General features: G+C 50.2%; 59 protein-coding genes and 1 pseudogene (2 of these 60 only partly in view). 16 read left to right on the top strand and 44 right to left on the bottom strand.

Annotation, left to right across the window (positions count from 1 at the left end; genetic code table 11):
* The 10 genes from L3D05_RS22885 to L3D05_RS22840 form a co-directional block, all read right to left on the bottom strand.
* Positions 1–734, bottom strand: partial view of a COX15/CtaA family protein gene (locus L3D05_RS22885; protein WP_239618746.1) — the 5' portion only. The gene continues 166 nt to the left of window position 1, outside the view; only the first 734 of its 900 coding nucleotides appear in the window; the start codon lies at positions 732–734; the stop codon falls past the left edge of the window.
* A gap of 235 nt (positions 735–969) precedes the next feature.
* Positions 970–1317 carry a thioredoxin family protein gene (locus L3D05_RS22880; RefSeq protein WP_239618700.1) on the bottom strand — a complete coding sequence of 116 codons (348 nt, stop codon included), beginning with the start codon at positions 1315–1317 and terminating at the stop codon, positions 970–972.
* A gap of 62 nt (positions 1318–1379) precedes the next feature.
* Positions 1380–2927, bottom strand: coding sequence for a stalk domain-containing protein (locus L3D05_RS26825; protein WP_239618699.1), 1548 nt, complete (start codon positions 2925–2927; stop codon positions 1380–1382).
* 153 nt (positions 2928–3080) lie between these two features.
* Positions 3081–4706 carry a putative polysaccharide biosynthesis protein gene (locus L3D05_RS22870; protein WP_239618698.1) on the bottom strand — a complete coding sequence of 542 codons (1626 nt, stop codon included), beginning with the start codon at positions 4704–4706 and terminating at the stop codon, positions 3081–3083.
* Between the two features lie 20 nt (positions 4707–4726).
* On the bottom strand, positions 4727–5449 hold the full coding sequence (locus L3D05_RS22865; RefSeq protein WP_239618697.1) for a ThuA domain-containing protein: 723 nt from the start codon (positions 5447–5449) through the stop codon (positions 4727–4729).
* A 19-nt stretch (positions 5450–5468) separates the two neighbouring features.
* Positions 5469–5954 carry a DUF456 domain-containing protein gene (locus L3D05_RS22860; protein WP_239618696.1) on the bottom strand — a complete coding sequence of 162 codons (486 nt, stop codon included), beginning with the start codon at positions 5952–5954 and terminating at the stop codon, positions 5469–5471.
* 6 nt (positions 5955–5960) lie between these two features.
* Positions 5961–6716: a Cof-type HAD-IIB family hydrolase gene (locus L3D05_RS22855; protein ID WP_369418002.1), complete on the bottom strand. Its 756-nt coding sequence runs from the start codon at positions 6714–6716 to the stop codon at positions 5961–5963.
* A 69-nt stretch (positions 6717–6785) separates the two neighbouring features.
* Entirely contained in the window at positions 6786–8852 is a 2067-nt protein-coding gene (locus L3D05_RS22850; RefSeq protein ID WP_239618695.1) for a peptidoglycan D,D-transpeptidase FtsI family protein, read from the bottom strand.
* Positions 8849–9994, bottom strand: a complete 1146-nt coding sequence (locus L3D05_RS22845) for a transglutaminase domain-containing protein (protein ID WP_239618694.1) — start codon at positions 9992–9994, stop codon at positions 8849–8851. The genes L3D05_RS22850 and L3D05_RS22845 overlap by 4 nt, the downstream gene beginning before the upstream one ends.
* A gap of 5 nt (positions 9995–9999) precedes the next feature.
* Positions 10000–10467 carry a hypothetical protein gene (locus L3D05_RS22840; protein ID WP_239618693.1) on the bottom strand — a complete coding sequence of 156 codons (468 nt, stop codon included), beginning with the start codon at positions 10465–10467 and terminating at the stop codon, positions 10000–10002.
* Positions 10468–10639: 172 nt separating this feature from the next.
* On the opposite strand from L3D05_RS22840, the gene L3D05_RS22835 reads away from it, so the two are divergent.
* Positions 10640–11839, top strand: a complete 1200-nt coding sequence (locus L3D05_RS22835; RefSeq protein WP_239618692.1) for an MFS transporter — start codon at positions 10640–10642, stop codon at positions 11837–11839.
* A gap of 438 nt (positions 11840–12277) precedes the next feature.
* Entirely contained in the window at positions 12278–12637 is a 360-nt protein-coding gene (locus L3D05_RS22830; protein ID WP_239618691.1) for a ribonuclease M5, read from the top strand.
* Positions 12638–12800: 163 nt separating this feature from the next.
* Here the strand turns inward: L3D05_RS22830 and L3D05_RS22825 are convergent, their stop codons facing one another.
* The gene (locus L3D05_RS22825; protein ID WP_239618690.1) at positions 12801–13511 is read right to left on the bottom strand and encodes an SCO family protein; all 711 of its coding nucleotides are present in this window, start codon (positions 13509–13511) and stop codon (positions 12801–12803) included.
* 7 nt (positions 13512–13518) lie between these two features.
* Positions 13519–14385 (bottom strand): heme o synthase, encoded by an 867-nt coding sequence (gene cyoE, locus L3D05_RS22820; RefSeq protein WP_239618689.1) that lies wholly within the window; start codon positions 14383–14385, stop codon positions 13519–13521.
* Between the two features lie 313 nt (positions 14386–14698).
* Here cyoE and gerQ point away from each other — a divergent pair, with 313 nt between their 5' ends.
* On the top strand, positions 14699–15211 hold the full coding sequence (gerQ, locus tag L3D05_RS22815) for a spore coat protein GerQ (protein WP_439647971.1): 513 nt from the start codon (positions 14699–14701) through the stop codon (positions 15209–15211).
* On the opposite strand, the gene L3D05_RS22810 is transcribed toward gerQ, so the two are convergent.
* Complete coding sequence (locus L3D05_RS22810; RefSeq protein ID WP_239618688.1) at positions 15201–15485, bottom strand: hypothetical protein; 285 nt, start codon at positions 15483–15485, stop codon at positions 15201–15203. The two genes, gerQ and L3D05_RS22810, sit on opposite strands and share 11 nt — an antisense overlap.
* A gap of 70 nt (positions 15486–15555) precedes the next feature.
* On the opposite strand from L3D05_RS22810, the gene L3D05_RS22805 reads away from it, so the two are divergent.
* Positions 15556–16539 (top strand): metal-dependent hydrolase, encoded by a 984-nt coding sequence (locus L3D05_RS22805; RefSeq protein ID WP_239618687.1) that lies wholly within the window; start codon positions 15556–15558, stop codon positions 16537–16539.
* A gap of 117 nt (positions 16540–16656) precedes the next feature.
* Here L3D05_RS22805 and L3D05_RS22800 read toward each other — a convergent pair whose 3' ends face one another.
* The gene (locus L3D05_RS22800; RefSeq protein ID WP_239618686.1) at positions 16657–16860 is read right to left on the bottom strand and encodes an alpha/beta-type small acid-soluble spore protein; all 204 of its coding nucleotides are present in this window, start codon (positions 16858–16860) and stop codon (positions 16657–16659) included.
* An 89-nt stretch (positions 16861–16949) separates the two neighbouring features.
* On the opposite strand from L3D05_RS22800, the gene L3D05_RS22795 reads away from it, so the two are divergent.
* The gene (locus L3D05_RS22795; protein WP_239618685.1) at positions 16950–17129 is read left to right on the top strand and encodes a hypothetical protein; all 180 of its coding nucleotides are present in this window, start codon (positions 16950–16952) and stop codon (positions 17127–17129) included.
* A gap of 3 nt (positions 17130–17132) precedes the next feature.
* On the opposite strand, the gene trpS is transcribed toward L3D05_RS22795, so the two are convergent.
* The gene (gene trpS, locus L3D05_RS22790) at positions 17133–18128 is read right to left on the bottom strand and encodes a tryptophan--tRNA ligase (RefSeq protein WP_239618684.1); all 996 of its coding nucleotides are present in this window, start codon (positions 18126–18128) and stop codon (positions 17133–17135) included.
* A 116-nt stretch (positions 18129–18244) separates the two neighbouring features.
* Positions 18245–18457 (bottom strand): hypothetical protein, encoded by a 213-nt coding sequence (locus L3D05_RS22785; protein WP_239618683.1) that lies wholly within the window; start codon positions 18455–18457, stop codon positions 18245–18247.
* Positions 18458–18574: 117 nt separating this feature from the next.
* Between L3D05_RS22785 and L3D05_RS22780 the strand changes: the two genes are divergently transcribed.
* From L3D05_RS22780 to L3D05_RS22770, 3 genes are all read left to right on the top strand, one after another.
* Positions 18575–19615 carry a permease gene (locus L3D05_RS22780; protein ID WP_239618682.1) on the top strand — a complete coding sequence of 347 codons (1041 nt, stop codon included), beginning with the start codon at positions 18575–18577 and terminating at the stop codon, positions 19613–19615.
* Positions 19616–19630: 15 nt separating this feature from the next.
* Positions 19631–20542: a TIGR03943 family putative permease subunit gene (locus L3D05_RS22775; protein ID WP_239618681.1), complete on the top strand. Its 912-nt coding sequence runs from the start codon at positions 19631–19633 to the stop codon at positions 20540–20542.
* A 311-nt stretch (positions 20543–20853) separates the two neighbouring features.
* A complete protein-coding gene (locus L3D05_RS22770; RefSeq protein WP_369418003.1) occupies positions 20854–21078 on the top strand; it encodes an alpha/beta-type small acid-soluble spore protein in 225 nt (74 codons plus the stop codon).
* Positions 21079–21151: 73 nt separating this feature from the next.
* On the opposite strand, the gene L3D05_RS22765 is transcribed toward L3D05_RS22770, so the two are convergent.
* Both L3D05_RS22765 and L3D05_RS22760 read right to left on the bottom strand, forming a co-directional pair.
* Positions 21152–21553, bottom strand: a complete 402-nt coding sequence (locus L3D05_RS22765) for an O-methyltransferase (protein ID WP_239618679.1) — start codon at positions 21551–21553, stop codon at positions 21152–21154.
* A gap of 224 nt (positions 21554–21777) precedes the next feature.
* A complete protein-coding gene (locus L3D05_RS22760) occupies positions 21778–23562 on the bottom strand; it encodes a M3 family oligoendopeptidase (RefSeq protein ID WP_239618678.1) in 1785 nt (594 codons plus the stop codon).
* Between the two features lie 73 nt (positions 23563–23635).
* Between L3D05_RS22760 and L3D05_RS22755 the strand changes: the two genes are divergently transcribed.
* A complete protein-coding gene (locus tag L3D05_RS22755; protein WP_239618677.1) occupies positions 23636–23875 on the top strand; it encodes a hypothetical protein in 240 nt (79 codons plus the stop codon).
* 13 nt (positions 23876–23888) lie between these two features.
* Here L3D05_RS22755 and L3D05_RS22750 read toward each other — a convergent pair whose 3' ends face one another.
* Entirely contained in the window at positions 23889–24590 is a 702-nt protein-coding gene (locus L3D05_RS22750; protein WP_239618676.1) for a DUF2225 domain-containing protein, read from the bottom strand.
* Between the two features lie 12 nt (positions 24591–24602).
* Positions 24603–24998: a globin domain-containing protein gene (locus tag L3D05_RS22745; protein WP_239618675.1), complete on the bottom strand. Its 396-nt coding sequence runs from the start codon at positions 24996–24998 to the stop codon at positions 24603–24605.
* Between the two features lie 491 nt (positions 24999–25489).
* On the opposite strand from L3D05_RS22745, the gene L3D05_RS22740 reads away from it, so the two are divergent.
* Together L3D05_RS22740 and L3D05_RS22735 are read left to right on the top strand one after the other, a co-directional pair.
* A complete protein-coding gene (locus L3D05_RS22740) occupies positions 25490–26782 on the top strand; it encodes a nucleoside recognition domain-containing protein (protein ID WP_239618674.1) in 1293 nt (430 codons plus the stop codon).
* A gap of 102 nt (positions 26783–26884) precedes the next feature.
* Positions 26885–27676: an NAD kinase gene (locus L3D05_RS22735; RefSeq protein WP_239618673.1), complete on the top strand. Its 792-nt coding sequence runs from the start codon at positions 26885–26887 to the stop codon at positions 27674–27676.
* 64 nt (positions 27677–27740) lie between these two features.
* Here the strand turns inward: L3D05_RS22735 and L3D05_RS22730 are convergent, their stop codons facing one another.
* Positions 27741–28664 carry a YutD family protein gene (locus L3D05_RS22730; protein ID WP_239618672.1) on the bottom strand — a complete coding sequence of 308 codons (924 nt, stop codon included), beginning with the start codon at positions 28662–28664 and terminating at the stop codon, positions 27741–27743.
* Positions 28661–29614, bottom strand: a pseudogene (lipA, locus tag L3D05_RS22725) (lipoyl synthase); the annotation flags it as partial. The gene L3D05_RS22730 and the pseudogene lipA, both read right to left, overlap by 4 nt.
* Before the next feature lie 53 nt (positions 29615–29667).
* Between lipA and L3D05_RS22720 the strand changes: the two are divergent.
* Positions 29668–30729, top strand: a complete 1062-nt coding sequence (locus L3D05_RS22720) for a M23 family metallopeptidase (protein ID WP_239618670.1) — start codon at positions 29668–29670, stop codon at positions 30727–30729.
* Positions 30730–30754: 25 nt separating this feature from the next.
* On the opposite strand, the gene kduD is transcribed toward L3D05_RS22720, so the two are convergent.
* The 7 genes from kduD to L3D05_RS22690 form a co-directional block, all read right to left on the bottom strand.
* Complete coding sequence (gene kduD, locus L3D05_RS22715; RefSeq protein ID WP_239618669.1) at positions 30755–31525, bottom strand: 2-dehydro-3-deoxy-D-gluconate 5-dehydrogenase KduD; 771 nt, start codon at positions 31523–31525, stop codon at positions 30755–30757.
* Positions 31497–32267 carry a DeoR/GlpR family DNA-binding transcription regulator gene (locus L3D05_RS22710; protein WP_239618668.1) on the bottom strand — a complete coding sequence of 257 codons (771 nt, stop codon included), beginning with the start codon at positions 32265–32267 and terminating at the stop codon, positions 31497–31499. Before L3D05_RS22710 ends, kduD begins: the two co-directional genes overlap by 29 nt.
* Before the next feature lie 50 nt (positions 32268–32317).
* A complete protein-coding gene (gene kduI / locus L3D05_RS22705; protein ID WP_239618667.1) occupies positions 32318–33148 on the bottom strand; it encodes a 5-dehydro-4-deoxy-D-glucuronate isomerase in 831 nt (276 codons plus the stop codon).
* 74 nt (positions 33149–33222) lie between these two features.
* A complete protein-coding gene (locus L3D05_RS22700; RefSeq protein ID WP_239618666.1) occupies positions 33223–34029 on the bottom strand; it encodes a hypothetical protein in 807 nt (268 codons plus the stop codon).
* 24 nt (positions 34030–34053) lie between these two features.
* Positions 34054–34284: a hypothetical protein gene (locus L3D05_RS22695; protein ID WP_239618665.1), complete on the bottom strand. Its 231-nt coding sequence runs from the start codon at positions 34282–34284 to the stop codon at positions 34054–34056.
* Positions 34285–34308: 24 nt separating this feature from the next.
* A complete protein-coding gene (locus L3D05_RS26525) occupies positions 34309–34437 on the bottom strand; it encodes a hypothetical protein (RefSeq protein WP_255807678.1) in 129 nt (42 codons plus the stop codon).
* Between the two features lie 24 nt (positions 34438–34461).
* On the bottom strand, positions 34462–34611 hold the full coding sequence (locus L3D05_RS22690; protein WP_239618664.1) for a hypothetical protein: 150 nt from the start codon (positions 34609–34611) through the stop codon (positions 34462–34464).
* A 640-nt stretch (positions 34612–35251) separates the two neighbouring features.
* On the opposite strand from L3D05_RS22690, the gene L3D05_RS22685 reads away from it, so the two are divergent.
* A complete protein-coding gene (locus tag L3D05_RS22685) occupies positions 35252–35947 on the top strand; it encodes a helix-turn-helix domain-containing protein (RefSeq protein ID WP_239618663.1) in 696 nt (231 codons plus the stop codon).
* Between the two features lie 116 nt (positions 35948–36063).
* Here the strand turns inward: L3D05_RS22685 and yunB are convergent, their stop codons facing one another.
* The 4 genes from yunB to L3D05_RS22665 all read right to left on the bottom strand — a co-directional run bounded on the left by yunB (position 36064) and on the right by L3D05_RS22665 (position 39154).
* A complete protein-coding gene (yunB, locus tag L3D05_RS22680) occupies positions 36064–37071 on the bottom strand; it encodes a sporulation protein YunB (RefSeq protein ID WP_239618662.1) in 1008 nt (335 codons plus the stop codon).
* Positions 37072–37160: 89 nt separating this feature from the next.
* Complete coding sequence (locus L3D05_RS22675; RefSeq protein WP_239618661.1) at positions 37161–38192, bottom strand: dienelactone hydrolase family protein; 1032 nt, start codon at positions 38190–38192, stop codon at positions 37161–37163.
* A 117-nt stretch (positions 38193–38309) separates the two neighbouring features.
* Positions 38310–38732 (bottom strand): GreA/GreB family elongation factor, encoded by a 423-nt coding sequence (locus L3D05_RS22670; protein WP_239618660.1) that lies wholly within the window; start codon positions 38730–38732, stop codon positions 38310–38312.
* 185 nt (positions 38733–38917) lie between these two features.
* Positions 38918–39154, bottom strand: coding sequence for a hypothetical protein (locus tag L3D05_RS22665; protein WP_239618659.1), 237 nt, complete (start codon positions 39152–39154; stop codon positions 38918–38920).
* 240 nt (positions 39155–39394) lie between these two features.
* Here L3D05_RS22665 and L3D05_RS22660 point away from each other — a divergent pair, with 240 nt between their 5' ends.
* The gene (locus L3D05_RS22660) at positions 39395–40294 is read left to right on the top strand and encodes a hypothetical protein (RefSeq protein ID WP_239618658.1); all 900 of its coding nucleotides are present in this window, start codon (positions 39395–39397) and stop codon (positions 40292–40294) included.
* Positions 40295–40404: 110 nt separating this feature from the next.
* Here L3D05_RS22660 and L3D05_RS22655 read toward each other — a convergent pair whose 3' ends face one another.
* The 8 genes from L3D05_RS22655 to L3D05_RS22620 all read right to left on the bottom strand — a co-directional run bounded on the left by L3D05_RS22655 (position 40405) and on the right by L3D05_RS22620 (position 50950).
* Positions 40405–41223 carry an MBL fold metallo-hydrolase gene (locus tag L3D05_RS22655; RefSeq protein WP_239618657.1) on the bottom strand — a complete coding sequence of 273 codons (819 nt, stop codon included), beginning with the start codon at positions 41221–41223 and terminating at the stop codon, positions 40405–40407.
* Between the two features lie 5 nt (positions 41224–41228).
* The gene (locus tag L3D05_RS22650) at positions 41229–42476 is read right to left on the bottom strand and encodes an MFS transporter (RefSeq protein ID WP_239618656.1); all 1248 of its coding nucleotides are present in this window, start codon (positions 42474–42476) and stop codon (positions 41229–41231) included.
* Positions 42469–44235 (bottom strand): glycoside hydrolase family 36 protein, encoded by a 1767-nt coding sequence (locus tag L3D05_RS22645; RefSeq protein ID WP_239618655.1) that lies wholly within the window; start codon positions 44233–44235, stop codon positions 42469–42471. Before L3D05_RS22645 ends, L3D05_RS22650 begins: the two co-directional genes overlap by 8 nt.
* A 55-nt stretch (positions 44236–44290) precedes the next feature.
* On the bottom strand, positions 44291–45124 hold the full coding sequence (locus L3D05_RS22640) for a carbohydrate ABC transporter permease (RefSeq protein WP_239618654.1): 834 nt from the start codon (positions 45122–45124) through the stop codon (positions 44291–44293).
* A 13-nt stretch (positions 45125–45137) separates the two neighbouring features.
* On the bottom strand, positions 45138–46019 hold the full coding sequence (locus tag L3D05_RS22635) for a carbohydrate ABC transporter permease (RefSeq protein ID WP_239618653.1): 882 nt from the start codon (positions 46017–46019) through the stop codon (positions 45138–45140).
* Positions 46020–46090: 71 nt separating this feature from the next.
* On the bottom strand, positions 46091–47452 hold the full coding sequence (locus L3D05_RS22630) for an ABC transporter substrate-binding protein (protein WP_239618652.1): 1362 nt from the start codon (positions 47450–47452) through the stop codon (positions 46091–46093).
* Between the two features lie 92 nt (positions 47453–47544).
* The gene (locus L3D05_RS22625; protein ID WP_239618651.1) at positions 47545–49140 is read right to left on the bottom strand and encodes a response regulator; all 1596 of its coding nucleotides are present in this window, start codon (positions 49138–49140) and stop codon (positions 47545–47547) included.
* Positions 49133–50950: a sensor histidine kinase gene (locus tag L3D05_RS22620; RefSeq protein WP_239618650.1), complete on the bottom strand. Its 1818-nt coding sequence runs from the start codon at positions 50948–50950 to the stop codon at positions 49133–49135. The genes L3D05_RS22625 and L3D05_RS22620 overlap by 8 nt, the downstream gene beginning before the upstream one ends.
* Positions 50951–51138: 188 nt before the next feature.
* On the opposite strand from L3D05_RS22620, the gene L3D05_RS22615 reads away from it, so the two are divergent.
* Positions 51139–51759, top strand: coding sequence for an NAD(P)-dependent oxidoreductase (locus L3D05_RS22615; protein ID WP_239618649.1), 621 nt, complete (start codon positions 51139–51141; stop codon positions 51757–51759).
* 16 nt (positions 51760–51775) lie between these two features.
* Here L3D05_RS22615 and L3D05_RS22610 read toward each other — a convergent pair whose 3' ends face one another.
* Complete coding sequence (locus tag L3D05_RS22610; RefSeq protein ID WP_239618648.1) at positions 51776–53836, bottom strand: beta-galactosidase; 2061 nt, start codon at positions 53834–53836, stop codon at positions 51776–51778.
* 181 nt (positions 53837–54017) lie between these two features.
* Here L3D05_RS22610 and L3D05_RS22605 point away from each other — a divergent pair, with 181 nt between their 5' ends.
* Positions 54018–54857, top strand: coding sequence for an AraC family transcriptional regulator (locus tag L3D05_RS22605; protein ID WP_239618647.1), 840 nt, complete (start codon positions 54018–54020; stop codon positions 54855–54857).
* A 35-nt stretch (positions 54858–54892) separates the two neighbouring features.
* Here the strand turns inward: L3D05_RS22605 and L3D05_RS22600 are convergent, their stop codons facing one another.
* Together L3D05_RS22600 and L3D05_RS22595 are read right to left on the bottom strand one after the other, a co-directional pair.
* Positions 54893–56443, bottom strand: a complete 1551-nt coding sequence (locus L3D05_RS22600; protein WP_239618646.1) for a DUF3502 domain-containing protein — start codon at positions 56441–56443, stop codon at positions 54893–54895.
* 131 nt (positions 56444–56574) lie between these two features.
* Positions 56575–57196, bottom strand: the 3' portion of a protein-coding gene (locus L3D05_RS22595) for a DUF3502 domain-containing protein (protein ID WP_239618645.1). It continues 1007 nt past the right edge of the window; only the last 622 of its 1629 coding nucleotides appear in the window; the start codon falls outside the window, past its right edge; the stop codon is at positions 56575–56577.

The raw sequence follows: 57196 nt of genomic DNA, 5'->3' as shown, positions 1-57196 counted from the left end.
AGAGCCTTATTGGCTATCGAAGCCAGCTCGGAATTTTTGCCTGCCGCCCTGCGGACATACGTCGTAAGAATCGCCACTAGGACGAGCAATATTAGCGCAGCGAGTCTATGAGCGAAAGCGACGGCCGTCGAACCGGACAACTCCGGTACGATTTCCCCATTGCATAGCGGCCATCCTTCGCAGGCTCCGCCTGAGCTTGTATGTCTGATGTACGCGCCCAAATAGACGACGCCATAACAGTAGACGAGAATAGCGATCATACTGCGGAACAGTGCCTTCGGCAAAGTAACCGCCGAAGCCGGTTTGGAGGATGTACGGGTACTCTCTTGTCCCGCTGAAGGCAAAGTCTTTTGTTTCACCCTCGAATATAACAACCAAGTGCACGTGAAGGCAAACAACGAAATGCCGAAGTGAAGCGCCAGAACGAGCGACGATTGCTCCCAGATAACCGCCATGGCTCCAAGAATCGCTTGCATGACGGTAAACAGTAAAGCGCCGCCCGCATACAGCAAATTTTCCTTGTTCCGAGCCGGCTTCCAGAAGTGCGTAACCAAATAAGTGGCGCCGACTAGCAAGCCAACGAGACCGCTAATCATCCGGTGACTGTATTCTACCATCGATTCAACCGTATAAGCCGGTACGAAACGGCCGTTACATAGCGGCCAATCCGTGCCGCAGCCGCGGCCTGAATCCGTATTCGTGACGAGAACGCCGGCAATCAGCACCAAAAACATTCCTATGCAGGTAAGTAAGGTTAATAAACGATATCTCTGTGAAGTCATGCCCATCCCCGATTTCTTGTGAAAGTTGGCGCAAGGGGCCAGTTCCCATTATACCGAACCCCCACTTTCAAAGCCATGTTCAATATGTGAACATTGGCATGCCTGGGGGAATAGTCATATTATTGCCTAACAAAAAGCCCCCTTACCCGAACAATCGGATAAAGGGGCGACACGGTAAAGATTGTCCTTACTCGTTTGCCAATGCCCTGGACACTTCAACAGCCCGATCCAGGAACTGTTCTATCTCTTCGCGGGTTTTGCGCAGCTTGCTAACAAACCGTACGAGTTCTTGGCCTTTGCGGAAGGCGATAAAGCTCGGTATGCCGAGTATATTCAGCTCGCTGCACAGCGCCTCAAGATCATCTCGATCTAGTTCGATCATCGTTAGGCGGTCTGCATAAGCAGCCTCTACGTCGGCAATGAACGGATCGATAAAATGGCAATCCTTGCACCATGTCGTCTTGAAGATCGCGACAGTCAACTGATCTTCGGCGATTACCTCGCGAAATGTTGCTTCGTCTGTAATTCGTTGCATTTGTTAATCCCACCTGTCGTTATCTCTTGTTGTTATTATACCCGTAATTTGAGAACTCGCTATTACAAATCCCTTGTAACCTCCATGACGCTTTCTCCGTCTTCCTTATGCGTAATCTTATATTTCGCGCCAAGGAGGCCGAACAAATCGTCCGCCGACACGTACGCGAACGGTCCGTCCGTGACGATCTTATGCTTAAGCTTGATCGCTTGCCCGTTAACGGTAGCCTTTAGCGAGCCTAGCTGGAATACGAATGATTGCTCGGTCGCCTGATCGTAGAAGCGGATTTGTCCTTTAGCCTCCGGGACGTTCAGATGAACTCCGAACTCCTCCATAGTCGATCTAATCGGAACGTAGGCTACGTTATCGGAATCGATGAAGAACGGAATGCCCCACTCGTCGCTTAGCTCGAACGATTGATCATCGATTTTGAAGTCGTTCTTAAGAAGGCCGTAGATGACGGAATCCTCTTCGAACAGACGTACGAATTGGAAAGCTTCCATGTCCGTCAAATGCTTTTGAGTCAAGGCATTAATCGGGACTTTCACCGCCGGAACGTCAACTTTCCCGTTGACGTTCCACATCTCGCTCGCGCTACGGATTTTGATTTTTCTAACCGGGCTTTCTTCATCCGAGAAAATAGCGGGAGCCACCTGGATGTCCACCAGCGATTTCCGTAATTGCAAGGAGTCGTCAACGAACAAATCGGCGGTCGCGGTTATTCCTTTATCGAACGCTTCTTTCCATTCCTCATCGTCACGGCTATCCGTTAACTCCTTCTGGGCTTTCTTCAGAAGAGGGAACAGCTCGTTAACGACGTCATCCACGGTAGCTTCGAAATCAAAATCTTCTTCGAACTGTCCGATTCCCCCAAACAAGTCTTTTATTTCGGGAGGCAACTCCACTACCCACTGCAATATACCGCTTACGAGTGAACGAAAGCCTTCTTTATCCTTGATCAGATTGTCCAAATATACGGGTATGAGATCTCCAAGTTGTTCCCCGTTGATCTCGGCGTGAACCTTCGTTAAGTTCATGGAAATACCGTTTACGGGAGTCGATACCCGTTCAACTGCTATAACAGGCGGATTCGGAAGTCCCTTCACGAAATAGGAAGCGACGTTTTTGACCAGCTGACGTACGGATTCCTTCAGTTGCTGTTGCGAGTTTTCTCCGAACAATCCCATGCCGAACGTCGTGCCGAATTCGGATAGATCCAACACAAAAGGCCTTTTGGCGCCATCCACGTCCAATCTTATCGCTTTACTATCCGCGCTGAAAGTAAAGGGAATATCTCCTTTGCTCAGATGGAGTACACCGGTCATCCACTGTTTACCTTCATCATCCGTTTTGGCGTGAGTAATATTCAATGAGACCTTCTTGAAATTTTCCAACACCGCGGCGATCTCCGGATCTTCCTTGGACAATAATTCGTCGTTAAATTCAATCTCCCAATCGAACGATTGGGATTGCTCCTGTTGCTTCACATCCAATTGCTTGATCAGCATGTCGTTCAGATTAAAGCCACCGATGGATTGACACCCCACAACAACCGCTAACAACAGTACGAATAACAATGCTCCAATCCTTTTGTAAGAACGACCGTTCACTTTATCTCTCTCCTTTAGCTTTAGACAACTGTTCATATAGAGAATCTAGATTGCTTGAATTTCGACACGTCTATTGAAAATCCTTCCAAAATAATGGATACACAAAAAAAACGGCGGCATATCCGCAATTCGGATAGTGTCACCGTTCTCAAGTTAAGCTGACTGACTTCGCGAACGAAGCTTCATAAAAGGCGCTAACAAGCGTCGTACCGGACGTGGATACGTCGAGATCTCCTCGGCGGTGACTACTCGTAAAAAGACGAGCAACGCCGGGTAGAGAACCAAGAGTACGCCTCCCATTACCGCGCATGACAAGAAAAACGCCAGCTTATCGGGAAGTCCTTCGCCAATCGCCAGAACGGCCCATTCGATAAGTGCCAACGCCCCAGCGACAATTCCCGATGTAGCAATAAAACCGATCCATCTGTTTCCGAGCAGCTTGAACTTAGAGCGTTTGCGCAAGCTAAGAATATTGAAGGCCAACGACCAGATAAAACAAACTGTCGTTGCGGCTACGATACCATATACCCCGAACGACGGGGCAAGCGCGAAGCTCAGAATGACTTTGATTAACACGCCGGTAATCGTGTGCATCGTGGCTTTCCTCGGTTCGCCGATCCCTAGCAGGATCGAGTTCGTGACCATCATGCCAACTTGGAACAGCGTACCGAGCGTTAGCAAAGCAACGATCGCGCTGCCATCCGTATTCTGGAAAAGAAAACCATTCACGCTATAGGCACCGATCCCGAGCAATAAAACGACCGGCATACCGCTATATAAAGCGATTCTTACCGCTAAAGAGGCCTGTTTCCCAACCTTTGCATGGTCGCCTGTCGCATGTGCCGAAGAGATAATCGGGATGATCGACTGACTTAAAGCAACGGCAAGAATGACCGGTATTCCTGCGATCGATTGCGCCTTCATCCCAAGCGCGGACCACCATTGGTTAATGAGATCGGGGTCGAAATGTCCTCTGGTCAATGACTTGACCATCATCGTATCCAATGTATATAACAATTGCACGGTAATTGCTGTCATAACGATGGGAATGGATAATCGAAACAGTTCCCGATAGATCGAGCGCAAGCTCAATCTAATCGACGAGTCTTTCTTAAGTTGGGGTTCTGAGCGGTCACTCGCTTTAAGTTTACGCGCATAATAGATCATGACGATAAAAGCGCCTATACTACCAAATACACTACCTAGCGTTGCACCGGAAGCGATGCCCTTATCATTCAGCGGATTGACTGAGTAAACGGCATAGGCAATGGAAACAGCCGCAATAACCCTTAGGAATTGTTCTACGATCTGCGATATTCCGCCTGCCGTCATGAACTGGCGTCCCTGAAAATAACCTCTCATCATGGCGATCAACGGGAATAAAAGCAACGATGGCGCGATTGCTCTAATCGCCGCGGAAGCATCAGGAGCGTGAAGAATAGGTCCAGCTATTACCGGAGCCAACAATAGCATCGCCAGCGTGATGATAACGCCTGCTACGGCTCCGAAAAGGAGCGATGCCCGGTAAATCTGTTGTGCCTCTCCGATTTTGCCAAGCGCATACCGCTCGGATACCATCTTGCTGATGGCGCTTGGAATACCTGCAGTCGCCACGACGAGCAAAAGTAAATAAACGTTATTGGCTACCGTAAAATAGCCGTTCCCGACATCATTCAATAAATAATCCAGAGGCACCCGCTGGAAGATGCCGAGAGCTCGGGCGACAAGCGCGGCGGCCGCGAGAATGAGCGTGCTTTTAAGTAAAGTGTCTTTTTTCAAGGGAACCTCTTAGGTATGGTTTAGTTAATCGGTTCAAGCGGTTGATGGTTGCCCCGCACGGGACGCGCCGTGCCCGAAGGAGCAGCCCATTTCACTCCATTGGCGATTACGCGGCGAACTAATGGATGGTAATAGGTCGGATAGGTTTCATGTCCGGGGCGAAAATAGAAGATCTTTCCTTGTCCGCGACGAAACGTACAGCCGCTGCGAAACACTTCCCCGCCTTCAAACCAGCTTACGAAAATAAGCTCGTCCGGCGCCGGGATATCGAAATGCTCGCCATACATTTCTTCCGGCTTCAATTCGAAATGTTCAGGTATGCCTTCGGCGATCGGGTGGGAAGGATCCACGGTCCAAATCCGTTCCTTCTCGTTCGCTTCCCGCCATTTCAGATCGCAGTCCGTACCCATTAGCTTCTTGAAGATTTTCGAGAAATGTCCGGAGTGAAGCACGATTAAACCCATTCCGTTCATAACGCGTTCGTGAACACGATTGACGATCAGGTCATCCACTTCGTCGTGAGACATATGACCCCACCAGATCAATACGTCCGTCTGATCCAATACCTCTTGCGTCAATCCATGCTCAGGTTCGGGCTGGGTAGCCGTACGGACGTCGAAGATTTCCCCGGACGTATCCAAGCCTTCCGCGATGACCGCATGAATTCCGTTTGGATAGACGTCGCGTACCTCATCATGGATTTGTTCATGCTTATACTCGTTCCACACGGTTACACGAACCATAATAAACTCCCCTTTCGCATCAATTGAAAATCAGCCAAAGTATGAATAATACGATCATCATGCCTTGCACTAGGAATTTGAAAATCGTGCTAGCTAACAACCCGAGCAATGAGCCCCAACCGACCTTCAAAGCCATTTTGAAATCCGAACCGTGAATCAGCTCTCCAAGGACGGCCCCGGCGAACGGTCCAATAATTAGACCGAATGCCGGAATGACGAAAGGGCCTATAAGAATTCCGATAGTGCTGCCAATGACGGATGCCCTGGAGCCTCCATATTTCTTGATTCCCCATGCATTGACCATATAATCCGCCACGAACAGGATTATGACGATAATCGTCTGGATAATCCAGAACCAGATCCCAAAAGGTTCAAACGAGAAAAACCATCCATATACGAAGAATGCCGCGTAGATGGCTAACGCACCGGGCAAGATCGGGTAAATCGCTCCCGCCATTCCTACCGCGAATAAGGCCGTAATGAGTACCCAGCCCAGTATATCCACCGATCATCACGTCCTCAGTACATAATTTTGAATAACCTGAGCGACGCCGTTCTCCTGATTGCTTCCCGTGACGACATTTGCGGCGAGCTTTACTTCCTCTTGGGCATTGCCCATCGCGACTCCAAGTCCCGAAGCCCGAATCGCGGCAATATCGTTTAAACTGTCTCCGACGGACACGACTTCCGACATGTCGAAACCTTTCATCCGGCACACTTCCATGAGCGCGCTCGCTTTGGATACGCCGATCGGATTGATCTCGATATTAAAGGGGGAGGAGTTACTGATCTCAAGACCTCCCCAGGATTGAACTTGACTCAAAATTTCGCCGAGAACGGATACGTCTTCGTAATAATAACCGAATTTGAGCCAGTGGCTCGCGACCGTATCCCCTGCCCAACGTTCCTTGTTGTAAATATCTTCCGTCGTATACGCCCAATACCACACGTCGGGATATTGCTCGGCCAAAGCGTGCAGCTTCATGACCCTTTCCGAATCCAGCAACGTCCGCCGGTGTATGGAGTGCGGCTTCGTCCAAATCTCGCCTCCGTTAACCGTAATCATTGGCGTATCTAGACCTAACTGCTCCACAATCGGAAGCGCGCTCTTGAACCCGCGTCCGGTCGACACGCACACCGTAACTCCCGCGTCCACGGCATGCTTTACCCATTCCGCGTTCTCTTCGCTAATCTCGCTGCGATCGTTTAGCAAAGTTCCATCCAGATCCAACGCCAACAACTTATATTTTCCCATTTGGTAAGCCATCTGTTTATTCCGCTCCCTGCTGTCTATGCCGTCTGCAATTCCCTATCATTTTATCAAATCGAATTGCATTTATTGTTGATCTGCCGCTTGACCGTCCGGTACTCCGTCCGCTGCCCCGTTTACCGGTGGAGCGGTTACCTCTTTCTTCTGGGGCGTTCCGTTTAATCCGACGTATTCGTCGTACGAATCGAAAATTTTGCGCGCGATCGGTGCCGCTCCCCAGCCTCCATAACCGCCTTCCGGCACTACGACGGCTACCGCCAACGTTGGATTCTCGGCAGGCGCATAGGCGATGAATACGGCGTTCTCGACGCGTCCGCCGCCAACATCCTGCTCCGAAGTCCCCGTCTTCCGATAGAAGTTATACTTGAAGTCTTCGAACCCTTGTACTCGAACCTGCGACATCCCAGTTTCAATAGTGTTCCAATAAGCTTCGGGAAAAGATACCGTGTTCAGAATTTCCGACTGAAAGGATTGTATGATTTTACCGTCGGAATCCACAATTTTATTAATAAATTGCGGTCTCATCCTTTGACCGTGGCTCGCTAAAGTAGAAGCATATTGAGCTAGCTGCAAGACGGAGTATCTAGCTTGTTGGCCGAACGAAGCATAGATCAATGCGGATTGCGCGCTACCGTTTTTAACTTCCTTGAAATAGTTGATGCTTCCGCTTGATTCGTGCGGCAATCCGCTTCCGGTTGTCACGCCGAGACCGAATTGTTTCATGTAGCTGTCCCAGATGTCTACGCCTTGAGTGCCGTCGCGCATATAGAGCCTGTTACCAACCATGCTAGCCATGAAGGCATTAGACGACTTTGCTATCGCGGTCGCCGGCTTTAGTTTTCCGTTCGCCGCGCTGCTCGCGTTACGAACCCGAGTTTCATGTCCCTCGCGTCCGAAGGCAAAATAACCGGGGTCGATGAATTCGGATTGCGTTGTTATTAGCTTCTCGTTCAAACCGAGTAGAATCGTCAACGGCTTCTGAGTCGACCCTAGATTGACAAGCGACGAAGGGTGTTTCATTCGCTCTTTATCGTCGTTGTACGGGGGCTGAACATCCCGAATGGCTCCATTACTCATATAATACTTAATGGAATCCAAATCCTCCGAGCTTATTCCTCCTTGCCATACCTCGGGATCATAGTCCGGCATGCTTGCCATTGCGACCACTTTCCCCGTCTTCACTTCCATTGCTACCGCATAGCCGGTTTTCGCGTTTTTCGCGCTTTCCTGTTTGTTCGTAGAACTCCGGATTTTCGCCAGATGTTCGGTTATCGCCCTTTGGGTATCTAATTGAATGTCTTTATTAATGGTCAGATAAATATTCTCGCCTTTGACCGGCTTCGTCAATTTCATCGGCCCAATAATTTCGCTCTGATTGTTGACCGGATATTCTTTAATGCCGTTCAGGCCCCTTAGCTCATCCTGAAACATGTACTCCAGGCCGTCGAACCCGACTTCCTCGGATTTCAAATATTCCAACGTTTTGTCCGTATTGTCTTTGTTGATGTCCTTGTACTTCTCAAGAGAGGCTGCGCCGCTCATCTTCTTCATGTAACCAACAAGCTGTACGGCGACCTTTTCCTTGTTGTATTGCCTAATGCTTTCTTCTACGACGTCCATTCCCGGAAATTCCTTTTTATGCTCGGAGAAAAAAGCGATTTCCTCTTTCGTTAAGCCGGATTTGATTCGACGCGGCTGATAAGAGAAGTAAACCTTCCCCTTCAGATCCATATCCGCTAAAACTTCCTTCGCCGTAAGCGGTTTTGCCGTTTTCTGCCCGAGTCTGTCGAATACCTCTACGAGTCTCTCCGCGAGCGCCAGCCCTTTTTCTTCCGTCATCTTCGTATCGAACGTAAAGTACAACGATTGCGTCGAAGTGGAATAAGCAAGAGCAACGCCTTCGGAATCATAAATATTGCCCCGGATCGGCGGAACCGCGACCGGCCTCGTTGCAATCTCATGCTCCTTGGCGCGGAGGTTGTCGCCTTCCACGAATTGTAAATACGCCAGCCTCACGATTAAGATCGAGAATACGAAAAAAGTAATGAAGAAAAAGACATTAAGCCTGAAGCTGAAATGCCTCCTGTTTCTAATTTCCCGCTTCTGAGCTTCTTCTGATTGATTGTTGCTCACCCGGTTAAACCTCCTTGCCTTATATGCGTATCGGTAAAGCCGGGTGAATCGAACCAATTACCCGTCCTTGCCCAAGTAGAATCCAATGAAACCCAACGTAGTTGCTCTTTCAAATATACTTCGTTCCATGCATGAGCTCCATACCCGCCTCGGCCATCATAACCAAGTCCCGTGACGACTCGCACGTCTAATCCGACGGCTCTCGCCATAGCTGCATATAATCTGGCATAGTCTATGCAGACGCCTTTGCGAGTCGAGAAGGTTTGCTCAGGCCCCTGCTCCCGCCAATCGCCTTCATCTACGTACGCCTTCACTTTATCATCGTCATAAGCAATTCTGCTGCCGACCCAATCGTACAAGGCGCGGGCTTTCTCCTCGTCGTTGGTTTTTCCTTTCGTAACGGAAACGGCGGCTTCGGCGATTTCTTTCGGCAATTCGGCATCGATAACATCGTAACGCTTCTGCCACAACTGATCGAGCTCGCCCGACATGGCCTGCGCGAACACAGGTAGCCGCTCATCGATCAGGTTACCTGTCGCAGGCCGGATCACCTGCGCAGCTATTTCCCGATAAAGTCCCGATTGTTGGATATAATCCGTCATTGGACCTCGAGGAAGCAACGCGCAATAAGCGAATAACACAGCGGTAAGCAGTAAAGCTCTGCCCGTTCCCAGCGCCGCGCCTACGATACCTCCTACCGATCGGTTCACGGCACCGCCGTTCGGTACGATTGCGAACGGAAACGAGACGATTGTTCCCAATATCCGCGTCGCTAATCCCGTGAGCAGTCGAATGATCGTATGAAACACAAGGAACAAAGCCGCGAAACGAAACAAAGGAAGATCCCGTAAACCGGACAGCGCGGTATATCCGAATTGGGCGAAAAAGGTCGCATCCGCTGGAGGACGCTCCAGTTGACGTTCCATCAACCAGCTTTGCAAATGTGGTGAAACGGAAGAAGCCGCCAATGCCGAAATAATAACGGCCGCGACAGCGACTAAAGCACCCACCAGGAATAGCAGAAGTTGCTTAACGGAGCCTGATGCTCCTCGCCTAATGCCTTGATAGAAGGAAAATGCCACAACAGCCAGCAATATCCAGGTGACGAGATTAGCATCCACGACGGTCCATTTACCGTTCATCCGGCTTACTTAGCCGAAGCTCGCGCTTTTACGACGAATTCACGCACTGCGTCTTCCATTTTCAACGTTCCGAGCGATTGCCCGTGGAATTTCACCGTGACCTCTCCCGAATTGGGAATGCCGGTCAATTCAATGCTCGTTGATTTGATTGAATACGATCCGTCCGCGTTATCAACGTAAGTCGCTTCGCTGGCTTCGCCAGACATCGCCTTGAAGGCTTGTTGCTTGAGCTCCTCCGATACTTTGCTCCCGATGGCTCCCAGCTCATCCGTCACTTTAGTCCCGACCTCTTTGATCTCGTCGACGCTTATTCCGCCGTATGTCACGATACCGATAACGATCGCCGCGACCAATATCCATTTCAGCACGGTTTTAACTAATTTCATCACGATAAAAATGGCAACGATGGCAATCGCAACGATGACCCAATTGTCTTGTATGAACTGTAGCCAAGCATCCGTATCGAAATTCATAGACTCTCCCCCATTAACTACAAAACTCGATTCTCACAATGTCCCTATTATAACGTAATGCGATAACCCCCGTAAACGACCGTCATATCCTAGACGATTGGCACGTACAAGTAGGATAAGCCGCAGATGCGGACGAGGGGTACCGAAACCCCGATATAAGGAGGTCCGGCCCGTGAAAACCGCAGTCTGGTTGTACTTATTCTTGTTTGTTGCATTTTTCGATTTACATGCCCAATACCCGATGTTAACCCCGTTTGCTGTATCGCTAGGAGCTGCCCCTTCGTTCATCGGGCTTGTCATGGGAATGTATTCCTTGACGCATCTTCCCGGCAACCTGATTGCAGGCGTCGCGGTGGACCGATACGGTAGCCGCTTATTCATATCCGTGAGTTTGATTGGCGCCGGTATTCTCCTGCTGTTCCAAGCTCGCGTTACCGACCCGTGGCAACTTCTCTATATCCGTTCAATAAGCGGCTTCGTCCTCGCGTTCCTCTCTCCGGCTTGTATGTCGCTCCTCGCGAGATTGGCCAAAGATCACATTCATCAAGGCAAGCTTATGGCCGGCAATGGTCTCGTTCACACGATCGCATCCGTCATCTCCCCCGCCGCGGGGGCTTATTTGGCGGCGACAATCGGTTTTAGCCAATCATTCGCCATGCTCGGTTTAATTCTTCTCATAACCGGAATCTTGTCCCTCTGGTTTGTAAAAGAACCCGCGAGAACGACTGGAAATATCCCATCCGTACATCAACAAGTGTCCAAGCCCATAATCGCGGATAATCATTCCGGATCACATAAGATCGACCCTCCTCGCCTCCCTTGGACCGTCTTCTCGCTTCCGATCGGCCTTTCATGCGCTCAAGGCATTCTCGCCTTCGAATTGCCTCTGCGAGGGACGGACAGCGCGACGATAATGAGCACTGGCATCCTGTTCTCGATTGTCAGCCTCGGTGCGCTGGTCACGCTCGGGCTGTTGTTCTTGAACCGTTATTTACCCTATTTACGAACGATCTTCGGCGTACTGATGCTTGCGATCTGTTACTATGGCCTAGCTTCCGGCTGGCCGATTCCGTTACTCGTTCTCCTATTCGCTGTCGGGATGGCCAAAGGAGTCATTTTCCCAGCGATGACCTCTTTCCTTCTTCAGTTGAGCGGCCCTACTCGATATGGAAGAACGTTCTCCCTGTTGTCTATTTCTTTGTCGATCGGCTCATTCATTGGCCCGGTTGCCGCCGGAGCGGCGAGGGATTATTTTTCTCCTTATTTCATTTCCTTCCTCGCTCTCATGATCTCATTAGCCTTGTTGTTTCCGCGACCTACCTTCCGCGACAATTGGAATCCTCGTGCGCCGATTCCGTTGCACCACGAGTAATATACGTTTAAACCCCGCCGGTTCAACTAGGCACTCGCACACTTCAAAGCCGGGATAGACGCATAGGATGATGCATAGTAGCCTACGCCCTGAATCTGAAGCAAGATCGGAGCAGCGCACAATCATAGGCTACATAAGCGGGGTGACGAACTTGTCTCAATTCGGCGTCGGAGGGAATGGAGCATCTATCTCTACTACTACAACGACAATCGTTCTCGTTTTGTTCATTTTGCTCGTAATCGTTTTGCGTGCCCATTAAGTCGACTCCTTCGCACGCAGCTCCGAAGGGCCGCTTTGTTCATGGGTTTGCGGCCCTTGGCAATCGAATTGATTTTCGACGATACCGGACAAGTTCCCTATTGAGAAAAGGGGATTTCCGTTAAAAAACCAGCAATGTGGTACAATATCGAAATAGGAAATCCATTCGAGGTGATCTCTATGGACATAGCCATAATCGTCGAAGGGAAGAACGACAAAAGCCGACTTTCCCGCGTTCTATCTCCCGAAGTTCCCATTCATTGCACTTTCGGTACGCTAAACACGAACCGAATCGAATCGCTTCGTAAAGTAGTCGGTGATCGCCAAGTATACTTATTCACCGACCCCGACTCGTCGGGGCGGCGCATTAGAGGCATTCTTCGCGAAGTTTTCCCGGACGCCGAGCACATCTACACGCGAAGAGGATACAGCGGCGTGGAAGGAACTCCAGAAGAATATCTCATCCAACAACTCGAGAAAGTCGGGCTTGAGCAATATATTTTGTACCCCGATCCGACTTTAGGATGGCCGACTCAATAATAAAAAAGAGATCAGAGTCACTTCGGTGAACTGCCTGATCTCTTTTTTTTGCGGACACAAAAAAGCCGCTGCATCCCCCCATGAATGGGTGGATGAGCGGCGCGTGCTTCAAGTTCGAATATTGATTAGGGCTAGTCTCGCAGAATTGCCGTGAAATGACAAATTACAGCAGGCTCTTAATCTTCTTAGCCATATCGCTAGGGCTTAGATTATCCGCACCCTCTTCGATATAATCGTTGGCCGAAATCCAATCGCGAATTTGCCCGTTCTTGTCGAGCAGCACGATCAGGTTCATGTGGCCGAAGTTCCCTTCAGCGTCTTTCGTAACGAGAATTTGATACTTGCGCGCCAAATCAGCCGTCTCTTGTTCGTCCCCGCGCAGGAATTTCCAGCCCTTCGGATCCGCAGCGAAGCGTTTCGCGTAATCCTTCAGCACTTCCGGCGTATCGCGCGTCGGATCGATCGTAACCGACAGGAATTCAACCTTGTCGCCGAAAACTCCGTCCTCGATCAATTCATCCTGAACTTGGGACATCAGAAATGTGGTCGGAGGACATACGTCCGGACAATTCGCGAAGAAAAAGTACAGCAGTCGCGCTTTGCCGTTCGTGCCCGACAACGTCACGTTCTCGCCGTTCATGTCGGTGTAGGAGAATTCCTCTCCTTGGCCTTGCATCGGCAGCTCGTCCTTTTTGTTCTGTTGCATGAGAATGAAATATCCCAGAACGATGCAAAGCCCAAGCACAAGCAATGAAAATCCGTATCTCTTTAACCAGGAACTTTGCGGCCTCGACGGCTCGTACGCAATTTCCACGCTTGGGTTAGCCGATTCGTTAGTTTGATGTTGCGATTGTTCATCCTTCTGCTGATCCATTCGGAATTTACACTCCTTGCGTGTTCAATATCATCGTTAAAAACATAATCATCAAATAATTAATCGAGATCATGAAGTCGGCTTTCGCCCACTTTTCATCGTCTTTAGCACGTAAGCCGGACAGCGCATGGATAAACCATACAGCCGCTACCCCGACCGATAAGATAAGGAAATAGATCCCAACGTAATCGTAGTAATACATCAATATGGATGTCGGTATAAGCAGCAAGATATACGGGAGCATCTGCCATTTGGTACGAGTAACGCCTTTGACGACCGGTAATAAAGGAAAGCCCGCTGCTCTGTATTCCTCTTTGCGCCTAATAGCCAATGACCAGAAATGCGCTGGTTGCCACAAGAACAGGAGAGCAAACAAAATCCAAGCGCCTGCATCGATTTCATTCGAAACCGCGCAATAGCCGATGACCGGCGGCATGGCACCGGATACTCCTCCAATAGAAGTACTCCAGGTCGAGCTTCGTTTAAGCCACATCGTATAAATCACGACGTAAACGAACATTCCAAGCAAGCCTAACCATCCCGATAGCACGTTAACGAGGGCAAATAGCACGATTAACCCTACGATGCCCAGTAGGACGGCATACCCGAACACGAATCGCGGCGTCATTCTGTTCTGCGGAAGAGCCCGATCGCGTGTTCTTTCCATTTTCATATCGAGTTCGCGATCTAAGTAATTATTGAAAACGCAAGCGGAAGCCATCGTTAACGCGGATCCGACAAGCATCCATAGCAAAGACCAGCTAAAAATCGTATCCCATTCCCACTTAGACGCGACCCAGTAACCGCCGAAAGCCGCGATTAAATTCAACCGGATAATACGCGGCTTCGTTAATGCCACAAGATCTTTAAACACGGTGTTCCTCCTTTATGCAAGCGAAACGGCATAAGCTGACGTATGATTCATGATACCGCAAATCTTCAAGCATTGACAACGTTCGCCTTTCCGAGTTCATCAAATCGCCACCGCCTGTGAACAAGGTGCGAACTTCCCTTAAATTCGATTCTATCCATAGTCACACAATTCGGGCTGCCTAAATACACTGTATAGCGACAATCGCCTAATGCCAAAACGTTAGGCATAGGCGACAACTAGGAAGGGCGGCATACGATTTGGCCGCCATCAAAGCCAATAGTCCATCCGTTTATTAATTTAAGGAGGATCTACAATGTTAAACAACAAAATGCCTTGGCCAGGTTATGCGCAAAATCAAGTACAAGGGGCTGCTATGATGCCCATGAGCGTACCTAGCTCCAACATGATGCCCATGAGCGTACCTAGCTCCAACATGATGCCCATGAACGTGCCGGGCGGCAACATGATGCCTAATATGACGATGATGCAGGGTAACGTACCGCAGCCCGTTATGAGTGGTATACCGGTTAACCCTGGGGCCACCACGCTCCCAGGAGTGCCCACTCAAGAAGAGTCGTATGTAGAAAATATTCTTCGCATGAACTTAGGCAAAGTCGCTACTTTGTATATGACCTACGAGAACAATTCCGAGTGGAATGCCAAAATATTCAAAGGCGTTCTGGAAGCGGCCGGCCGAGACCATATCATTATCAGCGACCCGGTAACCGGCAAACGTTACTTACTGCTTACACTCAACTTGGACTATATTACGTTCGACGAGCCCATCAATTACACGCTTCCGTTCGGCTCGATGCCTACCCGTTAATTATTAGCGGACGGAACGTCCAAAGCCTAAGCCCGGCTTTCCCGCCCTTAACCCATTGCTCCATCTCTATCCAGGAACGTCCCTCGCGACGTTCCTTTTCTGTTGCGGCGGCTTCCTCATCCGATTCCACGCTTTGGATTTCCACGAATACTCCCGCTTGTCCCGTATTCTCGGCAATGTCGATTCCCCGCCAACGCTCCGGATCAGCATGGACCCATGCCAAGTAAGCTTCCCGGTGGTTGTCCGGTATGACATATTCACAGAAGAGGATCATGGCGATCACCCCTTTTCTTCATATTTTAGCGGCAAGACGTCCATACTGAAACGAAAAGGGGGCTGAACAAATGGACACCGGCACGCATTTCGTGTTCGGCTTAGGATTAGGCGGACTGGCGATGGTCGATCCCGCAGTAACTTCACACTCATTGGGCCCAGTCGCCATTCTTATTGGCACGATAGCAGGATCTAACGCTCCGGATCTCGACGGTTTACTCAGATTCAAGAGCAATGCCGATTATATCAAAAATCACCGCGGCTTGTCCCATTCCTTTCCGGCCATCCTAGGTTGGGCCGCATTGATTACGGCCGTCGTGTCACTTATATTTCATAATATCCCTTGGTGGCACATCGGTTTTTGGGTATTGCTTGCCGTCGTCGTTCACGTCTTTTCCGATTTATTCAATTCCTATGGAACACAGGCGTTTCGCCCGTTAAGCAAGCAATGGGTCGCTTGGAATATTATCCATATTTTCGACCCCTTTATTTTCTCCACGCATCTGCTTGCTATTCTGCTTTGGATTTCGGGAGTCGCGCCGCCTCAGGTTATTTTTCCGGTCCTCTATATTCTGCTTGGCATCTATTACGGCTGGAGAACGCTAGTTCATCGCAGGCTATCGCGGCAGATAGCGAAACAGGATCCCGGAAGCCAGCCTGGAGATCGATATACGTTGCTTCCGACCGTTTCCTTGTACCGTTGGAACTTGGTCAGAACTTCCGCCGATTGCACGTTTGGCGTTGGGGAATGGGATCACGGAAAATTGAAATGGCTCGACGTCATGAAATGCGATGAGCATCCCGCCATCGATGCCTCCAAGCAGCATCCCGACGTACAAGCTTTCCTGGGCGTCACTCCGTTTCCCTGCGGGCACGTGAAGCCGCAAACCTGGGGATACGAGGTCAGATGGGTCGACGTTAGGTATCGTTATCGAAGGCAGTATCCTTTCGTGGCCGTTGTCCTCATGGATTTGTCCTACGCTCCGTTACAATCATACGTCGGATGGCTAAGCGATGAACGATTGGAGAAAAGACTTCGCATGAATACTTATTAACATACGTCAAGCGGGAACCCTTCGAGGGCTTCCCGCTTGACGTATGTCCTCCCGTAGGCGCACAATATGAAAAGCCCGAGGGCAAGCCCCGGGCTTTCGGTGCTGGACGCGTTGTCCTTAGCGACCGGATAATTGTTGCTCAGCCATTTGGACGAGTTTCTTGGTGATATAACCACCTAGGGAACCAGCTTCGCGGGACGTTACGTTGCCGTAATATCCATCCGCTGGAATTTGTACACCTAGAGATTGAGCTGCTTCTACCTTCATGCTCTGCAATGCTGCTTTGGCTTGCGGTACGACTAATTGGTTGCTTGACGCCATGAGTAAATTCTCCCTTCGTCTAGATGATTGGTTTGCAAGCTTGCCAACTTAGTATGCTAGAAACGAAGGAAAATATGCGAGGTGAAATCATGAGTAAATCTTTGTCGCTTTTTTTTGCGATGGCTTCCATTGTTTTGATGCTCGCGACCGCATTCTCTCTCAGCCATAACGGCTGGCTCGCGCTTTTGTTCGGCGTGCTTACGATTGCCGTAACGGGCCTAGGATTCGTCGTCAAAGCCCGGTTAAGAAAGAAACTTTCCGACTCTTAACCCTTAACGGCTTTTAGCAACGAAGCCCATAGCTTCCTTAACCGAATTTAGCGTAGTCTCGGCCACCGCGGAAGCGCGCTCCGCGCCGTCGCGCAAGATTTGATGGATTTCTCCGGAAGAACGAACGTCGGCGTATTTTTGTTGCAGTGGCTCCAATGCTTGAACGACAACCTCTGCCAAATCCTTCTTGAACGCGCCGTACCCTTGTCCCTCGTAAGCGGCTTGCACCTGCTCAAGCGTCTGGCCGGAGCACTGAGCGTAAATGGTCATCAAGTTGCTGATTTCCGGCTTGTTTGGCACATCGAATACGATTTCCCGGCCCAGATCCGTCTTGGCGCGGGATATTTTTTTGCGAATTTCGTCCGGAGAATCGAGAAGACTGATGAAGCTTCCCACGTTCGGATTGCTTTTGCTCATTTTTTTCGAAGCATCGTCCAAAGACATGATTCTTGCCCCGACTTTAGGGATGAACGGCTCAGGTACGACCAATGTCTCGCCGTATCTATAGTTGAAGCGGCCCGCTAAATCGCGAGTTAGCTCCAAATGCTGCTTCTGATCGTCCCCGACGGGTACGAGATTCGCATTGTAGAGAAGAATGTCGGCAGCCATCAGCGACGGATATAAGAATAAACCGGCACCGACCGCTTCTTTCCCCTCGGATTTATCCTTAAATTGAGTCATGCGCTCCAATTCGCCCATATAAGTCATCGTTGTCATCAACCAGCTGAGCTCAGCGTGCGCCGAAACGTGCGATTGCAAGAATATCGCAGCTTGCGTTGGATCTAATCCAGCCGCTACGAATAGAGCTGCCACGGATTCGCTTTGCTCGCGTAACGCGGCCGGCTCCTGCGGCACCGTAATCGCATGCAGATCGGCAATCATATAGAAACAGTCGTGTTCGTGCTGAAGTGCCACGTAATTTTTCATAGCTCCGATGTAATTTCCAAGCGTCAGTTTACCGCTGGATTGAATTCCGGATAATACGCGTTGTTTGCCCATTGTTCGATAACCCCTTTTTTATTTTTGGAAAACAAAAAAAAGCCTTCCTCCGCAAGGGACGAGAAAGCCGTGGTACCACCCTTATTCGTACTGCGGCAGAACGAAGCCGCAATACCTTAAGCTCCTGTAACGGGGAACAGTCGGAGAACATAGGACGAACTGTCGAGATTAAGTTTCCTGCCTCTCGGGTGCGTCGTTTCGCTCTCGGCTCCAAGACCCATTCCGCAAGGCAAGCGTACCGGCTTCCAGCAATCACCGGCTCTCTGGGAGCGCTCCATCCAGGCGTACTTGTTCTCTTCATCACCGAATATACTTGATTTGTTAATCATTATACCCCTCGTGTTAGCTTTGTCAACCACATCATTTGTTTGTTCTGAGAGCCCCCTGGCCAAGCATACGTTAGTATAATCGTAATAATTACTTTTTATAGGCAAGGAAGTGACGTCGTGCCTCGTTCAATTATGCGACTAGCAACCGGAGCGGCTACGGTTGGCTGCGCAGCACTTTTGGCCCTTATTTTTTTCGGCAAAGATGCATCCCATTGGAGCTTTGACTATGCTAAGCTACAAAGCTTCAAAATTATATTTCTAAGCATCATTCTCGAAGCGCTGCCTTTTCTTCTGATCGGCGTATTTATTTCCGCGCTTTTGCAATCTTTCGTATCGGACAAACTCATTCAAAGGCTTACTCCCAAAAATCCGATCGCCGGCGTGTTATTCGGTAGCCTGCTCGGCATCGTGTTGCCGCTATGCGAATGCGGAATGATCCCCATCGTGCGCAGGCTTATTCGTAAAGGGCTTCCCGCGTACATAGGCATCATCTATATCGTCGCGGGACCGATCATTAATCCCGTCGTCTTCGGGGCGACCTTCGCCGCTTTCCGGACGAATAAGCATTTAGCTTATTCTCGTTTTTATTTGGCGTTCGCGGTAGCTGTCACTTTAGGAATGATCCTATATTATTTCATGAAACGGGATCCGATGAAGCCTGAACCAGAGAAGCATCTTCACGCACATGATCACCACCATGATCATCATGACCATCATCATCACGGACATGAAACCGGAGGAAGCGTATTAAAGAAGCTCGCGGATACGCCCGCTCATGCTGCCGAAGAATTTTTCGATATGGGCAAATATTTAATTCTAGGATCGCTAATCACAGCTCTTCTGCAAACTCTAATCACTCGTGCGTCTTTGGCCTCGGTCGCGGACCACGAGCTGCTCTCCCATCTGTTCATGATGGGGTTCGCCTACGCGTTGTCGCTATGTTCAACTTCGGACGCATTCGTCGCCGCATCCTTCAATAACATGTTCCCTCCGGCTGCGTTGCTCTCCTTCCTCGTGTTCGGTCCTATGCTCGATTTGAAAAACACGCTTATGATGCTTGCAGTATTCCGTAAAAAATTCGTGTTGAAGTTCAGCCTATTGATCGCATTGCTCGTCCTGTTCGGTTCGATCTTATTCGATCGTCTTGGAATCGTGTAGAAAGAGGTGCCCGCCATGAATAACGCTGCCCCACTCCGCGAGTCCGCCCACTATTTAGTGAGAGCGTTACTACTCGCCGGCTTCGCCATGTTCATCGTTCACCTTGTCCGCTCGGGTGATCTAAATTTATATATCGCCCCCCGCATGCAATTCGTCGTGAAATTATCGGCTTTGGGATTATATGCCGTTGCAGCACAGCAATTATACTCCGCTATCCGTACTTGGTTCGACCGGGAACATGATCATCTAGCATGCGAATGCAACCACGAGTTGCCTGCGACATGGGGTAAAAGCCTGCTTCTGTACGGTTGGTTCGCGTTCCCGTTGCTTATCGGCTTCGTTGTGCCCGACGGCATGCTCGGAAGCAGCATTGCCTCGGCCAAAGGCGTTCAATTTAGCCCGCAATTGATCGTTAAACCGGCTTCCGGCCTCCCTACCGCTAGCCCCGGTTCGCCTAGTGTTGAGTTGCCGAGCGACTCCCCCCTCTTCGCAACTACGGATGAATTCACCGACAGCTATGCCAAATTCGGCAGAAAACTGGCGAGCCGGAACATCATCCGCGTCACAGACAAACAATTCATCGAAACGTTAACGACGATTGATTTATATCGATCCGCTTTCATCGGTAAAACAATCGAGTTAAACGGCTTCGTTTATCGGGAAAACGCGATGGGCACAACGCAATTCGGCGTTAGCCGGTTCTCGGTCAACTGCTGCTCCGCTGACGCATCCCCTTACGGAATTATGGCGATCTACGACAAAGCGAATACCCTCGCGACAGACGAATGGGTAACCGTTACCGGCAAACTCGGCACAACCGTATACAATAACATAGAGATCATCCAAATCCTCGTAGACAAAGTCGTCTCCATCACTCCTCCCGACGATCCGTACGTAAGCTCTGACCTGGATTTCGGATTAGAGTAAGTCGTAGGACCACTTTCCGATCCTACAGCTCCCAATGCTGCTCCGTGCGATGCTGTAGGACCACATTCCGAACTTACAGCTCCTAATGCTGCTCCGCGTGACGCTGTAGGACCACTTTCCGAGCCTACAGCTCCCAATGCTGCTCCGTGCGATGCTGTAGGACCACTTTCCGAACCTGCAGCTCCCAATGCTGCTCCGTGCGACAAAGTAGGACCAGTGGAAGTACTTATTATTTGTTTTTAATGGAAACGTTTCCGTTGAATGCATAGCTCTCCCAATTACGTCCATACTACTTTCAAAGGAGGTGAGCGATAGTGGCATCACGTTCACGCAGCAGTTCCCTCGTCGTTCCTCAAGCCGCTCAGGCGCTGGAACAGTTGAAATTCGAAGTCGCGCAGGAGCTTGGCATTCAGCTTCCGAAAGACGGTTACTATGGTAATCTTTTAACCCGTGAAGCTGGCTCCATTGGAGGTCAAATTACCCGTAGGCTCGTACAGATGTCCGAGCAACAGCTCGCCGGACGTTCCGGTCGGTAACGACAAGCTCTTGCATAAGCAAAAATCCGGCAACTCCTCGGGGAGCTTGCCGGATTTTCATTATGTATGCGTATTATTCGTTGGAGGCTCCACGACGATCGTGCTTCTTCGGAGAGTATCGGAACAATAAATTTGCCATGTTATAATTCGATTCGAATTGAACGCTTACGAACACTTTGCCCTGCTTCAACACGAAATCATACGAAATTTCTCCGTGAGTCCAACCGCTCTTATGACGAAGCGCTTCAACGGCGAGCCGCCTCAGAGTAAGCACTTGATCGGGTGATAGCCCGGATGTTCCACGTTCCTGGTTCATGCAATCCACGGGTAAATGACGAATCCCGAATCTGCCGACCGCGTCGTCGCGTATTTGCAAAACGATCGTACCCGCGGTCATCCCTTTCAGTTCTCCTCCCAATTTCTCCAAAGCTACATCCACTTGACGAGCTAAAGAAATTTGTTCCAACGTTATCATTCTCCTCCTTTTTGCTTATCAAATCTGGTCATTAAGAACGAGTATTGCGACTTCGGACTCATTATAATTGAATATTTTGAATATTTCAATCTTTTTGTCTATTTATGGTTTATTTTGTAATTCCATTAAGGGACGAAGCTTTCCGTCACCCGGTCTTTAAAGACATGTCAGACAGCAAAAAAACCTTCAGCCCGCTCAAGGGGCTGAAGGCGACATTTGTCCATTTACTCGCACAAATCGGAAAAAGCTTCGACGTCGGCGATAACTCTAGCGACAGCATCTTGCCAAAATTGCGGCTGCTCCAGATCGACGCCAAGATGGCGGGAACCCAGTTGTTCCACTGTCATGATCCCGGTGTCCCGTAACAAATCGTCATAACGTTTGCTGAACGAAGGTCCTTCTCGCTCGGAAACGGCTACTAAACCGGTACTGAACAAATAACCGAACGTGTATGGGAAATTGTAGAACGGAACGTCGGTTAAATAAAAATGAAGCTTGGAAGCCCAGAAATGCGGATGCCAGCTATCTAACGCATTCCCGAAAGCTTCCTTCTGCGCCGCTACCATAAGCTCGCTCAAATCGGATGCTTCCAACATGCCCGCCGCACGGCGCTCATAGAACCGTGTCTCGAACAGGAATCTTGCGCGGATGTTCATGCAGAAAGCTACGGCTCGCTGTAACCGATCGTCTAGAAGCGCCAGCTTCTCATCGTCACTCTCCGCCCTGCGCAGCAGAGCATCGCCCACGATCGCCTCCGCAAAGGTCGATGCCGTCTCAGCAACATTCATAGCATAGTCTTGTGCAAATGGCGGTAAGTTTTCGACCAGCGCCCCATGATACGCATGCCCAAGCTCATGGGCCAATGTCGATACATTGCCCGGAGTTCCCGAGTAAGTCATGAAAATCCGGCTTTGGCGGCTTAGAGGTAAGCTCGTACAGAAACCTCCAGGTCGTTTCCCTGAACGATCCTCCGCCTCGATCCACTGATCGGCGAACGCTGTACGGGAAAGTTGCGCCATATCCGGAGAAAATTGCGCGAACGCATCGGTAATGATCTGGGCAGCTTCCTCGTAAGGAATTTTAGCTTGACTTGTGGCGATCGGGGCGTCAACATCGTGCCAGGCTAGCTTTTCTTTGCCGAATCGGCGCGCTTTCAATGCCAAGTAACGTTTCAGCGGCTCGATGCTGCCTTCGACAGCCGACCACATCGCATCCAACGTTGCGTGGCTCATTCGGTTCATCCGAAGCGGTTCCCTTAGCGGATCGTTCCAGCCCCTCATCCCATATAACTTAAGCCGAAATCCAGCCAAGCGATTTAACGTATCCGCTCCCAAGTCCGCCTGAGCCGCCCATGCTTCTTCCCATTTGGCGGCCATAGCGTCTCTTACCGCCGGATTGGGATCGTCTAGCTTATTCGCTGCCTGCCCAACGGAAAGCTGTAAAGATTCGTTATTTTCCTCCCACGGGATCGAAATCCGTCCTACAACTGTATTATAATGTTCTCCCCAGCCATGATAGCCGTCCACCGCCAGTTCGCTTGCAACGGCTTCCAATGCCGGAGGAAGCTTTTCCTTAGCGGATTCCCTTCTTTCATTAAGCGGAAATTGAATCGGCGATTTCTCCGATTGTCCGCTCCATTGCTGCCATAATTCATCGGGCACCTCAGCGAGCTTAGCATCGTACAAATCCGCAGCTTGCTTAAAGCGAGCCGACAGCGTCTGAATCCTCTCCGTCCAAGCTACCGCGCGCTTATCGCCCATATCCTGCGAAGTTAAGCAGGAGACGTAAGCATCCGCCTCTCTTAGGCGCGACAGAACAAGTTGAAGCTTCTCCGTCCATTCCGTAAGCTGCTCCGCCTCCGGCGAACGTTCTCCACTCTCGTGAAGCTCCTTCAGTAAAGCCGCGCAAAGCGCCTCAGTTTCCCCCACGAACTCCGAATATTGAGGAGAAGACGAGCCTCCGGGAAACAGCGATTCTAAGTTCCATTTTAAGGATAACGATTGTTTCATTTTGTCACCTCTCCGTTTATTGCACTGTCATTCCCTCTGTTGTATGTTTATATACGTGAAAGGGGACTAGACCATGATTCCGTTAAAAAACAGCTTGCCCTACGATATCGTCAGAAATGAAGTTTACGCTCAGGATTGTCCATTTTGCCGCAGCTCGAATGTACTTATTCCTCTGAAGCCTGAAGACGTTACCACACTATATGGCGGAGCCCGCAAGCTTACGCTTATCTTTCCTTGTTGTCATGGCAGCCTCCGAATTATCGACGCCGACCAAGACTATCTGCTAGCCAACCGCCCGATTCGAGGAAATTAACCGCATCGGAACGTTATGTACCGCTTTGCTGCATTTCCTCCGGAAGCTCCAGTCCTTGCCCCGTCATAATCTCGCGGATGTGTTGCCACTGCTCGCGGGATGCGCGAATCATGGCGGCGTCTACGATCTTCTTATCTTGGATGACCCGACCGAACCACCTAACCGCTTCCTGGAAATTGCCCAACCGCTTATTAAGCTCCCCGATCAAGTACATTAACCGGGCATTGCTGATGGAATCCCTCTCGGTCTCATAGACGCGTACGTAAGCATCCAGGGCGAATTGAATAAAGCGATTTTCTTGGTCTTTCTTCCCTTCGTAACGGTACAGCCAAGCAATATGGTGAAGCAACGCAGCGATGACCCGATCCTTCTCCCCAATCGCTTGAGCGGTTAACAAGCATAGCTTGTAGCACTCCATCGCCACGTTCAAAGTACGTTCTCCGCCGAAATCTTTGAATTTCCACTTGTTTCCTATCTTCTCGTAATAAATCGATTTTTGTTTGTCGTTGATTCGTTCCGCGAAATTCTCAGTCGTGGAGAACCCGCAATTCGGGCAAACCCTAACGACGTAATAATCAGGATTTACGGTCTTAAAATAGGAACAGAAATCGGTATCCGTCTTCACGGCTTTTTTCAGGCTGGGTCTTACGCGAGACGTTTGAAAGCTTTCATCGCAGCAGATGCACTTGACATTGATCTGAAACAGCGGCTCCATAAGACTTCCTCCTTAATTGGCTGTCGTATCTGATTCGGTATTTACGAAATGATGGGCAGGACCGGACAATCTCTCGATCGTTAGCTGCCGTAAAGGCTCAGGTACGGACATTTCCCCAAGTGCCGAAGACATGCATCCAAGCCATGCCGCCGCCCTCTCCGGCGTAATTTCGAAAGGTAAATGGCGCGCCCGCATCATGGGATGTCCGTATTGATCGGAATATAACGAAGGACCGCCCAGAAACTGCGTTAAAAATAAGATCTGCTTCTCCATAACCGGATGGATATCCTCGGGAAACAGAGGCGCCAGCAGCGGATGGGCTTGTACTTTAGGGTAGAATCTTGAGACCAGATCGCGTATCGCTTCCGCGCCCCCAAGCGCTTCGTAAAGTGTAGCGTAGCTAGACAATTTGTACCTCCTATAATGAGAACACGGCAGTAAAAGGTATCCGTGAGTTCGGGTTGGGATTGAGCCGAAAGCCTACGCGGCAACGCCCTTAATTCATGCTTATTATACCACAAAGCCCAGATCGGACTTCTCTAGAAATACAAAAATCGCCCGTGAGGGGCGATCTAAATCGGCAAGTTGCCGACAGAGGATATGAGGCCTACATCTCTTCTTCCGCGCTTACCAAAGACTCACGAATGACATATACGAAAGCGCATACAATCAATCCTGCAACGATTCCCGCCATTCTCATCACTCCAGCTTCGATGAATTTGACTTTCGCAGTAATTCTGGAATTCCTAATCTTATTGTAGCATAGCCGGAAACAATCTACACGAACTTTTTGTAAACGATTACATTAAAGGTTTTGTCTTTTTCCGCCGAGCGGAAAGATTGTCCGAGCCCGCACATATATTGACACGAGAGATCTGTTGTGGATGGAGGGGTATCGCTTGGAATTGTTGCCGCATAAAACTGCAAAACCGTCCCGTCGATTGACGCTGGCAGGCGTGATCGCAATCGGAGGAACTTCATTATTGATCGGATGTTTAGCTTTGGCGGACGCTCAGGTTGCCTTGAACGCTTCTTTGAGGGGAGTAGCCGTTTGGTGGGAAGTGCTGTTTCCGGCATTGTTTCCATTCTTCGTTCTATCCGACTTGTTGCTCGGCTTTGGAATCGTTCACTTGGCGGGTACTTTGCTCGACCCGTTCATGCGCCCGTTGTTTCGCCTGCCCGGCGTCGGGGGATTTATCGTAGCCATGGGATTCGTATCTGGATATCCCGTCGGTTCGCGGCTCACCTCGCGCATGATGGAACAAAAGCTGATCACCAGATCGCAAGGTGAGCGTTTGGTTGCGATGACGACTACCTCGGATCCGATATTTCTTATCGGAGCCGTCTGCATCGGATTTTTCGGCAGCCTGCAGGTGGCCCCCGCGCTTGCCGTAGCCCATTATAGCAGCGCTCTTCTGATCGGAATCGGTTCTCGCTTCCAATGGAATAAAGACGAGCCGGCTTTGGAACAAGCCCCCCCTCCTACCGGCAATCGATTGCGAGCAGCGTTATCCGCGATGCACAAAGCCCGGATCGCGGATGGGAGACCTTTCGGGGTGTTGCTGCAGCAATCGCTCCAATCCTCCCTCGCATTGATGATGATCGTCGGCGGATTGGTCGTTTTTTTCTCCGCGATATTAGACCTCCTCGTCCATAGCGGGATTTTGTCCTTGTTCCGCGATACGATAGCCATGTTATTGAACAGCCTCGGTTTATCACCTAATCTTGCCTCTGCTTTCATGAACGGGACGTTTGAAGTTACCCTCGGGGCGAAAGCCGCCGCGGCCGACCAATCGCTTCCGCTCGTTGATCGCGTCGCCGTAGCGGCATTCGTTCTTTCTTGGGGAGGCTTGTCCGTGCATGCGCAAGTGGCCGGTCTGATGAGCCGCACCGCTTGGCGGTATTTCCCCTTCGCGCGGGCCCGGTTAATCCATGGCTTTCTTGCCATGTTGCTCGTCTACGTCGTTTGGCCATGGTTTCACTTAGAAGAGAGCGCCAATCCAACTTTTTTCGCATGGGCGATTGGAACCCCTTGGAAACCGAGCGGAGCATTTTTGGAACAAACATTCATCCCGGCACTGACCGGGCTGCCCATTCTCTTCTTCCTAATCCTCGCTTTTATCGTCATTGCGGGCTCGATCGCAATCGGGATACGCAAAATCGGATGGAAACGCAACCATTATAGAAATTAAGCGAACACTCAAGCGGATCGCGTCGGGAAGGATTGAATTCACTATCGTTATTGTTTATGATCAAGTCATGTTCTTGTACATCGTCGGAAGGAGCGGCCAACTTTGAACTATGCATTGCTTGACCGGGGAGACCGATTATCCCGGGCATTATCGGAGGAATTTCATGCTCTGGCGAAAGCTAGAGGATTCATGATCAATGAACACTCACCTGAAATCGTCGTATCGATCGGCGGTGACGGCACCCTTCTGCAAGCTTTCCACCGATTCAAGAACCAGCTTGAACAGGTGTCTTTTATTGGGATACATACGGGCCATCTCGGATTTTACGCGGATTGGAAAAAGGACGAGCTATCCGAATTGCTGGACTTAATGGTTTCCTCGGAGCCCCGTAAAATTCAATACCCGCTATTGCACGTGGAAATTTCCAGTACGGCTGGAAAATCCGAATTTCTTGCGTTGAACGAATTTACGTTAAAAAGCGTCGACGGTACATTGGTGTCCGCCGTTCATATTAATGACGAACCATTCGAGATGTTCCGCGGAGACGGAATCGTCATCTCTACCCCTTCGGGAAGCACGGGCTATAACAAAAGTCTCGGAGGCGCAGTCATTCACCCTTCGCTGGAAGCGTTGCAAATCGCGGAAATTGCCTCCATTAACAATCGCGTATACCGCACGCTCGGGTCATCGGTCATCTTGCCTAAACATCATCATTGCGACATCGTTCCTGACCCGGAAGAAGAATTGTTCATCGGAATCGATCATCTGGTCATGCAGATGTCCGGGGTAAGCTCGATCACTTGCAAAGTGGCGGATAGCAAGATCACGTTCGCCAGGCATCGCCCGTTTCCTTTCTGGAATCGCGTTCGAGAAGCTTTCATCGGTTCTATCTAACACAAACAACGGCCATCCCGCACATCGTGGGTTGGCCGTTATTGTTTCATTCCTTATTCGCTTGTTATTCACCGGATCTAGGAGAGCCGGCTTCTGGACGCGGAGCCGCACCGTTCGGGCGTTGATTCGGTTTGCCGCCGAAGCTTTTGCGGCGGCGGTTTTTCCCTTGCCAACGATTATCGTTGCGAGCGCCCTCGCCTCGAGAGCCCTCGTTATTGAAGCTCGCGTTACCGGATTCCGGATTCCGGTTTTCCTCGGTTGACCGCTTTGCTTGTTCTCCCCCTTGAGGGCGTGGACCTCTTGGCGGGTAAGGTGGCTTGTTCGATGTTTGGCCTCCACCTTGAGCCTGCTGTTGAGGGCGGCGTTCGCCGCCGTAAGCAGAACCGTTGGAAGACCGTCCTTGCCTGTTGTCATTCCCTTGCCTAGATTGGCCCCCGCGAGATTGCGAAGACGAGCCTGCGGCATTGGAATTGGGGTTCGCATTTCCGCCCGCATTGCGGCGCTCTGCGTCCGCGGCAGCTCTGGCCACCGCGGATACCGTAATATTCGGTGCCCGAACAGGCCCTCCAGCGCGTTCCTTAAGAGGCCAACGCATAATCGGACCGCTAAGAGCAGCGGCAGTCTCGGCTACTTGTTCCCCCGTTTCGTTCAGGGCAACGATAGCCTCCGGGGACTCTTCTTTCGAGATTTCCACACCGGGAGGCAAGGCGTTACTGTCCATCTTGGATAGCACGAAATGCGCGCAACCAAAATTGCAATACTCGTTAATGTAATCGATAAAGCTGGAGATTGCGCTTTCCTTGGTCGCCCGGGGATGCCCGTCCCGATAGAAACCCCGAAGACGCAACTGGTTGTAACCCCAGTCCCCTACGATATAATCGAATCGCTCCAATACCTCGCTATATCTCTCGCGAAAAGCTTCAGGATTCCATCCGCTTTTGTATTCGTGCACTAGCGAGAACGCGTTACCTCCTGCCATGAAGATCATGATAGGCTCTCCTCCCGAACACTGTTCGTCCTTGCTTCAGCCGATTTAACTTGTTCATGCGCATGGTACGAGCTGCGCACGAAAGGTGCCGATTCCACGTGGGAAAACCCGCGTTTCAATCCTTCTTCCTTCAGTGCAGCGAATTCATCTGGATGTACGTAACGAACGACGTTCAAATGCGATGACGAAGGCTGCAAATATTGGCCCAAAGTCAATATATTGCAATCCACCGCACGCAGATCATCCATCGCTTGCAGAATCTCCTCGTACGTTTCCCCTAACCCCAGCATAATACTGGACTTCGTCGGAATGTCCGGTTTCATTTCTTTGGCCCGCCTGATCAACTCCAGGGAGCGTGGATACTTAGCTTTGGCCCGCACTCGATCAGAAAGGCGTGCAACCGTTTCGATATTATGGTTAAGGATATCCGGGTTGGCGTCCATGACAATCTGCAAGGAGTCGATATTACCGAGAAAATCCGGAATAAGCACTTCCACGCTACAGAAAGGTAGCCGTTTCCGTATCGCCTTCACGGTAGCCGCGAAGATGGAAGCTCCGCCATCCTTCAAATCATCCCTTGCTACGGAGGTTACTACGCAATGCTTCAAACCCATCTGCTCGGCAGCTTCCGCTACTCTGTCGGGCTCCTGTATGTCTAGCTCGGTCGGCAATCCCGTTTTTACAGCGCAGAATCGGCAAGCTCGGGTACAAAGATCTCCCAGAATCATGAACGTCGCCGTTCGATTTGCCCAGCATTCATATATATTCGGACAACGTGCTTCTTCGCAAACCGTATGAAGCGTTTTGCTTCGCATCACTTGTTTAAGCTCTTGATAAGGCTCGCCTGTCGTTAGCTTAATCTTCAACCAGTCAGGCTTACGCGGTTTCGCGCTGGTCGTCATTGAAATTCCCCTCTTTCTGTCCTTCTTATTATAGCACGATTCGGATAAAAACCAATGATCTGTAAACCCTACTTCTACATGTCGACAACGAGGGAGGGGTCATGTTGCTAACCTTATGGCGAAGATGGCCAAGCATATTAAAATCCGGATCGCGAATCACGCTTGCTGTCATCGTAATTGCCCTAAGCACGAATGGGTTCGAGCAAAATGCATTCGCTTCGGACAAAGAAAAACTTTCCGAGGCCGCCAAAAACAAACAACGTCTTAAACTTTATGAGTCCATCAGCCTCAAAACCGGCTTGGATTGGCAAACAGTAGCCGCTATCGACCAGTATGAACGAACGATTACCAGAGCGCATCCTAAAACAAGACCTGTCCGGGAAGATTCGGTGACTGGGGTTTTCGTCTCCGATACCAACTGGAGCGGATATTTGAACCCGGAGAAGGAGGACACTCACCCCGAATCCATCCGATTTTTTCACGGTGTCGGGAAAGACGGCTCAGGCGATGGAATCGCCGACCGTAACCAAGATGAAGACCTGCTTTATTCGGTAGCCTCCCAAGTGCTCGTTCATGGAAGCGCAGAAGACGATGTCGGCATCGGACTGTGGGAATATTATCATAATACCCGCGCCGTGCAGCGGATATTGCAGTTTTCTAAGCTGTACAAGCATTTCGATCGATTGGATTTATCCGGGCATGCTTTCCCCCTTCCCCTGAATAGCATCTACTCCTTCAGAAGCACATGGGGAAACAGCCGCGGATGGGGCGGAAAAAGAATTCACGAGGGAACGGACATCTTCGCGAACCATGGCGTACCTGTCCGCAGTACTTGTTATGGGGTCATCGAAATTAAGGGATGGAATGCGTTCGGAGGTTGGCGGATCGGGATAAGAGACCTAAACAATTTGTATCATTATTACGCCCATCTGTCCGGCTTCGAGAAAAAATTAAAAGCCGGAGACATTGTCCGGCCAGGTCAAACGATTGGATGGGTCGGCAGCTCCGGATACGGTCGTCCGGGAACGCAAGGGAAATTTCCGCCTCACCTACACTATGGTATTTATCGGGACAGAGGACTCGTAGAATGGGCATTCGACCCTTATCCCATGTTGTATCGATGGGAACGCGAAGAACGCAAAGCCATTCGCGTTCACCATTGATTGAGGTAAAAGGGAAGTGCTTTAGTTAGCGGTTCATCCAGCCACCATCGACGCAAAGGACATGCCCATTCATATAATCGGACGCTCCCGATGCGAGGAAGATGGCAGGTCCGATCATGTCCTCGTCCGTTCCCCAGCGCCCCGCAGGAATACGATCGAGGATTTGGCGGCTGCGAGCAGGATCGTTACGAAGAGCTTCCGTGTTGTCGGTTGCCATATATCCGGGCGCTATCGCATTTACCTGAACGCCCTTGGAAGCCCATTCGTTCGCTAGCGCTTTGGTCAATCCGGCAACCGCGTGTTTGCTCGCCGTATAGCCGGGAACGTTAATGCCTCCTTGAAAAGATAGCATCGACGCGATATTGATTATTTTGCCATAGCCTTGTTCGATCATCAGCTCTCCGGCTAGCTGGCAAAGGACGAATACCGAATTCAAGTTGACGTCCAGCACTTCCTGCCAATCGGAATAAGCATGCTCTACGGCAGGGGTGCGACGGATAATGCCGGCGTTGTTAACGAGAATATCCAATCCTCCGAACGTCTCGATCGCCGCATCGAGGATCGAAGGCAACTTGCTGCGGTCGGCAACATCGACTTGCACGATGCGCGCTTTGCTACCTAACGCTTCGACTTTCGCTTTCGTCCCTTCCGCCGAGGTGCGGTTCGTGACGAGCACGAGGTTCGCTCCCGCTTCTGCTAATCCGGTCGCGATTGCTTGCCCTAAGCCGCGTCCCGCTCCGGTAACGATAGCGGTTTTGCCGGTGAGATCAAATAAATTCCGTTGCTGCTCTTTCAATTTTCACCGAACCTCCTTCGTATCGACGGAATGTCTCATCGTCGAGCCCGTCGTCCGTAATCAGAACATCCAAATCTTGCAACGCGGCGAACGTCTGGAGCGCCGCGCGATCGAACTTGCTATGATCGGCAACGCCATAGATTTCCTTCGCGCCGGACAAATAAGCTTTCTTCAAATCAAGCAATTCGCCGGTGAACACGGACAAGCCGAACTTATCGTGAACTCCCGTCGCCGATAAAAACAACTTCTGAACATTCAAACGGGTGAGCCAATCCAAGGCATCATTGCCGATCAACACGTTTCGATGACGATAACCCCCGGGAACGACTAGACGAATATGCTCCTTCATCATCAGTTCCCGGATAATAAGCAAATCATTGGTTAATACGGTAAGCGGAATATTAGGAAGCCGCTTGGCGATCTCTAATGTCGTACTTCCCGCATCCAGCGCAATGACGTCGTCTTCGCGTATATAACGTAGCGCGTGAACGGCGATCGCTTCCTTTTCCTTGGAACGTTTCGTATTCGGAATCTGCAGAGGGAGCATCGGATCAGATTGATCGGATCGGCTTACCGCTCCCCCGTGAATCCGGGTCAGCAACCCTTTTTCTTCTAACTTCTCCAGGTCCTCGCGAATCGTCTTAGGCGTTACGGACATAAGCTCGCTTAACTCGGATACCTGTACGGTGCCTTGCGTTTGAAGCAGATCAAGAATCGATTGATGGCGCGTTACGGCAAGCATAATGGGGCTTTCCTCCCAGTAGAGGTTGTTCTCATAACCTTATTCTTACTCTACTTTAACGCATCCATAGGCACGACATCCATATCTTTGAACGTATAGTTTTCTCCGGCCATTGCCCAGATGAATGCGTAGCTGCTCGTTCCCGCTCCAGAATGGATCGACCAAGCCGGCGAAATAATCGCTTGTTCGTTAGCGACGACCAGATGACGGGTCTCGTTCGCTTCGCCCATGAAATGGAACACTCTGGCGTCCGCATTCATATCGAAATAGAGATACGCTTCCATACGACGGTCATGCACGTGAGCCGGCATCGTATTCCAGACGCTTCCCGGTTTAAACAACGTTACGCCGAGCATCAGTTGGCAGCTCTGCACGCCATTCTCGTGAATGATCTGGTGAATGGTGCGCTCGTTGGACGACTCAAGCGAACCTAAGTTAAGCGTATTCGCTTCTTGCACGGACACTTTGCGGGTTGGATATGTCGCATGAGCCAGCGCGGAAGTGAAATAAATTTTAGCCGGTTCGGATGCATTGCCGCTGGACAGCTTCAACTCGCGTGCCCCTTTACCAACATATAACGTGTCGAGCTTGCCGAGCGTATAACGTTCTCCATCTACGTCTATCACGGCTTCTCCGCCGATATTAATAAATCCGATCTCCCTGCGCTCCAGAAAATATTCCGTCTTAAGCACGTCCGCCGCTTCGATCGTTAACGATTCTTTGATCGGCAATGCGCCTCCGATGATCAAACGGTCGTCATGCGCGTAAACCATCTTTACTTGATCGGCTTCAAATAAGCTCTCGATTAAATATTGCTGGCGCAGCCTCGCGGTGTCGTAGTGCTTGGCATCGGCCGGATTGGTTGAGTGTCTGATTTCCATTATGAACAGCCTCCTAGTTCGTTTTCGTTTGAATTTATTATAACACACATTTTCGAACATTTGTGCACGTGTGTTTATTTATTATTTATTTGCGCTTTATTCGCCGCACTCACCAACCATCCACCAGCCAAGGTACATTTTTGGCCTTCGTTCGCCGGATTCACCATTCGTCCGCCAACCAAGGCACATTTTTGGCCTTCGTTCGCCGGATTCACCATCCGTCCGCCAGCCAAGGTACATTTTTGGCCTTCGTTCGCCGGATTCACCATCCGTCCGCCAGCCAAGGTACATTTTTGGCCTTCGTTCGCCGGATTCACCATCCGTCCGCCAGCCAAGGTACATTTTTGGCCTTCGTTCGCCGGATTCACCATCCGTCCGCCAGCCAAGGTACATTTTTGGCCTTCGTTCGCCGGATTCACCATTCGTCCGCCAACCAAGGCACATTTTTGGCCTTCGTTCGCCGGATTCACCATCCGTCCGCCAGCCAAGGTACATTTTTGGCCTTCGTTCACCGCACTCACCAACCATGCGCCAGCCAAGGTACATTTTGTGCCTTCGTTCGCCGGATTCACCATCCGTCCGCCAGCCAAGGTACATTTTTGGCCTTCGTTCCCCGCACTCACCAACCATGCCCCAGCCAAGGTACATTTTTGGCCTTCGTTCCCCGCACTCACCAACCATGCCCCAGCCAAGGTACATTTTTGGCCTTCGTTCCCCGCACTCACCAACCATGCCCCAGCCAAGGTACATTTTGTGCCGTCGTTCGCCGGATTCACCCTTCGTCCGCCAACCAAGTTACATTTTTGGGCTTCGTTCGCCGCACTCACCAACCCTGCGCCAGCCAAGGTACATTTTGTGCCTTCGTTCGCCGAATTCACCATCCGTCCGCTAACCAAGACACTTTTTTAGCCTTCGTTCGCCGGATTCACCATTCGTCCGCCAACCATGGAACATTTTTGGCCTTCGTTCCCCGCACTCACCAACCATCCTCTAGCCAAGGCACATTTTTGGCCTTCGTTCGCCGGAGTCACCAACCGTCCGCCAGCCAAGGAACATTTTTGGCCTTCGTTCGCAGCACTCACCAACCTTGCGCGAGCCAAGGTACATTTTGTGCCTTCGTTCGCCGAATTCACCATCCGTCCGCTAACCAAGACACTTTTTTAGCCTTCGTTCGCCGGATTCACCATTCGTCCGCTAACCAAGGTACTTTTTTGGCCTTCGTTCGCGGCACTCACCAACCATGCGCCAGCCAAGGTACATTTTGTGCCTTCGTTCGCCGAATTCACCATCCGTCCGCTAACCAAGACACTTTTTTAGCCTTCGTTCGCCGGATTCACCATTCGTCCGCTAACCAAGGTACTTTTTTGGCCTACGTTCGCGGCACACACCAACCATGCGCCAGCCAAGGTACATTTTGTGCCTTCGTTCGCCGCTCCCACCAACCATCCGCCAACCAAGGACATTTTTGGCCTTCGTTCGCCGAACTCACCAACCATCCACCAGCCAAGGCACATTTTTGGCCTTCATTCGCCGCACTCACCATTCATCCGCCAACCAAGGCACATTTTTGGCCTTCGTTCCCCGCACTCACCAACCATCCACTAGCCAAGGCACATTTTTGGCCTTCGTTCGCCGAACTCACCAACCGTCCGCTAACCAAGACACTTTTTTAGCCTTCGTTCGCCGGATTCACCATTCGTCCGCCAACCATGGCACATTTTTGGCCTTCGTTCCCCGCACTCACCAACCATCCACTAGCCAAGGCACATTTTTGGCCTTCGTTCGCCGAACTCACCAACCGTCCGCTATCCAAGACACTTTTTTAGCCTTCGTTCGCCGGATTCACCATTCGTCCGCCAACCATGGCACATTTTTGGCCTTCGTTCCCCGCACTCACCAATCATCCACCAGCCAAGGTACATTTTTGGCCTTCGTTCGCCGCACATGGTCAAAATCAAAATAACACTTGTTAAAATTCCATTTTTGAGGTAATTTAGCAGAAACACAACAAATCACTACGGCCGTGAAGCACACGCCGCTCTTACCGGATAAATACCGGTTAGGGCGGCTTTTTAAATTTAATAGAGAGGAAGTTTACTCGCGATGAAAAACCAGCCTGGGATTCAACTTGATGAAATGTTTGAAGTAACTTACGAATCATGGATGAATGTTCAGAGGACAAAGAGCAAAGGCGAGCGAAAACGAAGGCTTACTGATATTTCCAATCATGCCGAGAAAATGTTTCTTGCCCAAGTCTGGTGGCCTTCGTTTGGACATTTCGCAAACTTGAATGCAGAATTTGCGGTCAGAGATTTCAAAGACGGTTGGCGTTACTTAGACTTTGCGTTTATTACTGAAGGCTATAAAATCTGCATCGAGGTTGACGGCTATGGTACGCTTTTGAAGGATTTGGACCGGTACCAATTCGCGGACCAATTAATTCGGCAAAATCACCTTGTGGTCGACGGTTGGATCGTGATGAGATTTTCTTACGACGACGTTAAAGATAAACCGCGTCGCTGCCAGCAAATCCTCCAACAATTGTTCGGTAGATTAAGCAACATGAATTCGGCTCGGCTGTCACCTTCTGAGAAGGCCATATATGACCTAGCCTGCGCGAACGATTCGCCAATTACGCCTTCGTTAACCGCTTCAAAGCTTGGCATACATAGAAAAACGGCTGCAAGGCATCTTCATACGCTTATAGAAAAGGGATTACTAATTCCTTTCGCCAAGGAAAGCACCCGAATCGTTCGGTATCAAGTGACCTCACCGGATTTCCGTGCTCTTAACTTATAGTTCGGGTTTGGGCTGGTTCGGATTACGTTGATCACCTATTACTAAGACAAATAAGACCGCCGAATTGCCGGCAGTCTTGTTATGCCTTCAGCAGCCTTATCGACTAGTTAACCGCTTCAGTGTTCCTCTTGCGGGACCGACTCTCCGAGCGCATTATTGGGCGTAGGGAGCGCGATCGAAGGAGCTTGTGCGGCGCCGTTGCCTACGGGATTGCCGTTATTGTCGTAATAGTACGTTGGGACGTCCCCAACGACTAACGCATAGGAGAGCGGGATTTTCGTTTCCAACGTTTCAGGCTCTTTATCGAAAGGGATAACGACGGAAATTTCCGTTCGAATGCGAACGTACACTTCCACGAGCAGCATATTAATGCCCGCATCCCTAGATTCCGTCTCGACGTCTACTTTAAGCACGCTTGCCGGATGAAATCGGACAGATACGCTCGGTCCGATCGAGGAAATAAACGGACTGTTCAACGCATGCCCCACCGGAATTCGCTCCGGAACATCTTCGTGCTCCTTCAGCACGCGGTTCACGACATCGATCGTTTTCGCCGTAATCGCCATTTGCTGTTTGTAATCGATCTCGAATCCGGTAATTTTACCTTCCACATTCGTCTTCCAGCGGATCATCTGATCCGAATCGGCCGTTTGTGCGATTTCTTCCTTGATCGCCGTATTGATCGCTTCCGTCGCTAGCTGGTGAACGCGGATTTTGGCCAGAAACATGAGCGGCTGCCGAAGCTCCCGATCCAGGAAGATCGTCCCTTGAACAAGGATGAATGTCATCAACAGCGCCATGATCAGCCAGAAATGCTTGCGCTTCAGCCTGCGTTGCGGTCGCTTGGGCGGAGCGAATTTCTTGGCTGGCGTATAACCGGATCCGCGGCGGCTAGTAGAGAACCATTTTCGCGTTCCCCATTTGCGAGGTTGCGGCCTGGAAGGAGTTCCGCCATATGATGAGGTAAATCCCCCTCCCCACTTCCTTGGTTTCGGCTTTGGAATAACTCCGCCGCGCAAAGAAACCGATCGCCCACCCCATTTCCTCGGAGCGCGCTTAGGTAAAGATAAGTTCCTCATGAAGGCCCAAGAAAATCCATTCCCCCATTTTCTGCGCATACTCATATCCCCATGCCTCCCTTTGCACTACCTACGAGGTCGTCCTAGGATTCCATGGTTCAAGCTTATGCGCGGAGCCGTCGAAAAAGATCAGCCTATTGCTCCCCTTTCGCCAATACCGATTGGAGCCAATCGAAAGAATATCGTCCACTAATTTCATGCTTCCCATGAAATAAATCGAATCCGATTAAGTGTTCGGCATTCGCTTGTCTATAGATCCGCTTCAGCTCTTGAACGGCCTTAGTAAATCCGTGAGCCGGAAAAATCGGATCGGCATCGCCCGACTCCAGGAATAACGGGCGCGGTGCGATCAACCCGATCAGCTCGGGGAGTTCAGCTTGCATCAGAATCCCCGGCGTATAGTTGCACAAGCAATGACGAACGGCCATAAGGCTATCCTGATACGTATTCGGAAATCCGATTAACAAAGACGCTCGTATACGTTCATCAAGAACCGCGGCAACGTATGCGATTAGCGATCCGCCGGAAAATCCCGCAATTCCGATTTTATCCGAATCGATTTCCGGTCGTCGCGCGAAATAATCGAGCGTACCGAGCAATTCAGCAACTCTAAGTCCTGTCAGCGTCTTACCAAGCATGAGCAAGTGCGTAGACAGAGTATGGTAAGAGTTCGGCGCATTCGGATCTACCGCAAGATCGGACTCCAGCCTGCGCTCGCCGAAGCCGATCACGTCCGGCGCGATCACGACGAACCCCTTCTTGACGAGCTGAATCGCGAAATGCTGATAGACGTCCGGATCGCCGTTATCGCTTGCTCCGTCTTCCCGCATCCCGCATATTTGCCTGCTGCCATAACCGTGGCCGTGAACGGCAATTACGCCGGGCAGCTTTCCCGAAGGCTTCGATGGGATAAGGATATAAGCTCCGAATGTCAAACCAGAGACCGCAGATAATTCCACCCGTTCTCTAATGAAGCCGTCGCACTCGACCCTCTCAAGCATAGTTGGGCGATCAGCTTCCGTAAGCTCGAATTCGCCAAGGGACTCCCTAAGCGATCGTATAAGCCTAGTCTTTTTCTGCTCCGTCGGCTCCGATTGAGCGCGATTTTCCCTTTGGAGGCGCGCTTGCACAACCAATGTATCTAGGAATGCATCCCCGTTCCACATTGTTATCCCCCCGTGATCTCTTTGATATAAGCGCTATATTAAGTTCCATTACATTCTAATCAAATAAGACTGCCGATATCATCGACAGCCTTACAGTTGTATTCGATAAGAATTCCGTCAGCCGAAAGACACGTCGGATAAGAGCATGCCATAACTTCCGGAAGGAGAATCCACTTCGATTCGATCGCCTACACGGGCTAAAAGAAGCTTGCTTCCCAACGGAGACATGAAGGAAATATGCCCAAGATCCGCATCGATATGCTGCGGCAATACGATTTTGTAAGTTTCTTCGAAGCCTTCTATGTCATCAACGACGGTGACAACCGAACCAATCCAAGCAAGAAAATCCGTTTCCCCTTGCAAGGAGCCATCCAGAACCAACTGGATATGATCCATATATCTGTTAATAAGTTTTTGCAATTCTTCTACTTTCGCCGCATCCGGGTAAAGCTTTCGTAGCAGTTCAGACTTCTCTTGTTCGAAATAGGTTGCTTGAGCGATCAACTCTTCATTAAACTTCGCGTTGTCACTATGGCTCATACAGAGTATCCCCCTCTTTTCCAGCGGATACATACTCTGTCATAAGCTTGAACAACGTTTTCATAGTTCAATTCCTCCTCATAGAAAAATAGACCCTTCGAGAGGGTCTTAAAGGTATCATAGCAGATTAAATTCGTTTGTCTATCGCATAGCGAACAATCAAGCCTGTAAGAGAGAATATAGCTTCAGATCAAAGCTAAAGCCAGTAACGTAAACAGGGATAAAGTTAAAATTTCTCCACCGCCACCAAACCCCCATGCCGACGTATGAGCTTTGCCCGATAAACGGAGTCCGTCCGATGTCCGTAAATAGACGTTCTCCCTATCTACGCCAACGATAACCCCTTCATAACATCCGCAACGAGTATGAAGGCGTACCCGGCGATTCATATGTTTATTGCATAAGTGATACATTTCCTCCATGTGAGATGAACCTCCTCTCATCATCAAACTTACGAGCCTTTGTATCCTATGAAAGGCATGTGTCCAGAGATTGGACTATCCCAATAATGTGCTATTGTTCCTATCGCCGCTATTCCCCGACTAAGGTCTAGTTCAACATAAGCCCCTTGACTGTATCCCCTCGTATTTCCATTATCGTATAATAACAACAAGTCATGATAAGATCGTATGCATTCATTATTCAGAGGAGCGTTCACTAGGATGAGAAGAAGAAACTATAAATCTATACAGATCATGACAATGGTCATCACAATGGGACTGCTGGCCGGCTGCGCCGAGCTGTCCGACGATAAGATCGAAGAGAACGTAAACAAACAAGTCGAAAAGGTCAACAACTCGATTTCGAAAACCGTGCAAAATGCGACGATAGATTGGATGGACGAAACGAAACAAAACGGCTTGAACAATAAATTATCCCTCAAACAAGAGATCGGATCGGCTACAAGCGTATTGCTCCATAACGAAGTCGGAAACATTGAAGTGAAAACCACTTCAGACGATCAAATGACCGTGAGCACCACAATCTGGGTTAATAAGGAAAGAGCCTCCGAGAAGGATCTTCATGCGATATTGGATAACGCCGAAACCGAGGTTATCGCGGACGGAGATCAGTTGAAAATCGTCACCCACCCGAAGGATCATCCGAAACATAATATGTGGGACTGGGCGCAAGATAAATACGGCTACTCGGAAATGTCCATTGATTATGTCGTTGAGATTCCCGCAGGTATCACAAGCTACGAGATTACAAGCAATGTCGGTTCCCTTCAACTCAGTAATCTAGAAGGGAAGTATGATGTACATAATGATGTGGGCTCCATCCTCATCGAGGGGGCACGTATCGTCGGGGAATCCCGTATCCAGTCTTCGACTGGCAGCGTTCAACTCGGAATTGACCGAATGGATAGCGATAGCAGGCTCGAAGCGGCTACGGAAGTCGGAAGCATTATCGCCAAGCTTGCCGATTCCCTAGCATGCGATCTGGAGACGGTTACGGAGCTAGGTCAGGTGACGGGAGCCGATCTTGGAGAAAGTAAAAGAAACGGCGGAGGACCGCTATTGAAGCTGAGGACTTCGATTGGCTCGATTACGGTTGAATAGTCAAGCAAATAAATAAAAGGCCTGCTTACGGAAAAATTTTTCCGAGAGCAGGCCCTTTTCTTATTCAAGATCATACTTGCCGATGATCAAAACTCCTAAAACTCTCAAACTCAAACTTCGACAACCATCCCATCATACGCAACGGTAATAGAATGAGGCGCAAAAATTTCTTCTAAATCCGAATGCAGCAACTGCGCATTGTGCGAGAAATGGGTAACGACGATTTGGCTACCCGGCTTCAGCATTCCGTACTCCTGCATTCTGGCTTGCGTTTCGAGCACCGCTTCGACGTTCATGTGCGTTTTTCGGTAGTCGATATTTCCCATCGTACATTCCAAAATAACGAAGTCGAGCTTCTTGTTCTTCAGCCAAGCCCAAGTTTCTTCCGGTATCGTGCCGGTATCGTGCCCGTACAGAAGGGATTTGCCATCCTTCTCGATATAATAGAGCAGGCAAGTCTCGTTCGGGTCATGGGCCGCAAGAAGCGGAACAGCCATCGCGGTCTGCAATTCGAGCCTCTCGTAAGCACGCACACGGTGCAACTGGAATTTCCCGCGCTCGCCTTGATTAGCTTCGAACGTTTGCCTGATTTTCGCCAAAGTCATGTCGTTGCCGTACACGTGAATCGGATGGTCCTCCGACTTCGCATACCCCGGAAACCTCGCTACCATATCCTCCGCGTACAGATGATCGGAATGGGAATGGGTGAAGAGAATATGTTTCACTTTATCCAGATCAAGTCCGTCCCGAAACATATGGGTTAAGGTGTCCGGGGGAAAATCGATTTTGACGTCATCATCCAGCAAGACGGACGTCCTCGTACGGAAGTTTTTACCGCCAAGCTGCTTAGCCTTCTTGCACAGTTCGCAACCGCAGAATAGCGCAGGAATGCCTTCGAAGGCGGCAGTCCCTAGAAATCGGACTTTCATGTCGCTCATCGCCCTTCGTTAAAATGAGAATCTTGTCTATGGCTAATAAAGAGGGAGATGATCCCTAATGCGCTAATGACCATCCAGAAGACAAGCACGCCGTTCCAGCCCCAATGGTCGATGAAGAATCCCGTCGTCGCAAGCGCCGCTCCCGTTGCCATATAGCCGCAGAAATCGAGAAAGCCCGAGACGGACGAGACGGCCCCGTACTTGGAGAACGACATCGGCAGCACTCCCAGAATAATCGTATTGGCGCCGAACATGGCAGCGGAGCACAATCCGAGAAACAGCATCGCTACGATGACGTTAACGTGGCCGAACAGCATCAGGCCGAGCGCAAACATCATTCCGAGGAACAGCATCGTAATCGTAGTCAGCTTCTCGTTATTTTTGAACAACATATTGACGTATCCCGAGGACAGAATGCCCACGAAATTCATCAGCGGGATGAACAAGACGAAACCTACCGTTTGATTAAGGTCCAAATGCTGGGTTTCCATTAAGAAGATCGGTGCCCAGATGGCGATCCCCTCTTTGACGACCGACTGGGCGATCGCGGCCAGCGCCACGTACCATAGCTTCGTTTTGACGATGGCTTGCCTCAGACTAAGCTTCTCTACGGGGAAGCTGCTATCTTCATTCGCATAGAGATTAGGAGACTTCAACCCGATTTCCTTCGGATGGTTTTTACTTAGCAGCAACCAAGCCAAAGAGAAAACCGCAATGAATATTCCCGGCGTCCAGAATGCCGCTCTCCAACCCAATTCAACCGAAATTTTACCGGACAAGCCCCAACCGAGCACGTACCCGGCAACCATTGAAGTCGAGAGCGCGACCGCGATTAGGCTTTTTCTTTGGTAACTGAACCACTGGGTAAGCATATTGGACATCGGTCCCCACAGCCCCGACTGGACGTAAGCATTAACGGACCAAATCAGCACCATGGCCATGAGCGATGCGGTAAAACCGAATAAAATGTTGGCCACGCCCGCTAAGAGCAAGCCAAGAAAGACGAACATCCTGCCCGATACCTTGTCGCCGATCATTCCGTTTATTAGCTTGCCGATGGCATACACCCAGAAGAATATGCTGCTGATTAAGCTGATCTGCGATTTACTGAAATCGAATGCTTGTTGAATGTCCGGCAATGCGATGGATAAGTTTACTCTCCCGAAGTAGACGCTTGCGTAACCGAGCCAGCACAGTCCGAAGACGATCCATTGCCACTTCAGAAGTTTCTTCTCTTTACTCATGCTTCATCCGAATCATTCCCGAAGGGGGAACCTTAAAGCGATGAATGCCTGGATCGAGCCGAACTTGACGGTTCGAAACCTCCGTCCCCGCACAATCCAACACGGTCATTCTGCCCTCGATCCGTTTCTCCAGCTCCACGATTATCGAATCGCGAGAAGTCCCGTTGATGAATAAGTAACATTCCGACGCCGATCTATCCACTCTAACGATTTGCTCGCCGTATACGGCGGCGAGAAACCGTCTTTCGTCATTGGCATAGACAACCGGATACATGAAATCCGGGGCAAGCGGGCGCAACGAGCCATCCAATAGCAATTCCCGTTGCTCGCGCCAGAACGCCAGCCAGTATGCGACGACCCGTCGATGCTCCTCCGGCAGCCGGTCAATGAGAACCGATAGCTGCGGCACGGAGAATAGAGAATGAATGAACTGCAAAGCTACGTTCTCCGGTTTATCGTTCCAGTTCCACATCATCATGTCCGAATGAACGGCGGTATCGCCGCTGAGCAGGCGAATATCGATCGAACCGATTCGATTCTGGCTGTAGTTGTTCGGGCAATCCGCGACCCGGAACATGTTGCCGTATTTTCTCATGAGAGGGCCTACGTATTTTTGACGAAACTCGATCATGACGTCGGGTTTAATCCCCTTAAGTCTCGTCATAACGTCGGAGAGCAGGCGATCGACCGCCTCGGGCACGGAATCGTAATCTCTGCCCTCTCCTAACGAGAATCTCATTTCCTCCGATAGATTGAACGAATCGACGAAATCGAGCTTAAAGCCGTCGATATCCCAATCCCGCAAAGCGTTCTCGTAAATGCCAATCAAATATTCCCGGACCTCGGGAAAACGCGGATCGAATACCGCCGTGTCCGGACCATCGTAGGTATTGATGAATTTCCCTTCGAACCGACTCCATGCCTTGGAGTACCGGCCGACGAAAGGAACGGAATACCAGAGAATAAACTTCATCCCCAACGCATGTACGTTATCGACGAACCCTTTCATGTCCGGAATCCGGTCTGCCGACGTTTCCCAGTCGCCGCAATAAGCGTATCCTCGTTCGTTGTTGGCGGTTTGCCAGCCATCGTCCACGATAACCGCTTCGCATCCGAGCTGCTTGGCCAGAAGGCATTGCTTCTCGATTTCCTCAGGATCCAGCTGCTGATGAAAGCTGTACCACGTCGAGTACATCGGAAGCCGCGCCGTTTCCGGAACCTTGGCTGGCTCATATCCCGGAATGGACGCCCACCAGTCCCCGACTTCCCGCAAGCTGTCCGCATAGAAGATGTCTCTCGTGTCGATTCGGATGATCGCTTCGTATCGGTCGATCGGCGGACAAGCTTCCGTGAACAGCTCCAGCGACAGTTCGAATTGAGCGGACTCCTCGCGAATGCCGGCGCGCATAAGGACCGGCCGCATCGCATCCGACAAGGCGACCGTCAACCGATTGTGTCCGGCCGCGTTGTATAGCGAGCATACGGGAGCAAGCGAAGTTGCCTTCGAATAGAAAGGCGCGCTGAAATCGATTCTGATTCCTTTTTCCCGGTTCGCTCCCGGATCCCAATACCCCGATATATCGATCGCAGGATATTCCCAAGATAAGCGGATCGCTTCCGGGATCAAAGGCTCGTCCGCTTCTATCGCGAAGCGGACATAAGCTATGCCTTCCGACTCGCCCGCAGGCTCAACCAAGTAACGGAAACCTTCTCCGCCCCCGCTTACCGTAAATTCTCTATTCCCAACTTGATACAGCATGTTCTTCCTCCTTGCCAATCCCTATGCCAATTTCATCATCATGACAATATGCCGTTTAACCTTTCACTGCCGAACTTACGCTCAACGCTTTCTCGATTTGTTCGGAGAACAACAGGTAGACGATAATCGTCGGAACGGTCGAAATGACCATGACGGCGCCCATCGCGCCCCAATCGGAACCGAACTGCGTCTGGAAATACAACAGGCCGAGCGGCAAAGTCTTTAGCGAATTTTCGCTTATCATAATCAACGCGACCAGAAATTCGTTCCAAGAAAACAGGAAGACGAATATGCTTACCGATGCGATGGCCGGCTTCACGAGCGGAACCATTATGCGGAAGAAAATCGTATATACGCTAGCGCCGTCAATGGCTGCTGATTCTTCGATTTCATAAGGCAACGATCGGAAAAAGGCATAGAATATAATCGTTGCGAACGACAGTTGAAAAGCAACATAAGGTACGATTACGGCTAAATAACTGTTCTGCAAATGCAACGTACGCTCCATAATCAAGAGCGGAATCAAAATGATCTGCATCGGAATGAACATTCCCGCAGTCATGTAAACTCTGCTTGCGTTGGCGAACTTCCACTTCATTCTCGCGGCTGCATAGGAGAACATCAGGGCAAGAATTCCCGTAAATACAACCGTTCCGATCGATACGATCAAGCTGTTCTTGAAATACGCGACGATATCGAATACGCCGAAGGCGTTGCTGTAATTTTCGAAGCGCCAATGCTTCGGAATGCCGAATACGTTGGTCGAGAAAATCTCTTCGTTGTCCTTAAAGGAATAGAACAGCAACCAGATGAGCGGATACAGGCTGACCAGCACGAAAAACGAGAGTGGACCGTAAACCAGCGCTCGAGATGTCAATCGCTTTAACATAAGATCCCTCTCCTTAATAACTTAATTTGTCTCTCGCCACGAATTTATTAATGAGAATCGTGAACAGCAAGCACTCGAGAACCAGGATCGCTGCGGCTGCGGAGCCATATCCGTATTCGCCCGAGCGGAATGCGGCTTTGTACATCATAAAGGTTAACGTATACGAAATATTGCCGGGACCGCCGTTCGTCATGACGAACATGTTCTGGAATGCGTTTAAACCGCCCGTAATGGCGATAATAAGGCAAAATTTATACGTTTCGCTAAGGAGCGGAATCGTGATTTTCCAGTGCATTTTCCAGAATGGGGCTCCGTCGATCTTCGCAGCTTCGTACAGATGCTCGGGAATAGATTTGATCGCCGTGTAGATGAGCACGAATTGAATGCCTAAGTTATGCCAAGCGCCAGAAAAAGCGATTGCCCAGATCGATGTATGCTCGCCGACCAACCAAGCTTGCTCGTAGTTAATGCCGAACATCGCGAACAAACTGTTGATCAAACCTCCGTCCGCGTTGTAAATCGCGATCCACAGCTGGGATACGACGACGCCGGATAGCACGACCGGAACGAAATAGCTCGTACGGAAAAACTTGTGGCCTTTCAAACTCTTGTTGCTCAGCGCGATCGCGAGCAATGTTCCCAAGCCCATCTGGTATACGACCAGCACAAGGGCGAAGATGAGCCCGTTCATGAGCGAGACCCAGAAATCGTCGTCTTCCAAGAGACGAGCATAGTTGTCTAAACCGATAAAAGTTGCCGGCGATAAGCCATCCCAATCAAAGAAGCTTTTCTGAAACGTCTGCAAAATCGGAATGACGACAATGACCGTAAAAAAGACCAACGTCGGCACGGTAAAGACGAGCAGCGCCAAATTGTATTTTGCTTTCGTTGTCATGTGCTCCTCCTTTCCGAACAACAGGTTGTCCCAGATGACAAGGACAACCTGTTTTCGTTCCATTTATTTTTTTATTTACGAGCCGTTTCGAGAGCTTTGTTCATATCTTTGATGTAGTCGTCCGTTTTTTGTCCCGCGAACAGCTTTTGCGTGTTATCTTCGATCGCGGTTTTGTATTTCGCGTTTTCATAGCCCCAAGCGAAAGTCGTCATCGACTTGAAGTTCGCGGAATCATCCGAATATTTTTGTTGAACCGGGTTCAAACCGTTCGTAGGTACGACTTTCTCGACGAGGATCGAGTTAGGATCCGCCAATTGAATGACGCGTTGTTTGGCGAACTCGATGGAGAACAGTGCCGCGTATTTAGCCGCTACTTCCACGTTTTTCGAATTTTTGGAAACAGCGAAGCCTTGGTTGAAACCGCCGCCGCTCATGTTCCATTGCACTTGGTCGGCTTTGTCAGCATCGACTAGCGGGTTGTACATAATGTCCAGCTTGTCACCCAGGTTCTCGTATTGGAAAGCCATTGACCATGCGCCGTTGATCAGCATTGCTGCTTTGCCGGACTTGAACTGCGCCGCTGCGTCATCCGCCGTCGTGTTGAAGGCGTTTTTGCTTAGAAGTCCCGCTTTGATCAACTCGGAAATTTTGTTTACGCCTTTCGTGTAAATCTCGTCCGAGAACGTGCCTTCGCCGGCGTCGAGCTTCTTCAAAGCGGCCGCATCGCCGGAACCGGTGATCGCCATGTCGAGCATGAGCACGCCAGGCCATTTTTCTTTACCGAACAGCGCGAGAGGCGTAATGTTTTTCGCTTTGAACGCTTTGACCGCCGCGAGTAATTCATCGTAGTTCGTCGGAACTTTGATGTCGTTTTGCGCGAACAGATCTTTGTTGTAATAGAAAACGCCTGCCCATTGTCCTACGTTAGGAACGGAGTAAGAATGGCCGTCCTTGTTCCACAACATCGGTTTGGAGCTTTCGTTCAGCAAGGACTCGATGTTGTTCGCTTTGATGACATCGTCCATTACGTACAGGTTGTCCGATTTTTTCAACGTTTCGATTAAGCCGCTGGACGCGAAGAAAATGTCCGGCAAAGATCCTGCAGCCGCATAAGTTTTGATTTTTTGCTCATCGTCTTGTGCCGCAACTTCGAACTCGACTTCAACTTCCGGCATCGCTTGCTTCAAAGCTTCTTTCGCAGCATCGTATACCGGTATTTCAACGCCGCTGTATTGCGCATAGAACTTCAATTTGACCGAACCCGCTTCAGGCGCTTTGCTTTCCGCAGGCGTGGACGCGCTCGGCTCCGTCGTTGCGCTAGGCGCGCTAGATGCGTTACTGCTTTTGTCGTTGGACCCGCAAGCCGATAGGGCAAGCGTGAGCATGGAAAGCGCAAGCAGCATTGAAGCGGGTTTTTTCATTTTGTTCTTCACTGGTGTATCCCCCTTAGTAATTTCGATCTGTTTATATTTTATAAAAGCGCTTCCAAGACTGTAAGGGATAAATCGGAACACATTTGTACATTTCAACCTCTTTGTCGCGTTGCCTCGTATTCGCTAGGAGATAACCCGGTATGCCGTTTGAAGCTTTTGCTGAAATGTGCGGGATCTCCGTAACCGACACTCTCGGCGATATGGGTTAAACGTAAATTTTGGCTTGATGCGAGCAACTCCTTCGCTTTCTTCATGCGGGTTTCGAACAAATAGTCGCTGACGCTCATGCCTAGACCATCCTTGAAAATCTTCAACAAATACCGAGGTTGGACATAAAAATGTTTGGCGATGTCTTCGACTTTCAACTGGCTATCCGGGTAGTTCGTATCGATGTATTCCCTGGCGGCCGCGAGAAGATTGCCCGATTTGGAACGCTTAACGTTGTTCGAATGTCTAGCTACGTTCAAATACAAGTCGGATATCCATTCGAATGCCGCTTCCAAAGTAGGCTTGTTCGTAATTTCCTCGAACGGCGAGAAATCCTTGGGCATGATCTCTTCCACGCTTTTGCCGATTTCATAAATGAAAGTCAAGCATAGGGAAACAAGCCCCGCCATGATCATGTGGATATAATCGCCGGAAAGCTGGTGAGTCCGAATGTAATTCCGAATCTCTTCCAACGTGCTCTTGATTTTCTCTTCGTCGCGCAGCCTTAGATGAATAAGCAGATTCTCGTTCATCTCGCTTGGGTAGAAGCCGATATTCGCGGCCTTGGAGGAGATATCCCGATAGAGCAGCACATCGGTTAAATTCATCGAGATTTTGTTACGCAGCGCGATAACGGATTCCTTGTAAGATTGGCGGATATAAGCGATCCCGCTTCCCGCCGTACCTACGCCCACCGTAACACTAAAACCGAAATGCCTTTTGATCAGAACGCAAAGTTTGGAATACCCCTCCGCGGAAAATCGGGAATCCCCGCCCTCCTCCGTATACTGCAACAACGAGATAATGCGGTTTTCCGGACCGTTAAACAAATATTGCCGCCCGTCGATATGAACCAAATCGTTGAGCAGGTTAGCGATAATATATTTACGCAGACGGATTTCGCCCGAATCCGGCCACTGCTCGTGAAGGCTGTCGATTTCGACGGAAACGACTTGGAACAGCGTATTCTCCTGAAGCTGAAATAAACCCATTTGATTCTTGATCGTCTCGTTATCCTCAGCATATTCATTGCTGATAAGCAGGTTTAAGAAGCTTTCCTTCCAGACTTGCCGCTCCTTCTGCGTCTTGTCCCGTTCCATCCGCGCTTTGTCCATCGACCCTTTTACTTTGGCTAACGCGATAAGCAGTTCCTCTTCATCAAAGGGCTTCAGAATGTAATCGTCCACGCCGATCTTGACCGCTTGCCGGGCGTATTCGAATTCGCTGTGCCCGGTTACTAGCAATATAAATACGGAAGGATACAGATCCTTCACTTTGGCAGCGAGATCCATCCCGTTCATATAAGGCATATTGATATCGATAAATGCGATATCCGGCAGCTCCCGTTCGATAAGCTCGAGCGCCTCTACCCCGTTCTTCGCCTCGCCGCATATTAGGAAGCCATTGGCGTTCCAGTCGATTACGCTTTTGAAATAGGCCCGGAATGCCGCTTCATCATCGGCGAAAATTACTTTATACATCTAGGTTTTCTCCATTCGTAAGTGGAATATCCACGATGATGTCCGTTCCTCGCTCTTTGCCGCTTTGAATGGAGATTCCGTAACGGTCTCCGAAATAAAGCTTGATCCGTTCATCGACGCTGCTCAACCCGAATGAGTTTCTCTCCCTCTTGCCTTCCTTGAACCGCTCAAGTTCCTCGACCGGGAAACCGACTCCGTCGTCCGATACTTGCAGGATCATCGTATCCCCATGCTTGTAGCCCGAGACGGTAATATGGCCGAAGCTTCCCTTTTCTTTAATCCCATGGTAGATCGCGTTCTCGACCAAAGGCTGGAGGGTCAACTTAGGGATCGAGTAGTTCAACAGGTCGTTCGGGATATCGATGCGAAAATCGAACAAATCCGAGTACCGGGCGCTCTGGATATAGAGATAGCTTTGCAAATTTCGCGTCTCTTCCCTTACGCTTATGATTTCCCTGCCATTGCTTAGGGCAATCCTATAGAAATCGGCGAGAGCTTTGGTCGCTTTGCCCGCTTCTTTGCTTTCCCCCGCTTTGCACAAGACGTAGATCAGATCGAGCGTATTGTAAAAAAAATGAGGCTTGATTTGCTCTTGAACGAGCGCGAACTCGTACTCTCTTTTTAATTGCTGCTCTTCTTTCACTTTAATCAGCAAATCGTTCACCCTGCCTAACATGATGTTAAGGCCCGAGCCGAGAATGCCGATTTCGTCGCTGCTCTTCACCTCGACGGGACGATCGATATTCTCGTCGCGAATTCGGCTAACGTGCTTGGCGAGCGATATTATCGGCGTTGCGATCGCCCGCGACAGAATAATTGCGCCGAACAGGGCGAAGAGAAGACATACCCCGCCTACGATCAATATAATTCTCGACACTTGACTGGATTCCCGGGTCAGATCTCTCAAGGCAATCTCGTTAACGAGCTTCCAATGCGATTGGCCGAACGGCATCGCCGTCAACAGCACTTTTTTCCCTGCCGCATTTTTCGTTTCCTTCAGCACCGTTTGCTCCGCGAATATTTCCGACCTCTTGTCCGGCTCCAGCGGCTGCAAAATCCTCATCTCTTCCGTGGAAGAGATGACAAGCCCCCGGCCATCGACGATATAATAACCGTTCGACTGCTCGGGTCCGACCGGATTATAGACCGCCGACAACGTCTTCTCGTCGATATTTACGAACAAATACCCGAGCGTCTCCATCGTCTCCGTATCGAGTATTTTTTTGCCAACGGTGAGTACGGCCTTCTTCTCGTCCAACACCCAGAAGCTTCTGCGCTCCATCGGGAACCACTTCATGATGCCGTTGCTGCCCGCAACCTCGCGATACATCGAGCTCGCCAATCCCTCATTCATGCCTTCTACCAATCTTGTGTCGGTAGTATACACATTCTGATTCCGGTCTATGAAAACGGCAGATTCGACTTCCCGGAAAATAAGCTTGGCGAAATCGAGTTTGTTCTCGATCTGGCTTCGCAACAGATGATCTTCGCTCAGCGGACTTTCTTCGTTCATTAAAGGAAGCTTAGTGCTTTCCAAAGCCTTCAGTTTGGTCTCTTTATTCAGATCAAGCATCGCGATGTTGGCGAAGCTCTCCGCATTCGTTAGAATCGTATCCACCCTAGTCGTAATGAGCCTGGACTCGTCCAGCATGTTTTTCTTCGTTTTCTTGATGATCGCATCCGTATTGATCGTATATGACATATAGCCCAGCAAAAGTAACGGAATGAACACGAGCGGGAAGTAGATGAGTAAGATTTTGTTCTGAATCCTCTGGCTTCTAAACCAATTGCTGCCGACGCCTTTCCTCATGTCTCTTCCCCTTTTCTAACGCTGAATGTTCATCATCATACCACTTAGAAACTGAATTTCCATAGTCATTCCCTGGCAACACGGGAAGAAATACGCAAACAAGCATGGGGCGATCCCCACGCTTGTCTCGTTTCTTATATTATGATGAGGTACAATAAAATGAAAAAATGAACCCGAGGCTGAATCTTATGAAACTACTTATCTTAGGCGCAACCGGCCGCGTAGGCAAGGAAATTACCGCGAGTGCCTTGGCCGACGGCCATCTCGTAACCGTATTGGTCCGACAACCGGACAATCTCGATATCGATTCCGCTAACCTGACGATTCTCCAAGGAGACGCATGTGCAGAGCAAGATGTGCATAAGGCCGTCCAAGGCGCAGATGCGATCATTAGCGCGCTCGGTACGGACGGCGGTTCCGTCCTAACCGTCAACATGCGTTTCATGCTCGACGCCATGAAGCAACATGGGATCAAACGCATAATCACGATTGGGACGGCGGGCATTCTCGATAGTTCCGAGCATCCCGGATTGCTAAGATTCGAAGCACCCGACTCGCGGCGCTCATCCACCCGGGCGGCGGAAGAACACCGCAAAGCTTGGGAGTTGCTGGCCGGATCCGGCTTGGATTGGACGATCGTCTGCCCAACTTATCTGCCCCTTGGCGATCGAACCGGAGTCTATCGCTACCAGCAAGATCGCTTGCCGGAAGGCGGCATGTCCATCTCCGTCGCGGATACGGCCGACTTCGCTTATCGGCAGCTTCTAGACGATGCGCAGGTTGGGAAACGGGTAGGCATAGCCTACTAGCCTACCTATTAGCCTGTTACCGTTTAAGAATAGCCAAGCCGTTAACCGGCAAACCGATGCTTCCTTCGACCGATTGCCCGCTGACAAGATCCGTATAGCGCCGCTCATCCAATCGGACGGTTTGCTCCGCGCAGCTGAAATTCTGGACGAAGACGTAGTCGTTTGCTCCGTCCGTACGGACTTGAGCCGTCACGCCTTGCGGGAGCTCGGAATCCAAAGCTCGCTGCAAGCCGATCTCTCCCGTAATCGAGGCATAGAGCTCCGTATAGAATGCAGAATCCTTCACACGCGTAGCCAAATAATAAGCTTTGCCCTTCCCTAACGCATGTCGCGTTAACGCCGGACGCCCGGCGTAGAAATCGCTGCGGTATTCGGCTAAGGCTTCCGCCCCTTCGAGATGAATCAGCTCGGCGATTTCGTGCGCGTCGTATTGTCCCGTCAGCCCCCATGCGGACTCGGACCGGAGTACGATTCCGTTCGTATCGCGATTATGCAAGCCTTCCGCTTCTTCCGACCAAATCCCGAGCGTCTTCCGAAGCGGCCCCGGGAATCCCCCCAAATGGCAAAGATCCGTCTCATTCACGATCCCTGACCAATAGGTGGATACGAACGTTCCGCCTTGCTCGACGAACTGCTGTATTCTTGCGCCATCCGCCTCGGATACCAGATAAAGCATCGGCGCGATAATGAGCTTATAACGGGATAGATCATCTTCCGTACCGATTACGTCGGTCGGAATTCCCAACTCCCAGAAAGCCCGATAATGTTGAAGAACGGTTTCCTCATAACGGATGCCGGAGTTGCGAATGCCCTGCGCATCCTTAACGGCCCAGCGGTTATCCCAGTCGTACACAATACCGACTTCCGCAGTTGTCGAACAGCCAACGATCTCGGTCAGACGGCCTAGCAACTCTCCGACTTCGGCAACGTCGCGGAATACGCGCGTATGCTCATGTCCGCTATGATCGACGATCGCCCCGTGAAACTTCTCGCTGGAGCCTCTGCTCTTGCGCCATTGGAAATATTGAACGGAATCTGCCCCATGCGCAACCGCTTGCAGCGAGGAAAGCTTGTGCATACCTGGTCTTTTCAATTTGCTGACCGATTGCCAATTCGTCAGAGACGGCGTGCTTTCCATCAGCAAGAACGGCTTGTTCTGGAAAGAACGCATCATATCGTAGTGCATCGCGGTCCAAGCCGCTAGACGAGAATCGTCGCCGTCTTCCGTATAATGCCACTCTGGATAAGCGTCCCACGAGATGACGTCCAAGTGTTTCGCTAGCTTCCGATAATCGATGCCATCGGTCATATGCATATTCGTCGTAATCGGTATTTCTGGATTATAGGCGCGCACGATATCGATCTCGTGTTTGCAGAAGTCAATTGTCTTTTCGCTCACGAACCGTTTCCAATCGAGATTCAATCCATGAACTTGAGTTTCACCATGGTTGGACGGAGATTCGATCTGTTCCCAAGCGGTGTACGTATGGCTCCAGAACGTCGCCCACCAAGCATGATTGACGGCCTCTAACGTGCCGTACTTAACTTTCAGCCAATCCCTGAAAGCCGATTGGCACAGCTCGCAATGGCATTCTCCTCCGAATTCGTTCGAGATGTGCCATCCGATGACAGCTGGATGATGGGCGTACCGTTTGGCAAGCTCCCTATTGATGATAGCAACCTTGTCCCTGTAAACGGGGGATGAGTAGCAATGATTATGCCGGAATCCATGCAGGTTGCGAACACGGTTCGACCCTACTCTAAGCACTTCCGGATATTTGGCGGACATCCATGCTGGGCGAGCTCCGCTAGGCGTAGCTAAGAACGCGTAAATCCCGTTAGCGGCAAATACATCTAATTGCTTGTCCAACCAATCGAACGTAAACACGCCTTCCTCCGGTTCAAGCTTAACCCACGAGAAGATGCCAATCGACATGGCGTTGCAATTGGCAAGCTTCATCAACCGAACGTCTTCCTTCAGGATGTCCGGATATTCGCTCCATTGCTCCGGATTATAGTCGGCACCATGTAGCATAACGGGAATTTTCGAACTGATCGGCGGATATTTCTTCATCATTATCGCTCCTTTTCGTATCGTCCATTCTATCGGACATTCTTCTTATCTCTATTTCAAGCCGATAGGTTGCTCTTAGTAATATCGATCCATTACAATGATAAACATAGCATAGAGATGCTATCTCTCAGTAGCATTCGCGACTCATATTTATAGCACATAATGAAGATTAGGAGAAATTACCTTGCTCCCTTTCCGCCTGATCGAAACGTCGGCCTCCCAATCCTTGCCGCTGTATGCTTATTCCGCCGGCAGACACCACCAATACTTTCATTCTCGTCCCGACGGCTTCCCTTCGTATCAAATTTTCTTGATCAGAAGCGGTAAAGGCTTATTTCGCGATTTGGACAAGGGCCAAGAGCTCATTCTGTCCGCAGGCCAAGCTTTCGCGATCCCGCCCGACCTCCCTCATGAATATTTCCCTCTCTCGCACGAGCCTTGGCACGTTGGCTTCGTCGGATTCCGCGGAGCGCTGGCCGCGCCATTATTAGAACAGACTGGACTGCTTCCGTCGAGTCCCTTGCAACCCGATTTATTCGATTCCTGTTGGGACAATATCGGAGAAATCTGGCACGATTCCAATGAGCCCGGTAACGAAAAGTGGCTTGATCTTTCCGCTAAAATCTATCGCCTGATCATTCGCTTGCAAGATCAGAAACCGTCCAACGCCGATTCTCTCCGCCCGCCTGCGGACGAAGTGCGCAACCAGACGCTGCGGAAAGCTCTTCTTCTAATGAACCAGCACTTCACCGAGCCGTTGTTGATCTCGAATCTAGCTAGCGCCGTCGGCTATTCCCCGCAGCATTTTCAACGCCTGTTCCTGCAACAGTTCTCGATTACGCCCCACCAGTACTTACAAAACTTGCGCCTGGAAAGAGCCATCCAGCTCCTGCTGGAGAACAAATCTTTACAAATTCAAGAGATTGCGCGCCAAGTAGGCATGGAAACGAATTATTTTGTCCGCCTGTTTCGCACGACTTACGGGCTGACTCCCGGAACTTGGAGAGAGTCGCACGGCAACTAAAAAGGGAGCCCCCCGGCTCCCTCGTTCGTAATTCCTTATTCCTTCTGCAATTGCAAATACTCTTGGGTCTGTCTCTTGGCCTCTGCCAACACTTTATTGAATCCTGCTTTGTTTATTTCCTTCTCCGCTTGCGCGAACGCTTCGTCTACGTCTCGGACCATGCCGCTGAGCATCGGATTCAAATATTGGATCGCCGCTTCGTTAATCCGATCCAGCTCGCCCTGAACCGATAGAGCGTTGAAGTTAAACGCAGAATAAGCGAACGGGATTAACATTTGTTTAATCTCGTCTTTATGCTTCGTGTATTTGTCGTTCCAACCGGAGTTCGGCAATAATTGATTTTTATTCGTGAACCAGAACCCCGAAGCGTCAGGAGCGTAGTCGTTCTGCTCGGCGGACATCCCGACGGGGAATGCGACCTCGCCATTCTCGATGACGTAATTTTTCCCTTGAATTCCGTAGTAGACGAGTTGGTTATACTCCGGGTCTTCCATGATGAGATCGAGCATCTGCATCGTTAGTTCCATATGTTTGGAATCCGTGGCGATCGCAGCCCCGTTGTTAATATAAGGATCCATGATATAAGTTCGCTTCGGAGACAGGTTCGGTATAATATCGACTTCCCAGCCTTGCTGCTCCGCCTTCGCGATCGTCGATTGAATATCGTTGCTGTTGCCGTATGCCACCGCGGATTTTCCTTGCTCGAAGGAATCCTTGCTCCTTATTTTATTAGCGAAAGCATCTTGATTAATATATCCTTTGTCATACCAGCTCTTTACGATTTTGGCGACTTGGATATAGTTCGAGCGAAGCGGCTCGTCGAACATCGTAAGCAGCTTCCCACTTGGATCGTCCCAATCGGTAAATACGCCCGAGAATCCGTTGGTCGTCATTACGATATCGACGATTGCAGGCCCTAGCTCCCATTGCAAATTCGAATGCGTCTTAATAAAATCGTACTGCTTGTCTACCTGAATGGGGATCATCCCCGGCTCGTTCTTCTTGACCGCAGCCAAGAACGGCTCCAACTCGGATACTTTGTGAATATCCGGAATGCCGTATTTCTTGCGAAGATCAGCCCGGATCAACGTGACGGGAACTTTAATATCCGGCGTCGAAGTAGGGATCATATAGACTTTGCCGCCGACCTCGGCTTCCTTCCAAGCTTTCGGATTCGTTGCCCGATAATGCTTCGGCATATATTTCTTGACCATGTCTTCCGTAATCTCCCGGAACGACCCCTTGGTCGCTTCCTGCGAGTAATAAGCCCAATTCGCCGCAAAAACAAAATCGACGTTCTCGCCGGAGGACAGCACGAGCGGATAACGCGCGGCCATGTCTCCCCATTGAATGTAACGCAACTCCAGCCTTGCGTGAATATCTTGTTCGAGCTTCTGATTCAAAGCCGCAAGAACCTCGGGAAGGCCCTTAGGCGCAGTTCCGATCAAATAGCCGACGAGGGTAACCGTTTTGGAGTTCCCCCCTTTAGGCTCCGCGATTCCTTTGCCCGAATCAGAGCAAGCCGATGCCGTAAGGCTCAGCAATATAATCATCGCTAATGTTAGCATCCGTCTCATCTTAATCATTATGTCCCTCCCTGGATGCCAGACGATCCATAATCCATTTCGCGATCCGATAGCCGGATTCCTCTATACAACAATTGGAAAAGGAGCCGAACCTTCACGGTCGACTCCTTCCGGTTAATTAACCGGCAAATTTACTTATTGGAAGACTTGTAAGCTTGCGTTTGAGCTTGGGCATCAGCCAAGATCTCGGCAAGTCCGGCCTTTTTGGATTTTTCCTCCAAGGTCGCATAAGCCGCGTCAACGTCTTTCACGATTCCGCCTTGGATCGGCAATTGATATTGCATTCCTGCCGTCCCCATAGTCGCGAGAGCCGATTTTATTTTGGATGTATCCATAGAGAAAGAATTATAGACGTAAGGTACTAGAATGTTTTTCAAAGATTGCTTGTGGGCAATGTATTGCTCGTTCCAAGAAGCGAGCGGCAAGTGCTGGCTTTTGTTCGTGAACCAGAAGCCCGCGGCATCCGGCGGATACGTGTTGGATTCGGCGGTAACGCCGTCCGGCAACGTGATCTTGCCGTCTTTCACGACATAGTTGACGCCTTCGATTCCGAAATAAACCAAGTTGTTGTAAGATGGCTCTTCCATCATCAGGTCAAGCGCCATCATTGCGCGTTCCGGATTTTTGGAACCAGCGGCGATCGACACCCCGTTATTGATGTAAGGGTCTTGCGGATACGTGCCTTTGGACGAAAGGTTAGGGATGATCTCGACTTCCCAGCCATTCTCGGCCGCTTTCGCCAGCGTGCCTTGG

Origin of the sequence: Cohnella mopanensis (assembly GCF_022352055.1) — a bacterium.
In the GTDB taxonomy this organism is placed as follows: domain Bacteria; phylum Bacillota; class Bacilli; order Paenibacillales; family Paenibacillaceae; genus Cohnella; species Cohnella mopanensis.
The sequence above is the reverse complement of the archived record's forward strand: the minus strand, read 5'-3'. Positions and strand labels throughout refer to the sequence as shown.

Excerpts from the sequence above, each read along its gene's own strand:
- L3D05_RS22880 (WP_239618700.1), bottom strand. The coding sequence starts at position 1,317 with ATGCAACGAATTACAGACGAAGCAACATTTCGCGAGGTAATCGCCGAA.
- L3D05_RS22865 (WP_239618697.1), bottom strand. The coding sequence starts at position 5,449 with ATGGTTCGTGTAACCGTGTGGAACGAGTATAAGCATGAACAAATCCAT.
- L3D05_RS22855 (WP_369418002.1), bottom strand. The coding sequence starts at position 6,716 with ATGGCTTACCAAATGGGAAAATATAAGTTGTTGGCGTTGGATCTGGAT.
- L3D05_RS22845 (WP_239618694.1), bottom strand. The coding sequence starts at position 9,994 with ATGAACGGTAAATGGACCGTCGTGGATGCTAATCTCGTCACCTGGATA.
- L3D05_RS22840 (WP_239618693.1), bottom strand. The coding sequence starts at position 10,467 with ATGAATTTCGATACGGATGCTTGGCTACAGTTCATACAAGACAATTGG.
- L3D05_RS22830 (WP_239618691.1), top strand. The coding sequence starts at position 12,278 with ATGGACATAGCCATAATCGTCGAAGGGAAGAACGACAAAAGCCGACTT.
- L3D05_RS22825 (WP_239618690.1), bottom strand. The coding sequence starts at position 13,511 with ATGGATCAGCAGAAGGATGAACAATCGCAACATCAAACTAACGAATCG.
- gerQ (WP_439647971.1), top strand. The coding sequence starts at position 14,699 with ATGTTAAACAACAAAATGCCTTGGCCAGGTTATGCGCAAAATCAAGTA.
- L3D05_RS22810 (WP_239618688.1), bottom strand. The coding sequence starts at position 15,485 with ATGATCCTCTTCTGTGAATATGTCATACCGGACAACCACCGGGAAGCT.
- L3D05_RS22805 (WP_239618687.1), top strand. The coding sequence starts at position 15,556 with ATGGACACCGGCACGCATTTCGTGTTCGGCTTAGGATTAGGCGGACTG.
- L3D05_RS22800 (WP_239618686.1), bottom strand. The coding sequence starts at position 16,860 with ATGGCGTCAAGCAACCAATTAGTCGTACCGCAAGCCAAAGCAGCATTG.
- L3D05_RS22795 (WP_239618685.1), top strand. The coding sequence starts at position 16,950 with ATGAGTAAATCTTTGTCGCTTTTTTTTGCGATGGCTTCCATTGTTTTG.
- trpS (WP_239618684.1), bottom strand. The coding sequence starts at position 18,128 with ATGGGCAAACAACGCGTATTATCCGGAATTCAATCCAGCGGTAAACTG.
- L3D05_RS22785 (WP_239618683.1), bottom strand. The coding sequence starts at position 18,457 with ATGATTAACAAATCAAGTATATTCGGTGATGAAGAGAACAAGTACGCC.
- L3D05_RS22775 (WP_239618681.1), top strand. The coding sequence starts at position 19,631 with ATGAATAACGCTGCCCCACTCCGCGAGTCCGCCCACTATTTAGTGAGA.
- L3D05_RS22765 (WP_239618679.1), bottom strand. The coding sequence starts at position 21,553 with ATGATAACGTTGGAACAAATTTCTTTAGCTCGTCAAGTGGATGTAGCT.
- L3D05_RS22760 (WP_239618678.1), bottom strand. The coding sequence starts at position 23,562 with ATGAAACAATCGTTATCCTTAAAATGGAACTTAGAATCGCTGTTTCCC.
- L3D05_RS22755 (WP_239618677.1), top strand. The coding sequence starts at position 23,636 with ATGATTCCGTTAAAAAACAGCTTGCCCTACGATATCGTCAGAAATGAA.
- L3D05_RS22750 (WP_239618676.1), bottom strand. The coding sequence starts at position 24,590 with ATGGAGCCGCTGTTTCAGATCAATGTCAAGTGCATCTGCTGCGATGAA.
- L3D05_RS22730 (WP_239618672.1), bottom strand. The coding sequence starts at position 28,664 with ATGATCTTCATGGCAGGAGGTAACGCGTTCTCGCTAGTGCACGAATAC.
- L3D05_RS22720 (WP_239618670.1), top strand. The coding sequence starts at position 29,668 with ATGTTGCTAACCTTATGGCGAAGATGGCCAAGCATATTAAAATCCGGA.
- L3D05_RS22710 (WP_239618668.1), bottom strand. The coding sequence starts at position 32,267 with ATGCTTGCCGTAACGCGCCATCAATCGATTCTTGATCTGCTTCAAACG.
- kduI (WP_239618667.1), bottom strand. The coding sequence starts at position 33,148 with ATGGAAATCAGACACTCAACCAATCCGGCCGATGCCAAGCACTACGAC.
- L3D05_RS22700 (WP_239618666.1), bottom strand. The coding sequence starts at position 34,029 with ATGGTGAATTCGGCGAACGAAGGCACAAAATGTACCTTGGCTGGCGCA.
- L3D05_RS22695 (WP_239618665.1), bottom strand. The coding sequence starts at position 34,284 with ATGGTGAATTCGGCGAACGAAGGCACAAAATGTACCTTGGCTCGCGCA.
- L3D05_RS26525 (WP_255807678.1), bottom strand. The coding sequence starts at position 34,437 with ATGGTGAATTCGGCGAACGAAGGCACAAAATGTACCTTGGCTGGCGCA.
- L3D05_RS22690 (WP_239618664.1), bottom strand. The coding sequence starts at position 34,611 with ATGTCCTTGGTTGGCGGATGGTTGGTGGGAGCGGCGAACGAAGGCACA.
- L3D05_RS22685 (WP_239618663.1), top strand. The coding sequence starts at position 35,252 with ATGAAAAACCAGCCTGGGATTCAACTTGATGAAATGTTTGAAGTAACT.
- yunB (WP_239618662.1), bottom strand. The coding sequence starts at position 37,071 with ATGAGTATGCGCAGAAAATGGGGGAATGGATTTTCTTGGGCCTTCATG.
- L3D05_RS22675 (WP_239618661.1), bottom strand. The coding sequence starts at position 38,192 with ATGTGGAACGGGGATGCATTCCTAGATACATTGGTTGTGCAAGCGCGC.
- L3D05_RS22670 (WP_239618660.1), bottom strand. The coding sequence starts at position 38,732 with ATGAGCCATAGTGACAACGCGAAGTTTAATGAAGAGTTGATCGCTCAA.
- L3D05_RS22665 (WP_239618659.1), bottom strand. The coding sequence starts at position 39,154 with ATGGAGGAAATGTATCACTTATGCAATAAACATATGAATCGCCGGGTA.
- L3D05_RS22660 (WP_239618658.1), top strand. The coding sequence starts at position 39,395 with ATGAGAAGAAGAAACTATAAATCTATACAGATCATGACAATGGTCATC.
- L3D05_RS22655 (WP_239618657.1), bottom strand. The coding sequence starts at position 41,223 with ATGAAAGTCCGATTTCTAGGGACTGCCGCCTTCGAAGGCATTCCTGCG.
- L3D05_RS22650 (WP_239618656.1), bottom strand. The coding sequence starts at position 42,476 with ATGAGTAAAGAGAAGAAACTTCTGAAGTGGCAATGGATCGTCTTCGGA.
- L3D05_RS22645 (WP_239618655.1), bottom strand. The coding sequence starts at position 44,235 with ATGCTGTATCAAGTTGGGAATAGAGAATTTACGGTAAGCGGGGGCGGA.
- L3D05_RS22640 (WP_239618654.1), bottom strand. The coding sequence starts at position 45,124 with ATGTTAAAGCGATTGACATCTCGAGCGCTGGTTTACGGTCCACTCTCG.
- L3D05_RS22635 (WP_239618653.1), bottom strand. The coding sequence starts at position 46,019 with ATGACAACGAAAGCAAAATACAATTTGGCGCTGCTCGTCTTTACCGTG.
- L3D05_RS22625 (WP_239618651.1), bottom strand. The coding sequence starts at position 49,140 with ATGTATAAAGTAATTTTCGCCGATGATGAAGCGGCATTCCGGGCCTAT.
- L3D05_RS22620 (WP_239618650.1), bottom strand. The coding sequence starts at position 50,950 with ATGAGGAAAGGCGTCGGCAGCAATTGGTTTAGAAGCCAGAGGATTCAG.
- L3D05_RS22615 (WP_239618649.1), top strand. The coding sequence starts at position 51,139 with ATGAAACTACTTATCTTAGGCGCAACCGGCCGCGTAGGCAAGGAAATT.
- L3D05_RS22610 (WP_239618648.1), bottom strand. The coding sequence starts at position 53,836 with ATGATGAAGAAATATCCGCCGATCAGTTCGAAAATTCCCGTTATGCTA.
- L3D05_RS22600 (WP_239618646.1), bottom strand. The coding sequence starts at position 56,443 with ATGATTAAGATGAGACGGATGCTAACATTAGCGATGATTATATTGCTG.